The sequence below is a fragment of the Brevibacillus parabrevis genome (assembly GCF_003710905.1).
Classification (GTDB): Bacteria; Bacillota; Bacilli; order Brevibacillales; family Brevibacillaceae; genus Brevibacillus; species Brevibacillus parabrevis.
Genome location: NZ_RHHV01000010.1, coordinates 453,548 through 509,573 on the forward strand (window position 1 = coordinate 453,548; position 56,026 = coordinate 509,573).

The following is a 56,026-nucleotide window of genomic DNA, read 5'->3' on the forward strand; positions in this document are numbered from 1 at the left end:
CGATTTACGAGCTGGGACCGCGCTACAGCCAACCGTTCGTCAAAGTCAACTGCGGGGCAATCCCGGAGACGCTGTTGGAAAGTGAGTTGTTCGGCTACGAAAAGGGCGCATTCACAGGTGCAAACTCGAACGGGAAGCCGGGGTACTTCCGGATGGCGCACAAAGGCGTGCTGTTCCTCGACGAGATCGGCGAAATGCCGCTGAATTTGCAGGTCAAGCTGCTGCGCGTGCTCCAGGAGCGGGAAATTATTCCCGTAGGCGGCTCCGAGATCGTCGAGGTCGACGTGCAAATCATTGCCGCGACCAACAAAAATCTCGAAAAAATGGTCGAGGAAGGCACGTTCCGCGAAGACTTGTACTATCGGCTGAACGTCATCCCTGTCGTCATTCCGCCGCTGCGGGATCGACCGGAAGACATCCCGCTGATCAGTTTGCACTTTTTGCAGACGTTCAATGAAAAATACGCGCGCTCCACGCAATTGTCCCAGGACGCTCTCGACTTGCTCGAATCGTATTCCTGGCCGGGCAACGTGCGCGAACTGCAAAACATCATCGAACGGATTGTGGTCACCGCAGACGAGGATTTGATTGAGGCGCACCATATCACACCGCTTTTGAAAACGAAAAAGAAGCAGTATTTGCGCCAGCGTCTGACCAAAATCATGCCGTTGAAGGAAGCGACGAGAGCGATGGAGGAGCAGCTGATCAAGATGGCGATGGATGAGTTCAAGACGACCTCCATGGCTGCCAAAGTGCTTGGCGTCAGCCAGTCCACGATCAGTCGCAAGTATCAGGAAATCCAAGAAAAGATAAGTCGAGGTGAGCCGATTGGGTTTAAAGTATGACGTGGTATCGCCGTTTGCCGGAACCATTGAGCGAATCTTTTTTCGATTGAGCGATTCGGTGCAGGAGGGGGAATTGCTGTTCACATTGGCAGAGGGGAGCAGGCGAATGGACATTCTCTCTCCGGTCACGGGCAGCGTAGAGGCGATTGAAGTCGAGAGCGGGGAGCCAGTCATTGCGGGGATGATTTTGGCTTCGATCGTGCTGCGTCAAGAAGGATAAATAGAAAAAAGGGATTAGCCGAAGCGGGCCGATCCCTTTTTGTATGTTTACGATTCGCTTGCGATCGCTTCCAGTGCCATGACGATCATGTCGTTGAACGTCGTTTGCCGTTCTTCGGCAGTCGTTTCCTCGCCAGTGAAAATGTGATCGCTGACGGTCAGGATCGACAGGCCGTTGACGCCGTATTTCGAAGCGAGCGTATAAAGCGCGGTCGTTTCCATTTCCACAGCCAGCACGCCGTAATCGCCGAGCTTTTTCACCGGCTCCATGCTTTCCCGATAAAACACGTCGGCTGTCAGCACGTTGCCGACCCGTACAGACAACCCTTTGGCGACTCCGGCATCGTACGCCTTTTTCAGCAAGTCGAAGTTGGCGCATGGCGCGTAGTCAAAACCAGGGAACGTCAGGCGATTCATGTTCGAATCGGTGCACGCTGTCATGGCGATGATCACGTCACGGACGTTGACATCTTTCTGAATGCCGCCGCATGTGCCGACGCGAATCAAATTTTTCACGCCGTAATCGCGGATCAGTTCGTTGACGTAAATCGAAATCGACGGGACGCCCATGCCTGTGCCTTGGACAGATACTCGTTTTCCGCGGTACGTGCCAGTAAAGCCGAGCATGCCGCGAACTTGATTGTAGCAGGTCACATCGCCGAGAAACGTTTCCGCGATGTATTTGGCGCGCAGCGGATCGCCTGGCAACAGGATGCTTTCTGCGATTTCACCTGGTTTGGCTTGAATATGTGTGCTCATGATAAGGCCGTTGTGTGGGCGAGCGAGAGCATGGACTACTTTCGTTCTCGTTCCTCACACAGCGGCGTTCACCTCCTTGAATGGGTTAAACGGGAATAGATTGACCGAGCCTTTTGGCGGAAGCAGGTCTTGTGACGGAAAAAACAGCGCAGACAAAGGCCAGAAGCACGAAGATGCCGCCTACCCAAGCCGTGTCCACGACGGAGTAATGCTCAATCACGAAGCCGCCGACAGCCGAGCCGAGCGCGATGCCGATGTGCAGGGCGGAAGTGTTCAGGCTTTGCTGGATTTCGTACGACTCCGGCGCGGTTTCGATCAGGTAGTTTTGCTGGGCTGGTGTAATCGCCCAGCTCAGCATGCTCCAGGCAATCATCACGACCAGGAACAGGTAGAGCGAAAACGTGACGGCCGGAATGAGAAACATCACGATGGCAAACGAAGCGATGATGACGAGAATGCTTTTCGTCGAGCCAAGCTTGTCTGCTGCCCAGCCGCCAATCCCGCCGCCGAATACGGCTGAGATGCCGAAAATGAAGTAGACGATGCTCACCCAGCCCGAGGAAAGCTGCAAAGCCGTTTTTAAAAACGGAGTGAAGTAAGCGTACAGGGTCAAATGCCCGGTCAGCATCAAGACGGATGTCAGTTGAGCGCTGATGATCTTCGGTCTTTTCAGCGTCGCGAGCTGTTCTTTCAGCGGAATCGTGGGTCTTGCCGGAATTTTGGGCAAAAAGGCGTAAATGCCGACGATGGCAGCGAGCGTCAAAACCGAGATGAGCAGGAACGGAGCGCGCCAGCCAAACGAATTGCCGATGACAAGACCAAGCGGAACTCCGAGGACGAGCGAGCCGCTGACTCCCATGAAAATGACGCCGATCGCTCTGGCCCGGTACGCTTCTTTGACAATGGAAGAAGCGATGGTGATGGACAGGACGATGATCAACGAGCCGCTCGCTGCGGAAAAAATCCGCCCAAGCATCAAAACGAAATAAGTAGGACTGAGGAAAGAGATCACGTTGCCGAGCAAAAACACAACTAGCGCCCAGACGTACAAAGACTTCCGCTCGGCTTTCGCCGTCACGGTCAAAAGAATCGGAGCAGATAGCGCGAAAATAATGGAAAACATCGTAATCAGCCAGCCGGCTGTGCTGATGGAGACTTGCAAATCCTCCGCGATGATGTCCAAAATGCCGCCAATGATCAACTCTACCGTACCGACAACAAAGGCAGCGATGGCCAGAATGTATACTTTCATGTTCACGGTGACGAGCAAACCTCCTTTTGGATAAAAGAATGAAGTTACCACAGATATAGTAACCTATAATTTTCGCGATAACAACCCCTTGTAGTAGTAACCTTTTTGTCCCTGTAACAATATTTGACAATAGACTTGCTAGACTCATATAGTAAAAAAGGAAAAAAATAGAGGATTGAGGGGAAGCTTTTGGGGAAATTGTTCTTGTTCTCATTTTTATGGTGGCTGACAGGTAATCCGTTTATCGCGCTGCTCGTCATTTTGCTCGTCCTGTACTTTCTCGATTTGCGCTTTGTCCGGCTGCTGCCTGACATCACGAAGCCGTATCGGCGCTGGAGGCGACTGTCCGCCCTGAACAGCCAGCTTAGGCTAAATCCGCACGATACGCCTGCCAAGCTTGAGGCTGCCCGGCTGCTCATGGAAAAACGGCAGTACACAGAAGCTTTGACCTATCTGGACGGTATTTCTATCGCGATGCAAGATTCGGCTGAATATTTGTGCGACAAAGGAATTTGCTTGCTCAAGGTCGGACGGATGGAAGAAGGACTGGAGCTGATCGGCAAGGCTTTGCAACTGAATCCGCGCGTCCGGTACGGAGAGCCATACCTCATCGTCGGGGAAGAATATGCGAAGCGCAAACAACAGGAAAAAGCGCTGGAATATTTGGGCGAGCTGGCGAAGATGAACATGTCATCGTGCGAGGTATACTTCAAACTTGGCGTGGTGTACGGCGAATTGCAGCAAAAAGACAAGGCGAAAGCGTCCTTTCAGGAAGCTGTAGAAGTCTACCGGGGGCTGCCCTCCTACAAGCGCCGGACGGAAAGACGCTGGGCGTTCCTGGCCTGGCTGCGAAAAACGATCTGATGGTTGCCATTTCCGGCAGCCATTTTTCTTTGTGGTCAGTCACCGCTTCGAGACCATTCCTCCATAAAAAAAGCAAATCTTTTGCCGATGTTTTTGCAATCCATACCCATAAGCGTTCATAATAGAAGCAATACATTCAGGATGTGATCACGCTTGCAAATCATTGTATATGACCTGGAAACGACACTGACTCATCAAAAAGACAAGATTCCGGAAATCATCGAGATCGGAGCGGCAAAAATTGTTCCCGGACCAAACGGCGTGGAGGTAGACACCTTCCAGAGCTATACGTTTCCGGCCATCGAGCGCAGAATTTCGGAGCGCACCCGCAAGTTCGTCGGTTTGGACAAGGAAAACATGCCGACGTTTATTCCGTTTCGCAAAGGCTTCCATTCCTTTTTGGAGTGGATTGGAACCGATTCGGACTACTACCTGTGCTCGTGGGGCCAGGATGACAAGCGGCTGATGATCGAGCATTGCGCCCGCTTTGGGCTGGATTTCAGCTGGATGCGCAATTACAACGATATTCAGCCCGCGATCAGCATGCTGCTCGCCGACCGCAAGCAGATGAGTCTCAAGGATGCGATCGATTGTGCCGGAATTGTCCAGGAAGGAAGGCTGCATTCCGCGCTGGTTGATGCGATACATACAGCTCACCTGTTGATCAAGTACAACAAGACGGTTCACCTGTCGCAAAACACGCCCGAAGAGAACTATAATTTGTCCAGCCCGCTGTACATGACGTGCCGCTCCTGCAAAAAGCAGAAATACTACACGGCTTTCGGCAGGAAAAGCAGAAGGTGCCAGGCATGCTTGCAGCATAAAAAACAGTTGGAGCAAGCAACCGAAACGACGGGGGCACCGAATCACTAGCAAGCAGACTGTGCGCAATAGAGGGAGAAGAGAACATGATTCGAGACATGCACGATGGCGACATGAAAGCGGTTGTGGCGATGCTGCAACGCGGGGTGCAATGGCGCGCGCTGGAGATTGCCGCGATTTTGAAGTCCGCTACCGTGTTCCTGTACGAACAGCAAGGGGAGATTGTTGCCTGCGGCATGTATGATGTCACTTCCTTTGGTGAAGAAGGAACGGCTGAAATTTATGTCTATACGCGCCCTGAGTGGCGAAACCAAGGGATCGGTTCCAGTCTGTTCGACCAGCTTTTTCGGCAGTTGGAACAGCAGGAGAAAAGGATGACGGCTGTAGCCGCTACTTATCGTGTCGACGAAGGGGAAGCGGAAGCGTTTTTTGCCGGGAGAGGCTTTGTGCCTTTGTGGGGACAGCATCTGATGCAATACAGCGGCGGCATGCTCGCTGAGCCGACGCTTGCGATCAAGCCTTTTGCCGAGGGTGATCTGGAGCGCTACATCCAGTCCCAGAGTGATGCCTACTACGAAGTGCGCAAAGGCATCGACCTGAAGCCGTACCGCTTGACAGATTGCTCCGAGCAAACGATGGAGTCGTGGAAAAAGTGGCTGCTGACGGAGATGAAAGACGATATTCACATGTTTTATGACGAAGCGGGAGCGTTCGTCGGTTCGCTGATCGTCACCCCGCACGGCGAGGCTTACGATGTGTTTGTCGATCCGCTGCATCAAGGAAAAGGCTACGGCAAACAGCTTGCCGCATTTTTTGTAAACCGGACGCTGGAAAGAGGATTGCAGCCGTATTTGCTGACCGGAACGCACAACAAGCCGGCGATTGCCTTGTATGAACGGACAGGCTTTCAGACTTGCCAGACGATGCTGACGGCAAGACGTCCGTTGTCCTGAAACCATTTTTGCCAATAAAAAAGCCGCACGGTCACGATTGATAGCGACCGGAGCGGCATTTTTTATGCGCTTGCGTTAGACTCCAAGCAACAGCAAGATGATCGAGGTGAGCGAGAAACAGACGCTGATCAGGCAAAGGAAAGCCACGACCTGCTTCGGATTGAGTCCCGTACGCAACAGGCGGTAATGAACCTGGCTCGCATCAGCCTGGTAGATCGGCTTGCCTTGCATGAAGCGTTTCATCACGACAAACAAATTGTCGAAGATCGGGACGCCCAGCGCCAAAATCGGGATGAACAAGGACAGGACGGTTGCCTGCTTGAACGCTCCATCCAGCGCAATCACGGCGAGGATGAACCCGAGAAAAGTCGCCCCTGCATCCCCCATGAAAATTTTCGCGGGCGGCTTGTTGTAGCGAAGGTAGGCGAGAGCGACTCCGACCAGGCTGATCGCCATGATTGCGGAAGTGTTCTGGCCTTTGACGAGAGCCACAACAAACAGGGTGCCGGCAGAAATGGCGGAAAGTCCTCCTGCGAGGCCGTCCATTCCGTCCGAAAAGTTGATGACAGTAGTTACTCCGAATATCCAGAGGATCGTGAGAACGAATTGAAGCCATTCCGGCAACAAAATGTACTCGCCGCTAAGCGGATTGTAGAACCCGGAGAAGGTGATCCCCGACATGTACACAATCACAGCGGCCGACAGTTGGACGATCAGTTTGGGCAGGGCTGAGAAATCTTTGCCCTGGGTTTTGTACCAATCGTCGATGGTGCCGATGGTAAGAAGGAGCAGCGAGCCGATCAATACGGCGACAGTCTGTTCCGGCGACTCTTTGGAAAACAACAGAAAAGATGCGGCGAACCCGACAAAGATGGCATAGCTGGCCGTGAGCGGAATCGGCTCGCGGTGAATCTTGCGCTCGACGTCTTTCCGGGGCTTGTCCACAAAATCAAGGCGAAATGCCAGTTTGGCCAGCGGTGGAATCAGCACCATGACGATAGCGAACGACAGTACAAACGAAATCGCGTATGTAATCATGACCATCTCCTACGAAAAGACAGCATTTTTTTAGACAAGTCTATTATAGGAAGGATTCCAAATTTTGTCGACTCTTGCTGACGAAGCGTGGGGAGGTACCAAAAAAAGTTGGTACTTATTTCATAGACAACGAAAAAATATAATCCCTTCTAGGAGGGATCAACATGGAATATATGGGCTTATGGTTCATCTTGGGCATCATTTTTATGCTGACGTGGGCGACGAAAAGAATGAATGGCTGGAGCAAGCTCGCTGTGATCGTCTATTACGCGGTTTTGTCATATGTATTTATTGCGCGAAAAGAAGAGATTTACCAGGAGTATCATGCGCTGCCGGTTCCGAAACAGTTTTGGGACACCAATTCGGAATGGGTCGGGTTCATGACGGGCTTTTTCTTTGTTCCTTTCTTGCTGCTGCTGGTGTACAACTACTTCCTTTGGTTCATGGCCGTTTCGGGAACGAAGAAAAAGCTGCTCGTTGCGCTTTCCCTCATCCCGGCAGCTGTTGTGTATATGTGTCTGCTGTTTATCTTTAGCATGTACGGGTATCGTCCGTAGTGAATAACAGTTTTAATGCGTGTTAGATTTTCTTACATAAAATGTGATTTGTTCACTGACTTTTCTCCGTTCGTCCGCTATGATGGAGTGGAGAGGAACCTGCAAGATACCTCATGAAACGGAGGGTTCAAAGCATGACGCCAGGATTGTCGTATCGAGAAGTGATCCAGCCTTCGGAAGCGGAGCTGCGCGAATTGGCCCGGTTGTTGGTGGACGTCGTGGCGGACGGGGCTTCCATCGGGTTTTTGCCGCCTTTGACGGAGGAAGAAGCGTACAAGTATTGGACTTTGGTCCCGCGCGAACAGGTTGTTGTCTGGGTAGCAGAAAAGGAAACGGGCATCGTCGGAACGATCCAGCTTCAGTTGTCGGATCGGCCGAACGGACTGCACCGGGCCGAGATCGTCAAGCTGATGGTGCATCCTTCGGCACAGCGCCAAGGAATTGGCCGCACGCTGATGCTGCTCGCAGAGGCGCGGGCGATGGCGGAGAACCGCAGCCTGCTCGTATTGGATACGCGGGCGGGCGATCCGTCGAACCAGTTGTATCAGGCGATGGGCTACAAGGAAGCCGGGCGCATTCCCCAGTATGCAAAATCGGCGGACGGAGAACTGCACGACACGGTGATTTACTATAAACAAATCGGCGAATAGCGAAAGGCCAGGCGGACGACAGGAGTCCGCTTTTCTTGATTCAGTTGACAAACCGACCGGCGGTTTGTATAGTAAAAGAAAGGAAATGGACTTCCATCATTCATGTTCACAGGAGGAGACTATGTCATCGATCCATCAAAATCCGAGCTTTCAATTGCTGCTTACAGCCACGGAGGAATTGATTCTGGAAAAAGGATGCCAGCAAACGACGTTGCAGGACATCATGAAGCGTTCGGGATTGTCCAAAGGAGCTATTTACCATTACGTAAAAAGCAAGGATGAGCTTTTGGGCTTGCTGCTACAGAGGCGATTTGCTGCGATCAGCCAGCGGTTTTACCAGACTGTGAGGGAAGGGGGAGGGGAATTGGCGGAAGCGTTGGGGACTATTTCGCAGAGCTTGAGTCATGTCCACGACCCGCGCGATGTGACGAACCTGATCCTGATTTACTTGCTGAGCAAACGGGAAGATCCAGTCATTGGCGACATGCTTTCCCGACTGCATGCGGAGAGCATACAAACCTCAAAGGAATGGATCGAGGTGGGGCAAAAAGCCGGAGTGATCCCGGAAAGCCTCGATGCCGAGAAGATCGCCATTCTTTTTACGATGATCACGTACGGTATCAGGATGAAGACGCAAATCGCACCGGAAGCCAAAGGATTGTCCGTCGATGAAGTGCATCAAATCATGCATCAAACGCTGACAAAAAACTAGCAGGGGGGAGTTGTGCCATGCTCATTTTTTCGATCTTCAAAGTGCTCCATATCATCGCCGGATTTACCGCTTTGCTTGTGTTCTGGATTCCTGTCGTCACAAAAAAAGGCGGAAAGGCACATGTGCGCTCGGGCTGGGTGTATGTCTGGGCGATGGGAGCGGTAGCGATCTCGGCTTTGGTCATGGGCATTTGGCGAATTGGCTTTGATCCGCAAAAAACAGGAGAGTCGGTTGCTTTTGCCTGGTTCCTCATTTTTATCGCCATACTGAGCTCAGCAACGGCCTGGTACGGGATTCGCGTGCTCCGCTACAAAAATCGCAAGGCTGCGCACCGTCACGCGATCGACTTGCTGTTTCCTGCCCTGCTGCTGCTTTCGGGAGGCGCCATGAGCCTGTATGGAGCGTCCATCGGTTTTACGCTCTTGACCTGGTTTCCGTTCATCGGGATTTTCCTCGGTGCTTCGCAGCTTTGGTACTGGCTGCGCGCGCCGGGGCGCAAGCTTCACTGGTGGTTCGAGCACTTGGGCGGGATGCTCGGCTGCTGTATTGCGACGATTACGGCTTTTACCGTATTTGGCGCACCACGTCTGTTGGGGCTTAGCTCGGTTCACCCGCTTGTCTGGTTCATGCCGACAATCGTACTCGTTCCCTGTATCATCGGTTTTTCGCGCTACTATCAAAAGAAATTCAATCAGTCGAAAAGCGTTTGAGCGGAGCGCATGGCGTGCAACAAAATGCTGTGCGCCTGCTCGCAGCATCAGAAAATTTTGCTGGATAGCGTAACTTTCCATATCTTGGGCCGTCTTTACACTTGTACAGATTTTCCCGTGAGAAAGGAAGGTTGTGAATGGCAAAATTGTCTCTTGCTGCCCTCGTTCCGTTGCGTTCAGATATTGCCCACAAAGTTACGGAGTTGGATCAGGAACGTGAAAATAACGCTTTCTGTGTCTATATAAAAGGCGACAAAGCCGAGGAGCCGTCCCGGTCGTTTACGCTGATCACGGAAGAACTGGAGGAAGCCCGCGAAGACTTTCGCCAGATTGACGAGCTGATTCACGGGGCCAACCTCGCGCATCATATTTTGTGGAACAAGCAGGAGATCAGCTTGTTTACCGCGATGCAAACCGCCAAGCATATGCGCAAGGAAGCGGCTTCGCTCAAAAGATACGGCTCGATGAAAAAAGAAGAGCTGAATACAGGCAGGTTTTACAACGGCGGCGAACAGACCATTACCCGCGCCATGTACGATATCGAAAAAGCGCGCGAGAACGGGTTGCAGCTCGAACGTAAGGTCAAACGTCTGTCCCAGCTGATCGAAGACGAGTGCCACAAAATTTTTCTGGAGTTTCCGCAAGCCGAGAAGTACATTGATTTGGAAGACTAGGCGCATGGTTCATGTGCTTAGCTTAGAAAACGTAGAAAGCTTGGGGCTATGTTTTGTAAGCTGAGTACAGCTCAGCCACAGGAAATCGCGGACAAACGCTTATCTTTGTGCGAGACAAGGACCCCTGTGAGCAGTGCATGCTGCTCATAGAAATGTATGACAGAGCATACCTACAAAAACTATGAGAGACTGAACCAATCGCCAGACGGCTATTCGCCTGCTCGATTACTCGTTCTATACGGCTGGACAACCGCGAACACCGTACTCTCCTTTCTCGTCCCGTTTCCTGTGAATTTTCGCCATGATGAGACCTTCTTGTGTTGTGTGCCAAGGAGGTTTTTTTGCTAGATAAGGAGATTTAACAGGTTTGGCCTGTTGATCGCGGCTGTGGTGGGGGGAGGAAACAGGAGAAACCGCTGTAGGGACGTGGGACTCTCGCGGGGAAGCGTGGACTGCCCGTCTCCGGCGAAAAAGGAAAACCGCGTCAAAAGCAGCGAGATCGAAGAAGCGAACGCACGTTGCCGCTTAAAGGCGTGTTTTCCTTTTTCGCCTGCGCCTCGGTAAGAGTCCCAAAGCCCTTTCGCTTGTTTCTCCTGTTTCCTCGGCCGACGGTAAGCTTTAGTCGGAGATTGTTTTTTGGAGGTTGCTCAAGGGCGGAAAATCCAGAGCAGAAATTGAGTAAGTTTTTTCATGAACGGGTTGCAGGAAGCGACCGTCTTGAAGAAGACTCTTACTCATGTTTCTGTGCTTTTTTGAAACCCTCGATCACCACCGCCTAAAGTATCGGTGACGCAGACTACAAAATGTCAGCCCAAGCAAGCTTTTTGCATTGGCATTTTTCCTTGAAACTCGCGCCGACCACAACCAGCTCCTGACGAGGAAAGAGACGAAATCCGCGAAAGCTCTTTGGGATACCGACCGAGGTTCCGAGGAAAAAGCGAAACACGGTGTTAAGCGTCAACGTGCGTTCGCTTCTCTGAGTCCGCTGCTTTTGACGCGGTTTCGCTTTTTCCCCGGAGCCGTGCAGTCTAGACCCACAGGGGGTATCCCAAGAAGCTACAGCGATTCGTCTCTTTCCTCGCCACATCTAAAGTATCGATGACGTAAACTGCAAAGCGCTACCCAAGCCAGCTTTTATGTACTTGCCTTTGACACTTTCCTTGAAACCCGCTTCAAAAGTACCGATGAAGCAATCTGCAAAGCGCCACCCAAGCACTTCATTCACTCTCGCCCCGTCTCCTTCCATAATGATTTGAAATGCCATACATATGACTTTGTAATTTTTTCATTATTTCAAATGGTGCTACTATGAAAACGAATACACCATGGCAAGAGACAAAGAGAGGGCAAGGGGGGCGAGCTGTCTTGAAGCAAAAAGCGTTAAGCAGATTGACGGAAATCAATGTATTCGTGCTGTTGCTAGGAATTTTGGCTGTCTGTGTTCTTTTTACCTACTTGATCCCCGCAGGCGAATATGCCCGAATCGACGTGAATGGACGCAGCGTCGTTCAGGCGGATTCTTTTCAGTACACCGCATCATCGCCGATTGGCTTCATGGGCTTTTTGAACAGCATTCATACCGGAATGGTTGATTCCGCCAGCATCATGTTTTTCGTGCTGATTATCGGCGGTTCGTACGGCATTCTCAGTGCGACAGGGGCGATGGAGGCGTTCATTTATTCCTTGACGAAAAAGCTTGGCAACAAGGAAAAATGGCTGATCCCATCGATGATGCTGTTTTTTGCCGCAGGTGGCTCGTTGATCGGGATGTTTGAAGAGACGCTGCCGTACATCGCCATTTTGGTTCCGCTCTGTGTGGCGCTCGGATTCGATGCGATGACAGGTGCTGCCATTGTGCTGGTGGGGGCTTCGGTAGGTTTTACTTCCGCTATCATGAATCCGTTTACGATCGGGATCGCGCAAGGAATTGCCGAGCTGCCGCCTTTTTCGGGGATCGGCTTTCGCATCGGAGTGTTTGTGGTCATGTATGTGGTGGCAGTTATTTTTGTCTACCGCCACGCGATGAAAGTGAAAAAGAATCCGGAGCTTGGCATTTACGGTTTCTACAACCGTGAGAGTGTCCGCGACATGTTTGGCGGAAATGTGGTTTTTGAGCAGCGCCACAAGCTGATCCTGGCTTGCTTTTTGCTCAATCTCGTCACGATTGCCGTAGGCGTGATCGAGTTTGGCTGGTACATCACGGAAATTGCCGGCTTGTTCATCCTGCTCGGGGTCATCGTCGGATTGATTGGCCGTCTGAGCGCCAATGAAATGGTGGACGCTTTCATGAAAGGTGCATCGTCCTTGCTCGCGGGGGCGATGATTATCGGCGTGGCGAGAGCGATTGTCGTCGTGCTGAACGACGGGCAGATCATGGACACGATCCTGTACTATTCGGCAGCGGTCATCCAGGACCTGCCGCCTTCCTTGACAGCTGTTGGTATGCTGGGTTTCCAAACAGTTTTGAGCTTTATTATCCCATCGGGAAGCGGAATGGCTGCTCTCACCATGCCGATCATGACTCCGTTGTCCGAGTTGGTAGGCATCACTCGTCAGACCGCTGTGCTGGCTTTCCAGTTCGGAGACGGCATTTCCAATATCGTGATTCCTGGCATTGCAGTAGCGGGAGTCGGGATGGCGGGCATTTCTTACTTGAGCTGGATCAGATGGCTGTTCCCGCTTTTGCTCATGCAATACGGCATTGCAGTCGTCGCCGTCATATTGGCGCACGCGATTGGCTATGGACCATTTTAAGGAGGAGTGAAACATATGCGGACAATTGTGGAAACAAATCTTACCGAGTGGGCTGTCGCTCACAGACGCCATTTGCATGCTTATCCTGAGCTGTCTGGGGAAGAGTATCAGACTTGCGCCTATATCCGGGGCGTGTTGGAAGAACTGGGCATCGAGATTCTCGATTTTCAGCCGCCGAATCTGGTCGGCTATTTGAAAGGGACAGATGGGCACAAGACGATTGCTCTGCGTGCCGATATTGACGCATTGCCGATTGACGAGGAAGGAGACAAGCCGTATTTGTCGACAGTGCCTGGAGTGGCGCACGTTTGCGGACATGACGGACACACGGCTATTTTGCTTGCTGTAGCAAAGTGGATGGCGGAAAACCGGGACGCGGTCAAGGCGAATATTCTTTTCTTGTTCCAATCGTCAGAGGAGATGTCTCCGAGCGGGGCAAAGGCCTTGGTTGAGCAAGGCGCGATCGAGTCGGCGGATGCCGTATTTGGCCTGCATTTGATGTCAGCTCTGCCAAAAGGGAAGCTCGGTTATTCGCATGGCGCGATGCTCGCTTCCTCCGATGATTTTCGCATCACGATCAAGGGGCAAGGCGGGCACGGCTCATCCCCGCACGAAACAGTCGATCCGACGTATATCGCAGGGCATTTGTTGATTGGTCTGCAATCGATTGTCAGCCGGAAAATCAATCCGGTAGAACCTGCTGTCATTTCAGTCGGACAAGTGACCGCTGGATCGAACTACAACATCATCCCGAATGAAGCGGTGATCACAGGCACGATTCGCACGTTTTCCGAAGAGACGAGGCAGTACATTTTCCGGGAAATGAAAAAGCTGGTAGAAGGAATGTGCCTGACGTTCGGGGGAGCGGGAGAAGTCGACTACATTTTGGGAACACCGCCGCTCATCAATGATAAAAATCTCGGTTTGTTTGCGGAAAAAGTGATTCGCGAAGTGTATGGAGACGAAGTGGCGACGAAAGTAGAGCCAGTTATGGGGGCGGAAGATTTTGCGTTTTACGCGCTGAGCAAGCCGAGTGCGTATTTGCTGGTCGGAATGGGCGGCGCAAAGAGCGCTTTTCCCCATCATCATCCCGAGTTCGACATTGATGAAGAAGAAATCGGGACGGCCATCGACCTGTTCCTGAACTTGGTGAAGCGATTCGCCTGAGGCGACAAAGCACATATGCGGCAAGGCAAGCTATTCTCGTTTGGATAGCTTGCTTTTTTATACAGATAAGAATGTATAAGATGCTTATTCAGTACAAGTGCAGCCAAGTTTTCTAATGCTTGCCGTGGCTTTTATCCGGCATGCTAATATGGAAGGGAAAGGAAGTGAGCTGACAGTGAAATGGCAAAAAGTCACGCTAACGACAACCATGCTGGAAGAGATGCTGGCCTTTTATACAAGCGTCTTGCAAATGCCGCTTTCCGAGCGTTCGGAGCACTCCTTTTCTGTACGGGTGGGCGACGCTCTGCTCGTTTTTGAACAGGTAGCGGAAAAGCCGTTTTACCACTTTGCCTGCGGGATTGCCGAGACGGCCTTTGACGCTTTAGCCAAAGTGATCCAGCAGCGCGGGCTTGTTTTGCGCGGCAAAGACGGGCAAGAGATCATGCAGTCCTACACATGGAAAGGCAAACAGCTCTACTTTTTGGACCCTGAGGGCAACATCCTGGAAATGCTGGCTTTTCCGAGCGAAGCGAAAACTAGCTGGCTGTCGATCCAGGAAATCGGGATGCCTGTACCTGATGTTCCGACGTACACAGCTTTTTTACAATCAATACCCATTCCGAATGCATTCGAGCCGGAATCAACCACTTTTCGTTTCTACGGCGACCAGGATGGGGTTCTCGTGCTTGTCAAAGAAAGCCGTCCATGGTTCCCGACAGACAGGGGAGCTTCCATTCATCCGATCTCGGTGGAGGCGGCAAGCGATCCAGGTCAGCCAAGACATTTTCAGTCGCACCCGCAGCTTCCTTACCGAATCACCTGCTGAGTGCTGACTGGTCGATTCGTTCCAAAAGACAGGAGAGCGGCGCTGTGGTACGATGAGGGAAATCTTTTTCAAGAAAGTGTGTTGGACAGATGGAATTGCGTCACCTCCGAACGTTCCAGGTGGCAGCCGAGCAGTTGAATCTGACGAAAGCGGCTGAGCAGCTCGGGTACAGTCAACCAGGAATCACGCTGCAAATCAAGGCACTGGAAAAAGAGATCGGCCGACCGTTGTTCACACGGGTGGGCAGGCAAAACTACCTCACGCCCGCGGGAAAGCTGCTGAAGCATCATGCGGATCGTCTGCTCGCCGTCATGGGGGAGCTGGATGACGACTTGCGGAAGCTGGATATCCCGTATGGCCCGCTGGTCGTCTCCAGCCCGGAGTTTTACTGTACGCGTTACATGCCCGGCATTATTGGGCGCTACTTGAAAGACTACCCGCAAGTTCGCTTGCAAATGATCTCCTGCAACAGTGTGGAGACGACGAAGCTGGTTTGTGCCCATCAGGCGGATGTGGGAATTATAGCGGGCGACTGCCTCAACCCCGATCTGGAAGTCGTCCCGATCGGAGAGGAAGATTTTGTGCTGCTGGCAGCGCCTGAACTGCTTGCAGGGCGCGATAAGCAAACGCTGCTCCACACCGTTCCGTTCCTCAAAGACGGGATGGTCGAAAAGATCGGCGGCAATCTGTATGCCGAAATCGACTTCAAGCCGACTACGATTATCGAGTTCGGCAGCGAAGCAGGGATCAAGCAAGCCGCTCTGAGCCAGACCGGGTGCTGTGTATTGGGCGAGGCGATTGTCGAAGAAGAAATTGCGGCTGGCAAGCTGGTCGTTCTCCACCGTTTTGCCAAAAAACTGCGCACGTCTTTGATCTATTTGAAGGAACGCAATCAGGAAGCAGCGATTCAGGCGTTTGTCGCCATGACGCAGGAGATGTGGGATGACCCGAAAACGTAGCAACGCAACCGGAACGCCATGGGAGCTTTCCGGTTTTTTGTTTGCCCAGCATTTTACGCGAAAACAATTGTATGGCAGCGGGGCAGATTTTATAATAAAGAAAATCAATGAAAAAGCACAAAAAAACTACTTTTCAAAATAAAAACAAACAAAAACAACAAAGTCGGAACTTTCACCAAAGCGCCAGCAGCAGCTTGCGTGGCAAGCTTGGAGCAGTTCGAGACGCAAAGTTCCCGGGGAGGAAGCCAAATGAAAGTCGATTATCACGTCCATCTGGAAGAAGGGCCGTATTCTTTGAGGTGGCTCACCCGCACAGCAGAAGCGTTGCTATTTTTTCAGCAGCCGGACTCTCCCAGACATTCGCTTGCCTGGATGGAGGAAATGGCAGCGAGAATGGGCAAAAGAGTCGCGCAAGGCGAGTTTTCCCGCGAGTGGCTGGATTTGTATCGCGTGCGGGCCAAGCAGCTCGGCTTGCAGGAAGTCGGCGTGGTCGATCACCTGTATCGTTTTCGAGAGTTCAAGCCGTACTTCGAACAGCACATGCATCTCGCAGATGACGAGCTGGGCCGATTGCAGCGCGAGTGGCTCGATCAGGTGTGCACTACCTCGATCGACGAGTTTGTCTCGTTTATTCTCTCCCAGCAACCAGTCTGGGCGGAGGACGGGATCGCTCTGCGCCTTGGCATCGAGGCCGACTATTTTTCCGGGGGAGAAGAGGTGCTCGCTCCGCTCGTTGCCAACTATCCGTGGGATCATGTGATTGGCTCGATTCATTTTGCCAGCGGCTGGGGCTTCGACAACCCGCAGACGCAGGAGCGCTTCCTTGCGATGTCTTTGCTTGATTTGTACGAGGAGACGTTTGCGGTGGTCGGGCAGGCGGTAGCCAGCGGACTTTTTGACATCGTGGCGCATTTGGACAACTTGAAAGTGTTCGGTCATCGGCCGCCAGAAGCCGAGCTTGTTCCGCTCTACAGGCGGATCGCCGGGCTTTTGAAACAGCACGATGTCGCAACGGAGATCAACACAGGGCTGTACTATCGCTATCCGGTAAAGGAAATGTGCCCAAGCGAAAGCTTTTTGCGCATTTTGCGAGAGCATGACGTGCCGATTACGACTTCGTCCGATTCGCACTTTCCCGACCACCTGGGCAGCTATCTGGAACAGGCAAGAAATACACTGAAACAGTCAGGATACCAACATATCGCAACCTTTGAGCAACGAAAAAGGACGCTAGTTTCCTTGTAGACAAGCAGAGCAGGCAGGGATGCATATAAAAGAATCGCGCAAAATCGGGCTTTTTGGCTCGATTTTTCTTTTTCAAAAAATATTTGAAATTTTAAGAACATTACATATATAATAAAAACAAAAACAACTAAAAAACGGGAAAACAAACTAATCACACATGGAATTAGTCTTGTCTTTACCGTCAGGCAGCTTGGAAGGGGAGCATGGATCAGAAACAAAGGGGAGGATTCAGGATGAAAAAGTGGATTGGCTCTATGGTAGTGGGGATTCTAGCGGCTGCTTTGCTGGCAGGATGTGGACAATCCGGAGGTTCGACAGGGGCAAAGTCAGGTTCAGCGGAGCTGACTGTCTATACCGCTCTGGAGGATGACCAGCTGAAAGCGTATGTGGAAGCCTTCAATCGCGCACACCCTGAAATCAAGTTGAACATCGTCAGAGACTCTACTGGTGTCATCGTCGCCAAGCTGATTGCGGAAAAAGACAATCCGAAAGCCGACGTCGTCTGGGGAACCGCGGCGACAGAGCTTTTGGGCGCAGAGTTTCAAGGCGTGCTGGAAGGTTATACGCCAAAAGGAATCGAGCGCATTTCGCCGGAGTTCAAAGATTCCAAAGACCCCGCCCATTGGGTAGGCATCGATGCATTTGAAACCGCTTTTGTCGTCAACACAAAAGAGCTGGAGAAGCGCAATCTGCCCATCCCGAAATCATACGCTGATTTGACCAAGCCTGAATACAAAGGGCTGATCGTCATGCCAAACCCTGCGTCGTCAGGAACCGGATTTTTCACGGTTGCCGCCTGGATCGAGCTGTACGGAGACAAAGAAGCGTGGGGCTATATGGATAAGCTGCACGACAACATCGCGCTGTACACGCACTCCGGCTCCAAGCCTGCGAAGATGGCAGCGGCGGGAGAGTATCCGATCGGCATCTCGTTTGGCTACCGGGGGATTACCGAGAAGAAGAAGGGCGCACCGCTGGAAATCGTCTTTCCGCCAGAGGGGGCAGGCTGGGACGTAGAAGCCAATGCACTCGTGAAAAAAGCCGAGATCAAACCGGAAGCGAAGCTGTTTTTGGATTGGGCGATCTCCGATGAGGCGATGAAAGAGTACAACAAAAACTTCGCGATCATCACGGTCAACAACGCAAGCACGACACTGCCGGAGGGCTACACGAAAGATCCGCTATCCCAACTGATCCACAACGACCTGAACGAGACGGCAAAAGCGCGTCCGGCGATTTTGGAAGAATGGAACAAACGATACAGCACCAAGAGCGAGCCGAAAAGCTGATGAAGGCGTACATGCAACAGCCCATTTCCGACAACAGGCGAAAGGAGGAGCGTATGACAAAGCCATATTTGAGCATCCAAGGCATCCGAAAGACGTTTGGCAAGTTTGTAGCTCTCACATCGATCGATATTGACATCCAAAAGAACGAATTTATTTGCTTGCTCGGCCCAAGCGGCTGCGGGAAAACGACTTTGCTGCGCATACTGGCGGGATTGGAACAGCCAACGGGCGGAAAAATTCTCGTCAATGATCGGGACATTACCACGTTGCCGCCGGCAAAGCGCAACTTCGGGATGATGTTCCAATCGTACGCCCTGTTTCCGAATTTGACGGCGGGACAGAACATCGCATATGGCCTCCAGGCGAAAAAAATGTCTAAAAAAGAGGTGGATGCGAAGGTTCGAGAAGTTTTGGCGCTGATCGATCTGGAGCACATCCGCGACAAATACCCGTCCCAGCTCTCTGGCGGACAACAGCAGCGTGTCGCCCTGGCTCGCGCGATTGCCTTGTCCCCCGACTTTTTGCTTCTGGATGAGCCGTTGTCCGCTCTCGATGCGAAGGTGCGGTTGAAGCTGCGCCGCGAGCTGAGAAGCCTGCACGAAAAGATCGGGATCACGACCATCATGGTGACGCACGATCAGGACGAGGCGCTGACGATGGCTGACCGGATTGTAGTGATGAACAACGCGGAGATCGTTCAGGTAGGCACGCCGCAGGAAATCTACGAAAAACCGAACAGCCCGTTTGTGGCGGACTTTGTGGGCGCGATCAATTTTTTGGAGGAATCCGTCGTCAGCGGCAGTGCGCTCGGGCAAGATCGGCTGTTTGCGATTCGGCCGGAAAACATTAACCTGATGGAGCCGCCAGCCGACTACAGCCTGAGAGCGGTCGTCTCCGACATGGAGTTTCGCGGTTCCTTTTACCGTGTGACGATGCAGTTGATCAATCAGCAAAAGGGACTGCATCCGCAGCTGGTGACGATTGATTTGCCCGTATCCCAGACGCATCGCCTTGGACTTAGGCGCGACAAGCAGGTAGCGTTTGAGCTGCCGCTGGAAAATCTGATCTCGTTTGACCAGGCGGCGGTGGCGAAGAAGACGGGGAGTGATTGACATGAGCACGCGAACCGTCAGACAAAAAATGGGCCGGGATGAGTGGCTGCAGCGGCTGTTGATTGCATGTATCGTCCTCGTTCTGTTCATCACCGTGTTGATGCCGCTTGGCGATTTGTTCAGCAAAGCGTTCATCAATGAAACAGGCGAGTACATCGGTCTGGCCAACTTTATCAAATATTTTGAGACTCCGGCCTTGGTGCAGTCTTTTGTCAATACGATGTACGTTTCCGGCGTCACCACGATCCTGTCTGTTACGCTCGCCTTTTTGTACGCCTTTGCCCTGACGCGGACGAATATGAGAGGGAAAGTATTTTTCCGTTATGTGGCATTGCTGCCGCTGTTTGCGCCGACGATGATGCACGGGATTGCCCTGACGTATTTGTTCGGGAATCAGGGAATCATTACGACCGGGTTTTTCGGAGTCTTTCCCGGATTTGAGGTGGAGCTGTACGGGCCGCTCGGGATCATTTTGTCCGAGTTGTTCTACACCTTCCCGCAGGCGTATTTGATCCTCGCGGTGTCGCTTGCTTTTGCCGACTACAACCTGTACGAAGCGGCGGAGACGATGGGGGCAAGCAAGCTGTGCAAGTTTTTGACCGTGACGCTCCCCAACGTGAAATACGGTCTGGTCAGCGCGATTTTCGTCTGCTTTACGCTCAGCTTTACCGATTTCGGGGCGCCAAAAGTGGTCGGCGGACAATTCAACGTTTTGGCGACAGACATCTACAAGCAAGTGATCGGTCAACAAAATACGACCATGGGGGCTACGGTCGGAATTATTTTGATTCTTCCGGCGATTCTCGCCTTCATCGTGGACCGGATCGTGGAGCGGAAGCAAAACTCGTCCGTAAATGCGAAGTCCACGCCGTACAAAATCGTGCCGCAGCGCGGACGCGACAACGCGTTTTTCGTCTATTGCTCGCTGATTACCGCGACGATTTTTCTGATGCTCATCACGGTGATTCTTGCCTCGCTCGTCAAGGTTTGGCCGTACGACCTGACGATGACGGTCACGCACTACGACTTTTCCAAGGTAGCCGGGGAAGGGATGCAGCCGTTCTGGAACAGTGTGCTCGTTGCCTTTTACAGCGCGGTGGCAGGGACGGTCGTCACCTTCATCAATGCGTACCTGATCGAAAAGACGCGCTTCATGAAAGGAATGCGGCAGGTCGGCTACTTCCTGTCCATCTTGCCGCTTGCTTTGCCCGGGCTGGTCATCGGTCTTGCCTACATCTTTTTCTTCAACCATCCCGACAATCCGCTTAACTGGATGTACGGCTCCATCGTCATCCTGATTTTGGCGAACGTGATTCACTTTTACGCGGTGCCGTTTATTTCCGCCACGACGGCGCTGAAAAAACTGGACAAGGAATTTGAGCTTGCCTCCGAGTCGATGGGTGTTCCGTTCTACGTCACCTTCTGGCGGGTGACGGTTCCCATGTCCCTGCCTGCTATCTTGGAAAACGCCGTCTACTACTTCATCAACTCCATGGTTACGATTTCTGCCGTCGTCTTTCTCTACTCAGCCGATTTCAAGCTGGCCTCCGTCTCGATTGTCAACATGGATGACGCGGGCGATGTTGCTCCCGCTGCCGCCATGTCTGTCTTGATCGTACTGACCAACGTGCTGGTGCGGATCATTTACGAGATCGGAACGAAGAAGCTGAGGGAGAAAACGGGGGCTTGGCAAAAAAGATAAAAAGGTGGGAGAAGAGACATGATTCAAGCAGTAATCTTTGACTGGGCCGGAACGACCGTCGACTACGGATGCTTCGCGCCGCTGGACGTTTTCCTGGAAGTATTCAAGAAGCGGGGGATCGAGGTTACGCATGCAGAAGCTCGCGAGCCGATGGGGATGCTCAAATGGGACCATATCGACACGATGCTGAAAATGGACCGGGTCGCGGAGCTGTGGAGAGCCAAGTACGGCAGACTGCCGGAGAAAAAAGATGTCGACATGCTGTACGCCGACTTCGAGCCGATGCTGTTTTCCATCCTGAAAAATTACACGACCCCGATCCCCGGTGTGCTGGAACTGGTGGCGCGGCTGCGGGCGGCAGGAATCAAAATCGGTTCGACGACGGGCTACACAGCCGAAATGATGGCGGTCGTGGCCCCAGAGGCAAAGAAGAAAGGCTACTGGCCCGACTCCATGGTGACGCCGAGCGAGATGCCTGCCGGACGTCCGTTGCCGTGGATGTGCTATCAAAATGCGATCAATCTGGACGTTCACCCGATGAAGCACATCATCAAAGTCGGCGATACGACCAGCGATATAAAAGAGGCAGTGGCAGCGGGAGCATGGGCTGTCGGCGTGATCAAGGGCAGCAGCGAGCTGGGGATGACCGAGCAGCAGGTGAATCAGTGCGACCCGGACGAACTGGCTGACAAAATGGAGGCGGTAGCCAAGCGCTTCAAGTCTGTCGGTGCCGACTACGTCATCGACAGCATTGGCGAACTCGATAAGCTGATTCCGAAAATCAACTTGCGCCTCGCGCAAAAGGAGAGATAAGCGATGAAACTCACACAATTGCCAGATAACCCGTATCTGCTCTTGACTCCCGGACCGCTGTCCACGTCCAAGAGCGTAAAAGCTGCCATGCTGCGCGACTGGTGCACATGGGACAACGAATACAACGATCTGGTGCAGGACATTCGCAAAAAGCTGGTGCGCTTGTCCGGCAACAACCACGACGACTATACAGCGGTGCTGATGCAGGGCAGCGGCAGCTTTTCCGTGGAATCGGTCGTAGGCTCCGCCGTTCCGGCAGACGGCAAACTCGTCGTGCTGACGAACGGTGCCTATGGAAACCGTTTGGCGCAAATGGCCCAGGTGCTCAAGGTCAACACAATCGTCATCGACTTCGGGGAAGTGGACGAAGCCCAGCCGCACAAGCTGCGGGAACTGCTGGAGCAGGATACAGACGTCACGCACGTAGCCGTGGTGCATTGCGAGACGACGACTGGCATGTTGAACCCGATTGCCGAGGTCGGCAAGGTCGCGAAGGAGTACGGAAAGGTCTTCATCGTCGATGCGATGAGCAGCTTTGGCGGAGTCGCGATGGACGTAGCTGATTTGCAAATCGACTTTTTGATCAGCAGCGCGAACAAGTGCATCCAGGGAGTGCCCGGTTTCGGCTTTATTCTGGCGAAAACCGAGGAGCTGAAAAAGTGCAAGGGGCAGGCGCGTTCGCTCTCGCTCGACTTGTACGATCAGTGGGAGACGATGGAAAAGCACAACGGCAAATGGCGCTACACTTCGCCGACGCATGTGGTGCGCGCCTTTTATCAGGCTCTGTTGGAGCTGGAGGAAGAAGGCGGCGTGGAAAAGCGGCAAGTCCGCTATCGGGAAAATCAGCGGACACTTGTAGAAGGCATGGAAGCGCTTGGCTTCCGCACGCTGCTGCGCCGCGAGCTACAGTCACCGATCATCACTTCGTTCTACTTCCCGGACAGCCCGCAGTTTACGTTTGCCGCTTTTTACGAGCGACTGAAACAGGAAGGCTACGTGATTTATCCGGGCAAAATTTCGGTAGCAGATACGTTTCGGATCGGCAATATCGGGGAGGTCTACCCGCACGACATGAAGCATCTGGTACAGGCGATTGAACGAAACATGTTCTGGTAGGAGCAGGTCATGTCTCTCATAGGGGAAGAGCGCAAGGACACGATCCTGAACATGCTGAACTACGCCGGCAAAGTGCGGACCAACGAGCTGGTGGAGAAGTTGCAAGTATCGTCGGAAACGATCAGAAGGTATCTCGAAGAGCTGGAAAATGAAAATCAGCTCAAGCGCGTGTACGGCGGAGCGATCAAAATCAACTACGACCGCGAGGAGCCGTCTCACCTGATGCGCGAAGTATCGCATGCAGACGAGAAAAGGCGCATCGGCCGAGCGGCGGCAAGCCTCGTGCAGGACAACGATATCATTGTCATAGACGACGGAACGACGACGCTGCACATGCTGCATTTTCTGGTCAATCGCAAAAATTTGAAGCTGATCACGATTTCCGTTCCCGCCCTTAACTTGATGATGGAGTACCACAACAAGGAGATGTTCAGCGGGGAAATCTACTTCATCGGCGGCAGGGTACAGCCGAAGCATTTCCGAACGGCAGGCACGCTGGCTGAAAACATGATGCAAGGCTTTTTCGTCGACAAAGCGTTTATCTCGATTGACGGCATACTGGCCCAGCACGGAATCTCCAGCTATGACTGCGAAAAAGCGATGATTGCCAAGCGGATCATCGAGAACGCCAAGGAAAACATCGTGCTCACCGATCATTCCAAAATCGGGGTAAGCACCTTTTACAAGGTCGCGGATTTGAAGCAAATCGATACGGTCATCAGCAATGTTGCGGCTCCACACGAGTGGCTGCACGAGTTGGACGCAAAAGGGGTCAACTGGATCGTGGCAGATTGAAGCAGGGGCATACACGGAGTGCTCTCTATTTTTTGGACATAGTCACAACTAAAATCAATTAAAAAAACGTAAATACAGAATATTAGCTTGATTACATTTGCTTTTGCGTGTATTTTCAAAAAGAACAGCCTTATTCAGACAGTTTTGACTCGATTGCGAGGGAGAGTGCGATCCAGATGCTAGAAAACGGCTACGCTCTGGGAATGATTGAAACCGTGGGTTTTCCCGCCCTTGTTGCGGCGACCGATGCGGCTGCGAAAGCCGCAGACGTCCGCTGCGTGACCTATCAGGGTGCGGATGCGGGGATTGTCACCATCTATATCGTCGGGGATGTCGCTTCTGTTACGGCTGCGGTGGCGGTAGGCGAAGCGGAGGCAAGAAGAGTGGGCCAGCTTCGCCACTCCCGCGTCATTCCCCGGCCAGACCGCAGTGTGATGCAGATGGTCTTGCAACAGCTGGAAAAGCAAAAGGCCAAAGACCTGCCAAAGCCAGCGGGAAAACAGGCGACTGACAAGCAAAAAAACGATGCGGCAAAAACAGCTACACCAACCAGTAAGGAGGAATAGTCATGGGTGATGCATTGGGAATGGTAGAGACAAAAGGACTGATCGGAGCGGTAGAAGCTGCTGATGCGATGGTCAAGGCGGCGAATGTGAAGCTCGTAGGCAAGGTTCATGTCGGGGGCGGTTTGGTTACGGTAATGGTTCGCGGAGACGTCGGGGCAGTCAAGGCGTCTACGGATGCGGGAGCAGCGGCGGCGGAAAAAGTGGGCGAGCTGGTTTCGGTACACGTCATTCCGCGGCCGCACTCGGATATTGAACTGATTTTGCCAAAGCTGGAGTCGTAGTCGCAACGGTTTGTTGCTGTACGAAACAATCAGATGAATCGCAATCGGCTGAAATGAGGTGGCGTTATCGTGATGCTAGATGCAGATTTGCAATCCGTGCAGGAAGTGCGACAGTGTTTGCAAACCGCCAAGGAAGCGCAAAAGCGGCTTGCCGGGATGAGCCAGGCCCAGATCGACCAAATCGTCCAGAGCATGGCGGAAGCAGCGAGACAAGAGGCAGGACGCCTGGCAGCAATGGCGGTAGAAGAAACGGGATACGGCAAGGCGGCGGACAAGACGGCGAAAAATTTGTTTGCCGCCCAGGACGTCCATCAATCGATCCAAAACATGAAGACGGTCGGGATTATTAATCGCGATGAGCAAAACCGCGTGTGGGAGGTTGCCCAGGCGGTAGGCGTGATCGCCGGAATCGTTCCTTCAACCAATCCTACCTCGACGGTCATTTTCAAAGCGTTGATCAGTGTGAAGGCAGGAAATGCGATTGTGTTCAGCCCGCATCCGCAGGCGGCAAAGTGTACGAAAGAAGCGGCGAGAGTCGTCCAGGCGGCAGCAGAGCGCGCAGGTGCGCCCGCCGGATTGATCTCTTGCCTCACGCAGCCGACTTTGGCCGCCTCCCGGGAGCTGATGCACCACTCCTTGACCGACCTGATTTTGGCGACAGGCGGGACAGCGATGGTGAAGGCTGCCTACAGCTCCGGAAAGCCCGCCTATGGAGTCGGGCCGGGGAATGTGCCCGTCTATGTGCATGCCAGCGCGGACATCCCGACGGCGATCAGGCAAGTGGTCCAGAGCAAAACGTTTGACTACGGAACGATTTGCGCATCGGAGCAGTCTCTCGTCGTCGATCAATCCATCAAGCGCAAAGTCGTGGCGGAGTTGAAGCGGCAAGGGGCGTACTTTTTGGATGACCATGAGACGCGGCGGGTCGCGGCGGTCATTTTGGCGGGGAAAAGCCTCAATCCGGCGATTGTAGGCAAGTCGCCGCAGGCGCTGGCTGAGCTGGCAGGCATACTCGTCCCGGAAGACGCGACACTGCTGGTCGCAGAAGAAACAGGCGTCGGGCTGGACTATCCGTTTTCCGTGGAAAAGCTCGCCCCGATTCTTGCGCTGTACACCGTGGCAGACACCCGGGAGGCGAGCACGCTTTGCAGCAAGCTGCTTGCTTTTGGCGGGCTGGGGCATACGCTCGGCATTCATTGTCGCGATCAGCAAGTCATCGAATCGTTCGTCGTCGACAAGCCAGCGTCGCGCATCGTGGTCAACAGTGGGACGACCTTTGGCGGCATCGGAGCCACTACAGGCATCGCGCCTTCCCTGACGCTCGGTTGCGGTTCGCTAGGAAACAACGTAACGTCTGACAACATCGGTCCGCAGCATTTGTTCAACATCAAGCGGGTAGCGTTCGGCTTGCGGGACATGCAGCTTGCGCAAACAGAAGCGGCGATGCCAGTGGCGGTGGCTGCTGCGGCTGCGCCTGCCATCAGCAGGGATGAGATCGCGGAAATTATTAAAAGCGTCCTGTTGGAACTGCAATCTTCCGGCAGGTAAGGAGGCGTACTAGATGGCAGGAGAAATGGCAGCACTCGGCATGGTTGAGACAAAAGGCTTGATTGGCGCGGTGGAAGCTGCGGACGCCATGGTCAAGGCGGCGAACGTGAAGCTGATCGGGAAAGTGCATGTTGGCGGGGGACTGGTCACGGTCATGGTGCGCGGCGATGTAGGAGCGGTAAAAGCGTCGACGGATGCAGGCGCAGAAGCAGCGCAAAAGGTGGGGGAGCTGAAATCGGTGCACGTCATTCCTCGACCGCACTCCGATATCGAGTCGATTCTTCCCAAGCTGGAAGGATAGTCGCTAACGGATGGCCTTGATCACGGAAACGACGCTGAGGGCCATGCTGAGAACGGGAATCCCCAATCCGTTTTCCGTTCACGTCAACGATAAATTCACCCCGGCTGCATCCGACTTTTTGAAGGGGAGAGGAATCCGCGTGGAGGTCTTGAAGGCGCAGGAGATTCATTCGCAACGGGCGAGCGGGGGCGAGCAGAAGTCAATCCCCGTCGGTGTATCGAACCGCCACATTCATCTGTCGATGGAAGATGTAGAAAAATTGTTCGGCAAAGGCTATCAGCTGGCGCCGCTGCGCCCTCTTTCCCAGCCGGGACAGTTTGCCGCTGTGGAAACGCTCACGCTGCTCGGGCCGAAGGGATTGGTGAAAGGCGTGCGCATCCTCGGTCCTGCGCGGGGAGTGAGCCAGGTGGAAATCTCCCGCACGGACGGCTTCCAGCTCGGGCTGCATCCGCCTGTGCGGTTGTCGGGGATGCTGGAGGAGACGCCGGGCATTACGTTGATCGGCCCTGCTGGCTGCGTCGTTCTGGAAAAGGGGGTCATCGTAGCGAAGAGCCATGTGCACATGTCGCCAGAGGATGGCAGGCGTTTTCAGGTGAGCGACCAAGATACGCTGATGCTGCAAACAACGGGCGAACGCCCTGTCATTTTTCCGGAAGTGACAGTCAGGATCAACCCGAGGTACGCCCTCGATTTTCATCTCGATCTGGATGAAGCCAACGCGGCCAGCTTGAAGACGAATGATCAGGTGCTCGTCATCGGAAAAAACGGAAAGCTTGATGGAACGGCAGGGAGGTGAGGACATGGACGTGCGGCAAATGATCGAGTCCATTACTCGCGAGCTTTTGCAATCGATGATTCAGTCCCCCAGGCAGGAGAACAAGCCCAAATGGTTGTATATCTTCTGTGACAGTCGCGCACATGAGTCGTTTGACGACCAGTTCATCGCACTGCAAAATAACGGAGTTTGTCACGACATTCTGTTTTTGGACGGGGAAACGTCGTCCTGGCTCGGCATGCATCGCATCGAATGCGGCGGAGCGGGCAAAATCATCACGGCAGACGAGTACGCACCGCTTCCGCTGGAGGTGCCGAAGGAGTACGACGGCGTCATCATTCCGGAAATCGACCTCGACAACGCGGCGAGAGTGGCGGCAGGGTTGAAGGGAACGATCAAGGCAGAGATCGTCTTTTCCGCACTGGTCCTCGGCAAGCCTGTCTTGATAGGGGAAGATGTGCCGGGACTCAAGCGCTCGGATCGGCGATGCCTGAAGACGCTGACGTTGCCACCAGCGTACCAGAAGCTGTTTTTGCGGCACATCGGCGCCATGAAGGAGCTTGGTGTCGAGTTTTACCCGCAAAAGTCGCTTGCAGAAGCGGCGATTCGCAAAAGCAGGGCAAAAGCTCAGACGCAAGCGCAAACAGGTGAACAGTCAGGTGCAGGTGCTGATGCACAGACGATTGTTTCTGCCAAGCTGTTGACCGCGGAATGGGTTCGGGCACAAGCCGATTTTCCCGACCAGCAGCTTGTGGTGCGCGAAGGAACGATCGTTTCTCCTCTGGCGACGGATTTGCTCAAAGAAAAAGGAATTGTCGTGCACTACGTTCGATAAAGGGGGAGCCTCATGTTTTTGGGAAAAGTGATCGGCAGCGTCTGGTCCACACAAAAAGAAGCGGGCATGGAAAATTTGAAATTGCTGATCGTCCAGCCCATTGACTGGAAAGACAGGGAAGGTGGACAAACGGTGATTGCCGCAGATCGCATCGGTGCGGGAATCGGCGAAAAGGTCATCGTTTCCGGCGGTACGCCTGCACGGATCGTTTTTCAGAACAGACAGGTTCCGATTGATGCTGTCATCGTAGGAATTGTCGATTCTTATGAAGTAACGCGAGAACAATAAGCAACAAAACGGGTGTAGTCTGCGGATAGACTGCACCTTTTGCCATTTAGAAAAGAGAGCTGGGAAAAACATGTCGACCACGATCTTGCTGATTTTGCTGTTTGCGGCTGTCTGTCATGCGGTCTGGAATGCCCTCTCCAAAAAAATCGAGGAGCGGGACGCCTTTTTTACGCTGATTTTGGGAGCTTCCGTCATCCTGTACTTTCCTTTGGCCCTTTACTTGTGGCAGACGTCGTCTTTTCCGCCGGGGGCGATCAAGTGGCTGTTGCTCAGCACGTGCTCGGAAGTGCTGTACTTCGTCGCTCTGGGCAAGGCATACGAGAAAAATCATTTGAGCTATGCTTACCCGATCTTGCGGGGAACGGCTCCCATCGTGACAACGCTCATCAGTATCGTAGTGATCGGAACGACGATCGCCTGGACGGGGTATTTGGGCATTCTCGTCATTGTCGCAGGCGTTGTGTTCATGAATCAGCGGACGTTTTCGCTGCGCGAGCTGGGGAGCATCGTCAAAGACTGGGGCAATATGAAGTGGGTGTTTCTGGCCGGAAGCTTTTCGGCTTGCAGCAGTGTAGTAGACGGCATGGGCGCAGCGATGATGTCCGGGCTTTTGTTCAAATACGTCGTGTTTTTCGGGATGTTTGCAGGGAAGTGGCTGATTGATCGCAGGGCGGCGAGGAAAGTGTCTTATCTCGCCTTGTTGAAAAAGTATCCGTGGCATACGCTGGCCGGGGGAATTTTTGTGTTTATTTCCAACTCGCTCGCTGTTTACGCCATGCAAACAACGCCTGTCACCTATGTGGCATCCGTACGTGAAATCAGCATCGTCTTCGCCACCTTGATCGGCATTGTCTGGCTCAAGGAGCAGGTCAGCCTGGTCAAATGGATCTCGATTGGACTGATCCTCGCGGGTGTGGTCATTATTAAACTAAGCTGAAAAAGAGGGGCCTCCGCATAAAAACGGAAGGCCCCTCTTCTCGTTGCAAGCATGGATGCAAAAGCCTAGCGGGAAGCTTGTACAGACTCGCTCGTTTGCGCATCCAGCTGAGTGATTTCCTCGTGAATATAGATGCCGCGCTTTTCCAGTTCGGCGAACACTTCAGCCGGGTCAAACGCGTCCTCCGGGATGAGCACGCCTGTCTTTTTCACCATGCCTTTGGCGATCATCTCGGTTGCGATGGCCATCGGGATGCCTACGTTTCGCGTGTAGGCACGCAGTTTTTCCCAGCCTTCTACGGAGCCGTCGGAAGCGGGATGCGTGTGGTAAAGAACGTGTTGCACGCGCTGCCCGTCTTTTTCCCCGATGACTTCCACATGCAGCGAATAGCCGTACAGCTCGGTTTCCTGCCCTTCTGTCGAATGAAACAAATACTCGCTGATGCAATCGAGAATCCCGATTTCTTTGCCGTTGACGTTGATCTTGTCGTTGCGCATGAAGCCCCAGTCGTAGAGGGCGCGAACGAGCTGCATATTTTTCGCGGGCCACGTGCCGCGCACTTCGATGAGCTGTACGTGCTTGTCGGCGAGCGCAGTTGCCAATGTTTTTGTCTCCGCGTGCGGGATGATGTACTGAACGGTTTGGCCATATGGCTCAGGCAGCTGGATTTCACGAGGGCGGGCAAACGGAGGCACCTGGATGAACTCGCCGTTTTCAAAGACGACACGGCCAGGCAGGAGCGGATCGTATTCGTACGTAGTCGTCTCGGTGATCGAACGGGAAAAAGCGATCGGGCGAAAAGCGCCGTGGCTGACGCGCACGGACTCCACGCGATCCAGCTGATTCGCGGCATGCATCGCCATCATTTGCGTGACGCCGGGGGTCATTCCGAAGCCAGGCACGCATGTTTTGCCGTTTTGCTTGAAAATGTGGTCGGAGGCTTCTTCAGCGCCAAAGCCGTTCAGATTGACGCCGTGGCAGCCGGCTTCCGCGATGCAGGCAGTGGAAAGCCCGTTCAAAGTAATCGTGGTGCCGTCCATGACGATGTCGTATCCACGCATCTTGTTGACCGTATCCTCGTGATCGTGCACGTTGATCTGGATGAAGTCGACGCGAGGGTCTTGCAAAGATTCCACGATTTTGCGGCCTTCTGCTTCATTGAAGTCGGCTACCGTAATTTTCTCGAAGCTGGAATACTGCACCAAATCGAGAATCGACTCCCGGCAAATCCGGCCCGCGCCGCCAAGACAAAGAACTTTCATGATGAAGCCTCCTTTTGAATTGTCTAAAAATTCAGCACTTCTATTACTGAATATATCACAAGCTTTGTGTTTTGTCTTGTGTTTTGTTGTAAATTAATTGTGTTTTTAGTTTGAATTACTTATTAAACGAACATTAATACAACTAAAAGAACATTGGTGTTGGATGGGGAAATAAAAAACAAATTAAAACAACAAAAAATCAACGTAAAGTGTTATAATAAAATAAAAATTAAGAATATTTTATCTAATAAAAGCGCGGCCAAACGCAAGCAGTTCCATCGGCCATATGGGGGGATTGGGGAAAGCAAAAAGAAAGGGTCTAAATCGCGTGTCGGCACATATCATGTCTCTATCGCTAAAAGAAGGTGGATGGGATGGAAACTCTGAATGTGTTTTACGAGCAGCATGTGATCATGAACCTGGAAATGTACTTGCGGGTAATCGTGAGCGCTGTGCTGGGGATGTTCATCGGTTGGGATCGCTCACACAAAAACAAGCCTGCTGGGCTGAAGACGTACATGTACGTCTCTGTCGCCTGCACGCTGATCACGCTGGTTTCGATTTACAGCACAAAGCTCTACAGCTCGCCGAACAGCGGAACGATGATGGACCCGATGCGGCTGGCAGCCCAGATCGTGACGGGACTTGGCTTTCTGGGAGCGGGCGTCATTTTGAAAGACGGCTTGCAGGTCAAAGGCTTGACCTCTGCCGCGATGATTTTTTTCGCGGGCGGAATCGGCATCGGAATCGGAGCGGGCTTTTACGGGATTGTCATTTTCTCCGTTATGGTGGCCTTCGCGCTGGCCCGAGTCAGCCAGCGATTCGAAGAGGTCACACACAAACGCTCGGAAAACAGTGAAAAAACAAGCGCGATGAAGCAGCAAGGCGTGGGATAGAACGGGAAGCGGTGCGGGCGATGCCTGCATCGCTTTTTTCTTTTTGCGAATGCGTCTTCCCGCTGATATTCCTCTGACAAACATCCGTTACGCTGTAAAAAACAAAACGATTTGAAGGAGTGTTACACGATGAGAGATGAGCGAATCGGCAAAATCGCAGACAACCTGATTTCGTACAGTCTGGATGTTCAGGCAGGCGAGCATATCATGATCCGGGTAGTAGACGAGGGCGAGCCGCTGGCGGCGGAACTGGTCAAGCGTCTGTATGCAAAAGGGGCTTATCCGCACCTGCGCTTCGTCAGACCCAAGCTGGAGCGGGAGTGGCTGCTGGGTCTGACCAAAGAGCACGTAGCACAGGTGATGGCGTGGGAAAACGATCTGTGGAAGGGAATGCACGGGTACATCGGCATTCATGGCGAGACGAATGACAGTGAGCTGAAAGGCGTGCCTGAAGAAAAGCAGCGTTTGTTTGCCGAAGCGTTTCAGGATATTGCCCACTACATCGACAATCAAACAAAAGGCATTCGCATCAATTTCCCGACGGCTGCTCTCGCCCAGAAGGCGAACATGAGCACGGACGCTTTCGAAGACTTTTACTTCGACGTCTGCTCTTTTGATTACCGGAAAATGGCGCAGGCGAGCCAGCCATTGTATGAGCTGATGGACAAGACCGATCGCGTGCGGATTTTGGGGCCGGGAACCGACATTTCTTTTTCGATCAAAGGAATTGGCACGCAGCTGGCGGTCGGCAAGCGGAACATGCCGGATGGGGAAGTGTACACATCGCCTGTGCGGAGTTCGGCGCACGGGACGATCAGCTACAATACCCCGAGCCATTACAAAGGAACGACTTTTGACAACGTCACCTTTACCGTGCGCGAAGGCAAAATTGTCGAGGCAACGGCCAACCATGCGCAAAAGCTGAATGAAATTTTGGATACGGACGCGGGGGCGCGTTACTTCGGCGAATTTGCGATTGCGTTTCATCCGCACATTTTGCATCCGATGGGAGATACGCTGTTCGACGAAAAAATTGCCGGCAGCTTTCACCTGACCCCGGGGCGGGCGTACGATTCAGCCGACAACGGCAATCGCAGCACGATTCACTGGGATTTGATCTCCATCCAAAGACCGGATTACGGCGGGGGCGAAATTTGGTTTGACGATGCATTGATTCGCAAAGACGGGAAGTTCGTGCATGAAGCTTTGCTTGGATTGAATCCGGAGCAGTTGATGCGGTAAGGAGGAGCCGCTCCTTGATTTGACAGCAGGAATATTCCGCCTCTTTCAAGAAGTATAGGCGGTGATAGCATAGAGAGAACGAGGAGCTGGTAGCGTGACTTTACGTGCAGAAGAAACCGTCGTCGGTTTTGTGGGAACGGGCGTCATGGGCAAAAGCATGGCGAAGCACTTTTTGCAGGCAGGGTATAGTGTGCTGATTTACACGCGCACGAAGGCAAAAGCACAGGAGCTGCTGGATGCGGGAGCCGTCTGGAAGGAACAGGTAAGCGAGCTTGCCGCACAGGCTAATGTCATCATTACGATGGTCGGATACCCGTCTGATGTGGAAGAGGTGTACCTCGGCGTCGATGGGATCATTGCTCATGCGAAGCCGGGTACTTATTTGGTAGATATGACGACATCGAAGCCGTCCCTCGCGCAAAAAATTTACGAGGAAGCGAAACAGCATTCGCTCCATTCGCTGGATGCCCCTGTATCCGGCGGCGACGTAGGAGCGCGGGAGGCGCGTCTGACGATCATGGTCGGCGGCGATCAGGAAGCGTTTGAAGCGGTCGAGCCGCTGCTTGCGATCATGGGCAAAAACGTGGTTCTCCAAGGGGGACCAGGTGCGGGGCAGCATACGAAAATGTGCAATCAAATTTGCATTGCAACGAATATGATCGGCGTGTGCGAAGCGATTGCCTATGCGAAAAAAGCGGGACTGGACCCTGCGCGCGTGCTGACCAGCATCGAAGCGGGAGCGGCCGGAAGCTGGTCGCTGTCCAATCTGGCTCCGCGGATGATAGCCGAAAATTTCGCGCCAGGCTTTTACATCAAGCACTTTATCAAAGACATGGGGATTGCTTTGGAAGCGGCCGAGGAAATGGGGCTGTTGACTCCCGGGCTTGCCTTGTCGAAATCGCTCTACGAAGAGCTGGCGGAAAAAGGCGAAGCGGACAGCGGGACACAGGCTTTGATCAAATGGTTTGATCGCCAATAAGGAAGTGAGCCGCTTGGCCGAGCGCCAGACGCAAGAAAAGGAGCCCGCTTGAGACGGGCTCCTTTGTTATTTTGCATTGACCCGAACGTCCAAAGCTTCGCTGGGTACAGGTTTGTTTTTAGGTTGTGGCGTTCCCATCTTTTTCACTTCCAAAATGTCGAGCAAGAACACGAACGACGGAATGCCGACGATCAATCCCCACACCCCGAAGAAATGCTCGGAGAAGATCAGGACGACGAACGTGTAGAAGATCGGCAGATGGGTCTTCGACGCCATCAGGCGCGGATTCAGGACGTACGCTTCCATCGCGTGAATCAGCATGATAAACAAAAGCAAGTATATGACGGTAGGTAGCCCACCGATGCTAAAAGCGATCACGCTGAGCGGAATCAAGGAGATGATCACGCCGGCAACCGGGATCAGCCCAAGCACGAACACCATCAGCGACAGTCCGAACAAGTTGGGGAAGCCGAGAATCCACAAGCCGATCAACGTAAACACGGTGTTGAACAAGGCGATCAGCAGCTGGGTTTCGATTACTTTCCCGAAGGTCAGAATAAACTTTTGGCTGAAGTATTCAATTTCGCTATACAGCCAGGACAGCTTGCTGGTGCGGAATTGGGACGTGAACTGGACGACATTGTCTTTTCCCAGCAAGAAAAACAGACTGAGCAAAAGGGCCAAAAACAGATTGAAGCCCATATTTTTCACGACGGTCAAAAAGTCAAGACTGCTCTTGACCAGACCTTTCATGTCAAGCTTGTCTAAGGTAGACATGACATACGGGGCAAATTCGGAGTGCTGGTTCGCCCGCACGACTTGTTCGATCAGATGAATCAGTTGCCCGGTTTCGTGAATCAAGGCCGGAAAGGCGCGAATCCCGCCCCATACGAGCAAAACAGCGAGCAGCAAGTACAGGAAAATGAGAGTCAGCTTGGGACTTACAGGCACAAGCTTGTGAATGGATTTGGTGAGAAACTGATGCAATCGATCCATCAGGAATGTGACGAGAAAAGTTAGCAAAACAACGTTGATCATGCTTCCGAGCGAATAAAGCAGGAGGCAAAACAACGCCAATATACCGAAACGTCTGAAATCCTTATTTTGCAAGAAGGTGGGCAAATTCATGGGAACATCCTTTCCAATTTCGAGACGCGCTATTTTTCTTCCATAAGCTTACCGCAACGATGTGTATTTCCTGTGTCTTTTTTTGGCGAATGCTGTAAATAACACGTACCAAGGAGGGCACTCAGCATGAAGCGTCAAGTGCTGCTTGTCGAAGATGAGAGTCGCATCCGCGAAATCGTCGCGGACTACTTCGAGCAAGAGCAATGGATTGTGCATGAAGCAGAAAACGGCAAGCAAGCCATACAGATGATGGAAAAGCTCCGGGTCGATCTGGTCATCCTCGACATCATGATGCCGGAAATGGACGGGTGGACCGTCTGCAAGGAAATCCGGGCAAACTCCGACGTGCCGATCATCATTCTCACCGCCAAATCGGAAGAGGATGACAAGATGCAAGGCTTTGAGCTTGGCGCGGACGACTACGTCACCAAGCCGTTCAGTCCGCGAGTCCTGGTAGCCAAGGCGACTTCGCTGATGAAGCGGGTCGAAGGCACCGTTCGGGGAACCGACCATTTGCTTCGCTTTGGCGAAGTCGTCATCAATCGGCATGCCCGGCGCATGAAGATCAAGGGAGAAGAGATCGACCTCGCGCCAAAAGAGTACGAGCTTTTGGTCTATCTGATCAAAAACGCCGGGATCGTGCTGTCGCGAGAAACGATTATGGATCACGTATGGGGCTTCGATTACTTCGGCGACTTGCGCGTAGTCGATACCCACATCAAGAAGCTGCGCAGCAAGCTCGGCAGCGAAGCCAGACACATACGGACTGTCATCAAGGCAGGCTACACGTTCGAGGAAGAGCGATGAAAAAATGGGGCGTGACACTCAAGCTGTTTGCCATTACCGCATCGTTTTTCCTGTTGTTTTATACGATTATTATGATCGGTCAGTTACTTTTTTTCGAGCAATTTTATCAATCCAAAAAGCTGAACGATCTGGAAAAGAAGCTCGAAGCCTTTTCCCAACAGTATGTATCGCGGGAGTGGGACGCCGAAAGCATGGCCCGGGAGCTGTCGGCGTTCATCAGCCGCAACAAGACGCAGCTGGCGATTGTCAGCACGAACGGGCAAGTCAAGTACGACAATCCGTTTCGCATCGTCATCCGCGATCAGGCTGGAAAAAGTGTAAAAATCTCTTTGTCGCTGTTCCCGGAGGAGGAGCGGAGTGCCCTGTTGAGCGCGAATTTGCAAAAAGGCGACCGGATTGAGGCGATTGGCGTCTTCGAGGAAGGACTGCTCCAGGAGATGTTTTATCCCCGCGTGATCAGAAAAGCGGGTGCAGCCGACATCGGCAGCCTGAAAGCAAGCGACACCGCCCCGTCTTTGGTCAGCGTCAGCGGTGAAATTACCGATTTGTTTTTGCCTGCGCCCAACCAGTGGAATTTGCGGCAAGGCATTTTGTTTCATGTGTTAAAAGACTTGTTCCCGCTGTCGGAGGAACGGAAACGGGCGCTGGAACACGGCAAGGTGCTGGAGGAAGAGTGGGTGGAACCGTGGAGCGGCGTGCGCAGCCTGGTCGCGATTCATCCCGTGATCCGAAACGGGCAGTTGAGCGAGCTGATCGTCGCCCTGACTTCCTTGCAGCAAATCAGCGAGGCAAACGATGCTTTGCGGCTGTTTTACATTTACATCGGAATCGGCGGCTTTGCGCTCATTCTCGTGCTTTCTTTGCTCTTTTCCAAAATCGTCACCAAGCCGCTGCTGTCTTTGAACAAAAGCGCCCTGCGCATGGCGAGGCTGGATTTTTCCGTCAAGTCGCCGCTTGCCCGCAACGATGAGTTCGGCAGCCTCGCGCGCAGCCTGAATACGATGTCGGAAAAGCTGGATGTGACCTTGCGGGAGTTGCAGCAAGCCAATGAGCAACTGCGTCAGGAGATGGATCACAAGCAGCGGATGGAGCTGATCCAGAAAGATTTTGTCTCGAATGCCTCGCATGAGCTGAAGACGCCGCTGAGCATCGTCAAAAGCTTTGCGGAAGGGCTGCGGGACGGCGTAGGGGAGAACAAGCGGGAGCGGTACATCGAAGTCATCCTCGACGAGACGGAAAAAATGGAGGAGCTTGTCCGCGACTTGCTGGAGCTGGCGAAGCTGGAGGCGAAGACGACCAAGCTGAAAAAAAGCTGGTTTTTCCTGAGCGAGCTGACGGAAGAGATCGGAGAGCGGCTCATGCACCATCTGCGCGACAAAGAGCTTCGAATCGTCACGATTTTGGCGAATGAGGAAGCGCAGTTTGCCGACCAGGAAAAAATCGAGCAAGTGCTGTTCAACATCCTGGTCAATGCCATCCGCTACGCCAATCCCGGCAGTGAAATTACCGTGCGGATCGAAGGCGAGCAGCACGCCCAGCGCGTCACGATTGAAAATGAAGGCGAGCCAATCCCCGAGGAGCAGCTTGGCTTCGTCTGGGATCGCTTTTACCGGATCGAACGCTCGCGCAACCGCAAGACAGGCGGGACGGGACTCGGTCTTGCCATCGTGCGGCACATCCTGGAACTGCACGAGGCAGCATACGGAGTGCGCAATACGAAGACAGGCGTCGCTTTTTATTTTTCATTGCCCAGTTATGGAAAAATGAAACCATTTGCCTGATAAAGCGTCTGACTTTTAGCAGAAGAAAACGACGCAGGGAGGCAAGAAACAAATGAAGCGCGTAAGGATTAGCCTGCTGACGGCTGCGATGCTTTTGACCAGCACATGGGTTGCGCCCGTGCAAGCAGCAACGTTTACTACGGTTCAGCCTTACTTGACTGATTACAAGGTTGGGTTTACTGACGGGCATGCTCTGTTGACCAAAGCCCAGTACGATGAGTTTGAGTACGCCGGGCAAGCGGTGATTGTGACGAAAGCCGGGAAAAAAGGATTGCTCGACGCCCGCACGGGAAAAGAAATCACGCCTGCCAGTTGGGATCAGATAGAAATTCCCGGGCGCAACAATGTGGCGATCGTCCAAAAGGGCGGCTGGTTTCAATACATCGATCTGACGACGAAAAAGCTGTCTGCTGCCAAATTCGCAGGGGCGCACACGTACTCCTTGTCCGCGGATTACGCTGACGCGATCGTGTTTGTCGGGCAGACGTCCATGCTTTTGGACAGTACAGGCAAAGTGCTCATACCGCCGTTTGTCGGCAAGCTCTCTGTCGTTTCGCTGATTTCCCCGGAAGCGACGGGAGATCGGGAGGCAAAAGAAACGCGTTACTTGGTGGCTTCGACTGCCAAAGGGATCACACTGTATGATGCCGCTTCGTTCAAGCCGAGATTTTCGTTGGCGAATACGCAGCTGATTCCGAATGAGGGCGGGCCGAAGACTGCTTACCTCAAGGTGAGGTCAGGCGGCATGGAAGGCTTGGTGGACGTAAACGGGAAATACGTTTTGCCAGCGAAGTACAAGGCGATCTACACGTGGAACGAGGGATATTTTCAGGTGCTCGCGCAAAAAGGCACGGGCTTGTGGAAGGACGGACGATTTTTGGCGGAACCGCTCTATCAAGAGGTCGGCTTTGAGTACAATAATCCCGATTTGTACTGGACGCTGGACAAGGGGATCGTCACCTATCATTCCATCGCCAAGGGAACAGAGCATGCGTTGAAACAGGGCGCGACCTATTTGCATGACAGCTACGTGCTGGGGCAAGACCCGAAGACAGGCATGTACGGCGTGCTCCAGGTCGGCGGGGAAGCAGTGATCCCGTTTGTCTATCCGAAAGTGGAAGGGCCGCCGGCTGCTCGACAGCTTGTGCGCAGCGATGGGAAAAAGGCGATGTTGCCCGCTTGGGGAAAGCCGATCAAAGAGCTTGACTTTTGGTTTGACTCCGCCGCGCCAATCGGCGGCAGCTACAGTATGCAACTGATCAAGGACGGAAGTAAAATCGGCCTGTATTCGGAAAATGAAGGTCTGATTTTGTCGCCTGTCGAGAACCGCCGTTTTCGTTATGAGGAAGCTACGGGGCATATCGTAGTGACCGAGCCGGACGGGAAAGTGCTGCGATTCGGCGGGATTAGCGGCAAGCCGGAGAGCGGGCAACATGTCCAGACTTTGTCTGAACAGTTGAATGGGGTATACGAAGCGGGAAAAGGAACCGTGATTGTCAACCGTACGACCAATCAGCCGATCAGCAAGCTGTATCAACAAGTTTACCTGGATGACGTGTCCAAACTGATCGTGGCAGCAGACGGACAGATGGCTGACCTGTACACTCCCGATGGCAAGCTGCTCACCACGCAGCTGAAGATTGCCTTTATGCGTGAAAGAAGCGATGCTCCGCCCGTCACCTTCATCCAGGTGGGCGATTCCTTTTACACGTGGGGAGGCAAGGAAGGCACGAGCAAGCTGGCATTGCTAACCATTGCGGATGGGGAGCTACAGGCCGCAAGCGATTTGGTGTATCGGGAAGCAGTGTACAAAGTCGTGGGAGAGAAAAAAGTCGCCGTGATGATGCGAACGGACGGCACGCTGGACTTTTGGGGCGAAGAAGGCAACCAGTTGGTGAAAAAGGTGGCGGGCGCAAGCGAATATCAGGCGGATTCTTACTTTGGCGGTCTGCTGATTGCGGAAAGCGATGGCTGGCATGTGTACTCGTCGTCGCTGCAACGATTGACGACAGGGGGCTATCAGGCATTGAAGCTGCTCGGGCTAAGCGACAAAGGAGCGAAAGCCATCGTCTATCGGGATAAAGCGACGGGCTTGTACGGATTGTTGACCCAGGACGGGAAGCAGTTGACCGCTCCTCAGTACGAGTCGATCCGGCTGTCCAGTGAAGCATTTCCCGGTTTGTGGTCTGCGTCTGAAGGACAGCCGCCTTTTGCGTTCAGCAAAAAAGACCAGTTCGGCTACCTCGATCGGGAGGGCAAAGAGTTGTTTGCCAGCAAACTTCTGACGAAAAAGCCCGCGATCAGCTATCTTCCGCTCCAACTGCCGAGCTTTGCGGCGTATAGCGAACTGATGAAGCAAAACCCGCTGGAGCTGATCGACTTCGGCAAGCCGTACAGCTGGCCAGAGGGCGGCAACAGCGAGGGCAAGTTCTACGCGAATCTGGCGTTGTATCTGGAACTTCCGCAAGGCGCGGGCAAGAGCGAAGTGCTCGCGGCGCTGACAGGCAAAGCGATCATCAAGCCGGATGAGGGCCGTTCAGACGTGAGTGACGAAGACATGTACAGCCTCGTCTACTATATGGCGACGGGAAAAAGCAGCTTGTCCATGACAGCGGAGCAGCTGACACGGTGGGCCGAACAGCGGGGAATTGTTCTGCAGCGCGGGGGAAACCAATACTATCAGACGATGGATTTGTACCGGGAGTACCACCAGATGTTTTTTTCTGAACTGCTGCGTTCCTTGGCAGGAAAAAAGGTGGCGAAGCCCAAGGTGCTGAAACAAGGGGAGCTGTCCTTTGCCCAAAAGAAAATGATCGAATCGATGCTTTTGGTCAACGGACGTCCTGCGGAGCAATTGCCGATGCCATTGCCGCAAGCAGAGTGGGAACAGGGCGTCCAACCGTTTTTGACAGCTTACCAGAAGCAGGCGGCCCAACTGCTCGCTGCCTATGAAAAGCAAGTCGGGAAGTAAACGAATATAGTCGATGGAAAGCGGCACGGGGAGTCTCTGCAATCACCCGTGCCATTTTGCTGGTCCGGTTCCATTCAGCTAAAAAATCGGCCAATACTTCAGGACGAGCAAGTAAAAGGCGGCATGCACCAAGGCTGTCACCACGAGAGAAACAACGAAAGCAACAAACGAAATCTGATCGAGCTTGTAGGCGACCAGGAAGAAAATCGAAAAGGCGAGATAGGCAACAAAAGTTCCCTCTTCCAAATAAGCCATAAGTGTGATTCCCCCTATCTTCCTCTATTGTAGCCGATTTCGCTGCCAGATGAGGAGAAGGGACGTTTTTTCAAAGGAGTGTTAGAGATGAAGGTCTTGATCGAAGCGTTAAAGCAGGAGGATGCCCGCGCGCTTTTGGCGTTCGAGAGCAAGAACAGGGAGTTTTTTGAACGGACAGTGCCCACCCGTGGCGAAGCGTACTATCAGGACGAGCATTTTCAGGAAAGCTTGCAGGCTTTGCTCGCAGAACAAGCGGAAGGGACAGCGTTCTTTTCGCTGATCAAAAGTGAGCAAGGCATTATTTTAGGCAGAATGAATTTGGTAGACATCGATCAAAAGCGAGCGAGCGCGGAGCTGGGCTATCGCGTCGGCGAAGAGGCCGCAGGCAAAGGCGTTGCTTCTTCGGCACTCGGGCTTTTGCTGGGCGAGTACGTGCAGCAGCTTGGCATCCGGGAAGTGCACGCCAAGACAACTGCGGACAATATCGCTTCGCAAAAAGTGCTGCTAAAAAACGGCTTTGTCTTTCAGCAGGCTGATGCACAAGGCTTTTTGCACTATCATTGGACGCTGTAGGTTTAAACTCAGCGGTTTGTTTCTGATTGGATGTTTTGGTATTATATGTAATGTTTGAATAATCAGGAATAAAAGGAGAAGGACAATGAAGCTACGAAGCAAAAGGGCTTTGACGGTGTTAGTAGCTACGGGAGTGGTTGCCGCAAGCGCAGCGCATGCTGGAGCGAGTGAGGCGAAGACACAGGCCGTCAGTCCAGCCGATTCCGCGAAAGTTTTGCGGCTGAATCTGTCGGATGAGCCGATGTCGATTGATCCGGCAGTGGCAGATGATCAGCATTCGCTCACTTTGGCGCGAGCCTTGTTTGACGGACTGGTTCGGATTGGTCCCGATGGGAAGTTGCAGCTTTCGCTGGCTGATAAAATGGACGTGTCTGCTGATTTGAAGACGTACACCTTCCATTTGCGCGAGGCAAAATGGAGCAACGGCGATCCTGTCACCGCCCACGATTTTGAATACGCCTGGAAGCGCGTGCTCGATCCGAACACGGAAAGCAGCTACGCCTACCAGCTCTTTCCGATCTTGAATGCGGAAAAGGCCAACAGCGGCAAGGAGAAGCTGGATGCGGTAGGGGTAAAAGCGGTAGACGCGAAAACATTGCGCGTCATTTTGGAGCAGCCTACTCCTTACTTCGCGGAGCTGACTGCTTTTCCCGTCTTTTATCCGGTCAATCAAAAAGTAGTGGCTGCCAACCCGGCCTGGGCAGAGGAAGCTTCGACACATGTCGGAAACGGCCCGTACAAGCTCGCTTCCTGGAATCGTGACGACAAGCTGACCTTGAGCAAAAACGCGGGCTATTGGGATCAGGCGGCAGTCAAGCTGGACAAGCTCGACTTTTCCATCAGCAGAGGTGAGGATCAAGCGCTGGCCAAGTTTGATGCAGGCGAGGTGGACATGGCGGGTGCCCCGTTTGGCGAGCTGCCACTGCATGCTTTGCCGATCTTGCAAGAAAAAGGACTCCTGCATACGAAGCCGCTCGCAGCCGTTTACTGGTACAAGTTCAATACAGAGCAAGCGCCTTTTACCAATGCGAAAATTCGCAAAGCGTTCGCCTACGCATTGAATCGTCAGGCGATCGTCGATACGGTGCTCAAAGGAAACCAGGAGCCAGCTTTGACGGCAGTACCTGTCAGCGACAAAAGCAAACAGCCAGCGTATTTCAAGGACAACGACCAGAAGTTGGCGAAAACGTTGCTTGCAGAAGGCATGAAAGAGCTGGGCCTGGCCAAGCTGCCGCCGATTGCGATATCGCTGAACCAATCTCCCGTTCACCAAAAGGTCGCTGTCGAGATTCAGCGTCAGTGGAAACAGACGCTAGGTGTGGAAGTCCAGCTGCAAGAGTTGGAGTGGAAAGTTTTTCTGGAAAACTTGCATAACGGCGACTACCAGATCGGGCGTTCCGGTTGGTTTGCGGACTATGCCGATCCGGCGAATTTTTTGGAGCTGTACAAGGAGAAAGACGGCGGTCTGAATGATACGAAATGGGAAAACAAAACGTATCAGTCGCTGCTTCAGCAGGCGGCGAGCCAAGCCGATCCAGCCAAACGCCAGCAACTGCTCGCGCAGGCCGAGAAGCTCCTGATGGATGAAATGCCCGTCATCCCGATTTATTTTTACACAAACAACTGGGTGCAGGATAAAAAGGTGAAGGGCATCGTTATGGATGACCTTGGCTACCTCGATTTCAAATGGGCCTCGAAGGAATAAAAGCACGAAGGAAAACAGCAAGTCCCCTTTCCGCCGACAGGAAAAGGGGACTTTTTGCTGTGGTTCGCCATGCATTTTTTACGGCTCCCACGGACGTCTTGTGCCGAGCAAATCAGCGAGGTGCTTGCTGCGCTTGCGGCGTTGTTGGCGTGCTTCGGCTCTTTCGGCGGCTCCGTCGTGCAGAAAAATCTCCTCCTGGGTTTCCGCTACGACTTTGGGCACAGGGGTCGGGCGTCCGTCAGGGCCGATGGCGACGAAGGTGAGAAACGAGGTGGCACAGACGGTGCGTTTTCCGCTCAAAAGGTCTTCGGCAACGACTTTGACGAATACTTCCATGGACGTCTGGTGTGTCCAGGTGACGAACGCTTCGAGCGAAACTTCGTTGTCCACGCGGATCGGATGCAAAAAATCGACGGAATCGGTAGAAGCGGTCACGACTGGCCCGCGGGCGTGCTTCATCGCGGAAATGGCCGCGACGTCATCAATATGCGCCATCAGCCGTCCGCCAAACAGCGTATTGTGGTTGTTCGTATCGGGAGGCAGAACGTGGCTGGCTTTAAAAGTTCGGGACTCCCGGACAAAGCGCTCGATCGTCATGAGAAAACTTCCTTTCTTTTTGTCCCTGCAATTATGAATCATTGTAATATTCTCATATCTATTGTTCCACAAGTAGGATGGTTTTATCCATAGCAAAATGAGCATGACGAGCGCCTTTCCTGCAAACGATAGCAACTGGGCAGGAAAAACGTGGGTGATCGATACAAGGGAGCGGTTGCTATGGATAAGTACCTACATGATGTCAATGCTTTCCTCGCTGCGATCTACGAGCTTCCCGACAAGCTGGCAGGGGTGCTTGCCGTGATGCAGGCTCCGATTCGCGGCTTGACGAACACGCTAATCGTGACCAATGTCCTCTTGGGGTGTCTGGTCGTTACTTCGCTTGCGAATGTCTACATGCTGTGGAGGCAGGCAAAAAAGAACAAGTAGCGGACAACAAGCTTGCCAAAGGTGGCAGCGATAGCGTATACTTCTGGCAAAATCAGGATCAGTCGGATGCGCAAGTGTCGTATATTTTCCAGAAACCAGCGGAAGGGAGAGAGTCCAGATGAAAAAAAGATCGTTGCAGTCTTTGGCCAAAGGCATCGGCTACTCCACCGCTGTTTTCTTTGCTGCGGTTAACTGCGGGAGAAGTCTGTCCAAAAACGGATATACGAACGGGGAGCCTGTGAGTTAATCGCGCTTTTGCAGCTGGCAGCGGAGCAAATGCCACACCACAGGGGATGAACCTGTGGTGTTTTTTTATGCAAAAAAATAGCTGGGGCAAACCAGCCCTACAAGGGAGAGAAGAGCACGATGCACATGCATGGAGGCAACATTTACGTCCGCCTGGTCAAAGAGTCGGACGCGCAAGCGCTTTTGGAGCTTGAGGTGCGAAACCGCGAATTTTTTCAACTTTTTACCGGAAAGCGGGACGAACACTTTTATACGTTGCAAGGACAGCTCGAACGCATTCGCCAGTACATGACCTTATGCGCGGAGGATCGCGGGTACGTTTTCCTCGTGTGTTTGCCGCAGACGGATCAGGTGATCGGGGAAGTGATGCTTTCCGAGGTGGTGCGCTACAATCTGCAAAGCGGCTGGATCGGCTATTTCCTCGATCAGGAGCACAACGGAAAAGGCTTTATGACGGAGGCGGTCAAGCTCGTTGTCCGTTATGCGTTTGAGACATTGGACTTGCATCGGCTGGAAGCAGGGGTGATGCCGCACAATCTGGGTTCGATCAAGGTGTTGCTCAAATCGGGCTTTCACAAGGAAGGGCTCGCCCGCAAAAACGTGAAAATCAACGGGCGCTGGGAGGATCACCAGACGCTTGCGATCGTCAGGGAGGAGCCGGAAGAGTCGATCGAGCCATAAGTGCTGGTCCATTCGTCTGGGGAGCGGACGAATCGCTGCGTCATTTTGTCAGCAATCGCGGAAAGCGTGCCGAAAAGATGTCGGAAGATGAAGGAAAATGCAGGCGAATCACGAATTTTACTATCAGGCTAGATTTACCAATCTCGCTAACGATCTCTACACAAAAGGAGAACAAGAATCTTGCTTGCACGCGTAAAAAACAGTGTTATTGCTGCCTGCTGCCTGATTTTCCTGCTGCCGGCTTCCCTCGCGGAAGCAGCCACACATGTCGAGGTAACGGTTGATCAGTTGAATATTCGCGATACCCCGGGAACGACGACCCAGATCGTCGGCACGATATCCAAAGCAACACGTCTGCCCATCGTGCAGGGAACAAAAGACTGGACGCAAGTGAAGCTCACCAACGGCAAGACTGGCTGGGTCAACAACAAGTATGTGAAAATGCTTGAAATTCCCCAAATCAAATACGTAAAAAGCAATGTGGACATGCTGAATGTGCGTACAGAGCCAAACGCCACCTCGCAAATTGTGCAAATCATTGACAAGAACGGAGTTTTCCTGCAAATGAAAAAGCAGGGCGAGTGGGCGCAACTCAAGCTGTCCGACCAAGCGAGCGGTTGGGTGAACGCACGCTTTTTGGTAGAAACGACGGCGCCAGCACCGAAACCAGCGCCAACTCCTGTTCCGACACCGACGCCAGTGCCAACCCCGACGCCTGTCCCGGTTCCCGTTCCGCAGCCGACCCCCGTGCCGACCGTACCAGAAACACCGGGCGGATTGGGAGCAGGGCCGCTCGTTCTGAACGAGAGCTACGAGGTGTACGCAGCTCCTGATATTTTGGGAACGGTGATTGGACAAGTCAATGGCGGCACCACGATTACGCAATACGGTTATGCGGACGGGTGGTACACGATCGACTACTACGGCACCTACGCCTATATTTTCAAACCAGTCGTGCAAGGTGGAACGGGTCAGACGACACAGCCGCCAGTAGTTGCTCCGGTTCCGGCAGAAGCGACGGTTCGCGTGAAAAACGCCGACACCAACCTGCGCAGCGGCCCCGGTACAGAATACGATGTCGTGGGCAACGTTCAGCCTGGTCAAACTTTTCCAATCGTGCGAACCGTAGGGCAATGGTACGCCATTCGCCTGCCAGACAACTCGGTTGCTTACATCGCCGGCTGGATTGTCGATCTGATTCCAGCTGCGGGGACGGGAACACCGACGCCAGGCTCCACAGGACCGACAACGGGAGTAGGGTACAATCAAGGCATGATCGGCAATGAAACGGTCTACATTTACCACACGCACAACCGCGAGTCATGGAGAAATGTAGCGCGCAATACACAGGGCAGCTCTGTGGACGATCCTGAGATCAACATTACGCTGGTAGGCAAGCGACTGGGCGAAATCCTGCAAGGAAAAGGCATCCCGTCGATGGTCAACCAGGACGACTTCGCGCAAAAACTGGCGGAGCAGAAAAAGAGCTACTCGATGTCCTACACCGAATCGTACAAAGCGGTTGCGGCAGCGGCGACGACCAGCCCGAATCTCAAGTACATTTTCGACATTCACCGGGATAGCGACGAGCCGCGCAGCAAAGTCGCCATCACGATCAACGGCAAAACGTATTCGCGCATGCTGTTTGTCATCGGGTCAGCCAACCCGAGCTATCTGGAGAACAAAAAGCTGGCCGATGCCCTTCATGCACGCCTGGAAGCATACTATCCCGGCCTGTCGCGCGGCGTCATTTTAAAAAGCAAAAACGAAGGAAACGGCGTGTACAACCAGTCCGTCTCGACGGGAAGTCTGCTTCTGGAGTTTGGCGGAACGAACAATACGCTGGAAGAATGCTACAATACGGCAGAGGCTTTTGCCGATGTGCTGGTCAACTACATGCTGGAGTCGCAAGTCGCCTTCAAGTAACTTGCAAGAAACCAAATGGTCGCGCCGTTTTTCGCTTACTGCGGCAGACAGGTTGGCGGGAAGCAGGCACATCCGTTTTCGCAAAAACGCCGATACTTGTTTCCCATTTTCACAAAAAGCAAGCACGATCCTTTTGCCAGCGGCGCAAGGCGGATCGTGCTTTTTTGTGCGACAGAACAGAGACAATCAGGCAGGAAGCGACAATGGATTGACGAGATACGGTCGGCGTACTACGATGGTAATTATTTGTTAGCCCGCTTGACCTTATCGCCTCTTTTGACAGTTGAGTGCTGATACGACGAAGCGGCTATTTTTCAGGAGGATAAGTATGGATGATCAGCAGGGCAATCATGCGCCGAGCCTGGCGGGGTTGCGCGATGATTTGCGAGCGGACTGTGAAAAATGTTTCGGACTGTGCTGTGTGGCGCTGCCTTTTGCCGCTTCTTCGGATTTTGCAATCAACAAAGACGCAGGTACCCCCTGTCGCAACTTGCAGGCCGATTTTCGCTGCGGGGTTCATCAAAGCTTGCGGCAGATCGGCTTTCGCGGCTGTACAGTCTACGATTGCTTCGGCGCAGGGCAAAAGCTTTCCCAAGAGACATACGGAGGGCGTGACTGGAGACGAGCGCCTGAACTGGCAAGCCAGATGTACGGAGTTTTTCCGATCATGTGGCAGCTGCATGAGCTGCTTTGGTATTTGACGGAAGCGCTGACTTTTCATGCTGCCCGTTCCCTTCACGCGAAGCTGGACGATGTGTTGCAGGAGACGAAGCGGTTCACGGAGCTTGCTCCGGCAGAGCTTTTGCGGGTAGATGTACCTGCACATCGGGCAAAAGTAGGCGAGTTGTTGCGGGAGGCGAGCGAACTGGTGCGGACGGAAGCCTGTCGCAAGCAGAAAGGCGCACGCATCAAAGCGAGAAACGTGGGGCGGGGAGCCGATCTGATTGGCGCGAAGCTCAAAGGAGCCGATTTGCTGGGAGCGAACCTGCGCGGAGCCTACTTGATCGCGGCTGATTTGCGCGGCGCAAACTTGAGATGGGCCGACCTGATTGGCGCTGATCTGCGCGATACCGATTTGCGCGGCGCCGATCTGACGGACAGTCTGTTTCTCACCCAGGCCCAGCTCAACGCAGCGAAGGGCGATGCTGCCACGAAAATACCGCCCTCGTTTACGCGGCCCGAGCATTGGGCGTAAGCTTCTGGCACAACTTCATTATTGCAGGAGAAGGAGAAAAGCCCCGCATACAGCGAGGCTTTTTCCAAACAGGCAAACTGGCAATAAACCGATTGTTGCTTGCATTAAAATGGGATTCGCTTGGTGTGAATCACATACTGATGCTTGGCTGCCCATGCGTGGAGTCCGTTCCAAAACCGCTCGCAGGCCGCGACGATTTTGCCCGAATCCGCCAAATCTCCAGCCATCACCATTGTCGCTATCTGGTCGTAGCCATCGGGACGATCTGGCAGTTCCAACGATTCAGGCAGTACCTTGGCTCCTGTCGAATAGAACGTCTGCTGGTGCAGCCCGATCAGCATAGCGCCGTATTGGGCAAATTGCATGGCCAGGTAAGGGAGGTAAGTGCGGGGGCCTTCCAGGCTGATATTCCTCAGCTTCCCGATGAACTCGTACATTTCACCTACAAGCACGCCGTTGATTGCCTGCGTGAACGCTTCTTTGGCAGGAGAGTGCGCCGCTTCTTTCAACGTTTGAAAAAAGCCTTTCGGATCATACAGACTCAGCGGGGCGAAAAAAGGGCCATGGGTCAGCGGCCAGTCATCTTCGACAGTAGCAGCCATGTCCAAAAGCACATGTGCACTGATGACATTCACTTCGGCTTTCCATGGTCCGGCAGACCATTCGTGGCTGAAATCTGTTTCTTCGCCTGACTCTTCTAGGACGCACAACATCTCTATATCAGAGAACGGGCCGTCCGTTCCGCGCGATACCGAGCCATAGACGCCGATCGCCAAGACTTTTTCGCCGTAAACCTCGTGCAATCGGGCGGCAATTTCCTTGCAGGTTTGCAGTCTTTCGGTGCGAGATATTTTTACTGGTCCATTCATGCTCATTTGTATACATCTCCCTTGAGTTTAATTGGGGGGAATGGGACAAATGCTCACGAATGGAGGGCCGCGGGCTTAACGAGGGATGTTTTTGGGATGCATGAGCAATCTCCTCCAACAACAGAAAAGATAGGTTCCTATTTATACGCTACTTTAACATGGTTACCATGTTTTTACAATATATTTTGCTCAGGCGTATCCAGTAAAGACCGAATGCCCTGATCATGCAAAAAGAAGACGCTGTTACACGTCTTCTTCTTTTGTTTCTTCGGAAGCGCTGAACCCGATCCGCTTGGGCGGGTTTGCCGGGTCTGCTTTGTTGACTGCCATCAAGAGAAAACTGATTTGCGAGATGTGCTGGATGAGTTCGACTGGGGCGCCTGCTTCTGTTGTTCCGAAAAAACGAATCAGACTGGGATTGAAATAGCCGATCCCTTCTACGCGCAAGGTGATATTTTGGCCGAACGATACCAGCCGCATCCCGACTTCATGCTGTTCATCCAGGGATATCTCAAATTCGGCAATCATTTGAATTAAGCGCTTGTGAAATTCGCTCGCAAGATTTTGATCGGGCTGTACCTCAAATACAGGAAGCTCTTTCGTTTTCACAGCATTTGGGGATGTAGGTAAGCTATACTCGTTGGCTGCCATAGCAATACCCCCTTTTTACAAACATTATAATCTATGAAAATAATTTGAAAAAGATTAAATTTTGCTCGGATAAAAAAAGGGAAACTCCTTGTCAGGAAAGGAGTTTCCCTCGATTCTAGCGATTGTCGACTTTTTCCGGTTACAAACTATATGCCTTAAACCAGTGATGTATAAGGGTTTCGTACTTGTCGAAACGTGAGTTGTTGACGGATTGTTGACGGATTGTTGACGAAACTTGGTTGCCGCTTTTTTTATGGACTATGCGTCCGGGGAGGGCAATTGATTCATTTGTCATATAGTTTAAGTAAAATAAATATTAAAGCCCAAAATATACCTCCAAGTAATATATTGCTATCTCCTCCAAAGAATAACCCAGTAAAAAATCCCAAAACTATAATTATCAAAACTTCTAATAATTTGAACATTTTTGTTTTTATTCCTTTTTTTGGATTTTATGTATATAATAACATAGAAAAATTAAAAGGTAAAAGGTGGTATTAATATGAAAAAGTTATCATCTTTTTTGTGTGTCTGTTTGGCTACGACATTAGTGTTAACTCCTGGATTTAGTGACAACCTATTAGCAAAAGAACGACAAAAAAAGATGGATATAGTTGAAATCTCATTAGATGAGTCTCGTTCCTCAAAATCGTTAAAAACATTAAGTAATAATGATAGCGAAGAAACTTATTACTTCATCCATAATGAAGGTGAAGAAATAGATCCCAAAGATATAAAGGATTATATTAAGACTGAACTCAAAATAAATCGTTCGTCTGAAGATGAAGGAGTGCCACCAAAACTGATGGGGGTAGGTGTCTATAAACAAGATGGTACTAGACACGTTGATTATATCTTTGATCAACTAGATGAAGTCCCTTTAGAAGAAATTCGTGAAGAAATTCAAGAAAAAGTTGAACTTGCTGAAAATAAAGGCGCAAGGAATATGAATTCATTAAAAGCCTCAGCAAGTTCTGATGATGATACTTATTCCGATTCTTACACATACAGAGTGAGAGATAATAACCGAAACACATTAGCGGGTGTTTATACTAGCAACGTAGATTATACAAGAAGAGGTATATCAACATTAAGTGGCAAGAAAGTATCTGTTTGGGATGTTAAGTTTTTCAATCAAACAGAGCCTATGAATGATTATCAAACTCGTGAATTAGCAATGAGATACAGACATCTTGGTGATGAAATTGACGAACAAACAATCCGCTCATATGGACCATATACCACTGACACAGACACTTCGGTTATTGTTGGATTGTCAGGGTTAGTTCCCTCGGTGAGTTGGACTTTCAACAGGAAATCAGCAAATATTATTGATGAATCAAGCCTTTCATCTCACTATACTAAGTGGGTTGTTGATTTTGCTTTAGGTACTCAGACTGCAAAGAAAAACTATGTTTATGAACCAGGTGTTCGTGTGACCAATAACGATGCAGGAATAGTTTTTAGACATAACCATTATATTAATTATTATAGAAATCTTGATTCTCAAGCGAAACTAAACAGTGGGACCATTGAATTGATTTTGACAGATTTATAAGAAAATTTGCTAGAAGGATATTAGTGCTACATTTATTTGATGACGATTTGACTTAGTTATAACGGAATCCCTACTATTTAGTAGGGATTTTTTGTAGTTGTCTTACCTAGTCAAAACTAAAAATAGTCCTCACTGCTTGGGGCATTTTCTATCTAAATATATACCTCGGCAGCGACGGTCAAAGAAAAACCCTTGCATATCAAGGGTTTTCTCACTCTAACCAACATCAACCTCTACCGATTATCCACTCTCTCCGGATACATATCATGATTCATCAAGCGATAGCTGGCCATCTCCTCATACTTCGTGCCCGGCTTGCCGTAGTTGCAGTACGGGTCGATCGAGATGCCGCCGCGCGGAGTGAATTTGCCCCACACCTCGATGTATTTCGGGTCCATCAGCTTGATCAGATCGTTCATGATCACGTTCACGCAATCCTCGTGAAAATCGCCGTGGTTGCGGAAGCTGAACAGGTATAGCTTGAGCGATTTGCTTTCGACCATTTTGATATCCGGGATGTAGCTGATGTAGATCGTAGCAAAATCCGGCTGCCCAGTGATCGGACACAGACTGGTGAACTCCGGGCAGTTGAACTTGACGAAATAGTCGCGGTACGGGTGCTTGTTGTCAAAAGACTCCAGTACACTCGGGTCGTATGAATAGTTGTAGGTCGTTCCCTGGTTGCCCAGCAGGGTGAGGGAAGACAGATCGCGTTGTTGTTCGTTCATTGGTTTCTCATCCTCGCTTTTTTTCATCTATAATCCAATCCTGGCTTTTCATTTACACGCCTACACGCCGCGCTTGTTTCCCCAGACCAGGGCGTGGAGCTGCGGCAGCACTTTCGCGTCGTTCAAATCGGGGGCGGCCATCGCCTGGTCGATCAGCCATTCAAAGCTTTCCAATAGCTTTTCTCTCAGTTCGTGCGTGTCCGCGCTGACGAGATCGCTATTTCCCGGCTGGAGGAAAAAAGGAACCGCCGGATACCGCCGATGGATGTCGCGCGAATATGCGAAGTCGGCGTCGTCAAACACGACGACCTTCAGGCTCAGCCCCGGATGCTTTTGCTCCGTCAGAGCGCCCACGATGCGATCGAGCACGGCGTAATCCGTGTTCATGCCAGAGCTGGGCGGCTTCGGAGAAATCGTGATGTCGTCGATCAGCGGAAGCCATTCCTGCCAGCGGCTTCCTTGTGTCTCCAGCGCCGTGCGAATGCCGCGTTCCTTTAAAAACGAGACAAGCTCGCCCATGCCTGCGAGAAGCGCCGGGTTGCCGCCAGAGATGGTGACATGGGAAAAACGGTCTTGGCCAAGACGCGTTAGCTCTGCCCAGACTTCCTCGACGGACAACTGCTTGATTTCATCGCGCGCCGAGCCGTCCCACGTAAAGGCGGAGTCACACCAGCTACAACGGTAGTCGCAGCCAGCGGTGCGGACGAACATCGTCTTTTGCCCGATGACCATGCCTTCCCCTTGAATCGTCGGGCCGAAAATTTCCAGAACGGGAATGCTCACTCCATCATCCACTCCCGTCTCGCCTCGGCGTAGCTCGTCGGCGTTTCAAACAGGCGGACAAATTCGACGCGAGCGCCGCGGTAGCGGTCGCGATAGACGTCAGATTGAAGCTGCTGCTCCATTTGTTCAAACAGCCAGACGACCATGTTTTCTGCCGTGGTGTTCATCGGCGGCAGCATTTCATTCAGGTAGCGGTGATCCAAGTAAATCTCGATATGTTCCTTCCAGATTTGCTTGATGTCGCCGAAGTCGATGACCAGCCCGATTTCATCCGGGTAGCCGCTGATGCCAAACACGACGTGGTACGTGTGTCCGTGCAAGTTTTTGCATTTGCCTTCGTAGGCGTGCAGATGGTGGGCGGCGTCAAACGTAAACTCCTTGCTCACCAGCACGCGCTTGTTGTGGTAGCGCAGCTGCGATTGTTGAATATGGGTGCCAAGTGTCTGCATGCGGTCGACGATGCGAAAGTCAAAGTTTGCGCTCATCAGACGTTGGCCCCGGATTGAGTTTTTTCGGAAAGATACTTGTCCAGTCCGGCTTTTCGCAGGTGGCAGGCAGGGCATTCGCCGCAGCCGTCGCCTTTGATGCCGTTGTAGCAGGTGAGGGTTTTTTCGCGGATATAGGTGAAGGCACCCAGTTCATCCGCCAGCTTCCACGTTTGCGCCTTGTCGAGCCACATGAGCGGCGTATGGATCACAAACGGATAATCCATGGACAGGTTAAGCGTCACATTGAGCGATTTGACAAACGCATCGCGGCAATCGGGATAGCCGCTAAAATCCGTTTCGCAAACGCCAGTAACCAAATGCCGCGCTCCTTTTTGCTTGGCGAAAACGCCTGCAAAAGACAGGAACAACAGATTGCGCCCGTCGACAAATGTGGATGGAAGCTGGCCTTCCTCCTGGGTGATGTTGATGTCTGTGCGGGTTAGTGCATTGGGAGCGAGTTGATTCAACAGGCTCATGTCCAATACGGTGTTGGCTACGCCCAACTCCCGGGCGATCTCTTTGGCACACTCGATTTCCAGCTTGTGCCGCTGCCCGTAGTCAAACGTAATCGTTTCTACTTCGCCGAATTGCTGCTTGGCCCAGAACAGGCAAGTGGTGCTGTCCTGACCTCCACTGAACACAACGACGGCTTTTTCCTTTTTCATGCTCTCCATCTCCTTCAGTATCGTAATGGAAGAAAGAGAGTTCTTGAACTTGCTCCTGCAAAAAAACAAAACAATACCAAGGGATCGGTACTGTTGTCCACCTTAGTTTTTTATAGAGGGAGTTCGCGAACCTCTCCCGCGCCAGTCGCGCGGATTTCGTATGCGATTGATGGCGGCTGCCATCCTGAGCCATTATACTATAGATTGGCCTGCCGTGGGCAATCGGCAACGAAAAAACGATTGACGGAATATGGTGTCACTGCTAGTATTTTTTAATAACACCAATGGAGAAAATCGGCATATAAAAAGACGGATAATTCTGGTTTTAATACTTTAAATGAATGAATTTTTACCTTTATTACAATCAATTATCCTTCGAATGGAATAATTAGAAAAATAGAACAGAACGGGTGAGAATAATGCGGGATGTCCCATTAGTAGAAGAGTATCGCGGAGGTATATTGGAAAATGTTCATTCAGGCATCGTTTGCGGCGTGGATGAGCACGGCCAGGTCATTTATTCGGCAGGAGATGTGATGCATGTTGCCTTGCTGCGTTCCGCTGCCAAACCGTTTCAGGCGCTTCCGGTAGCGAGGCAAAAAATTGACGAAAGATTCGGTCTGACAAGTCGGGAAGCGGCGCTGTTCGCGGCTTCTCATCGCGGTGAAGCCTATCATCTGGAAGGGCTGGAATCGCTTTTGGCCAAAACGGGCATTCGCGAAGACGAACTTTTAACCTGCCCGACGTATCCATTAAATGAAGCGCCCAAGTTCGCCTGCTTGTCCCAAGGTGTAGCCAAGCGCAGACTTTTTCACAACTGCGCAGGAAAGCATCTGGGCTTTTTGGCGTTGTCCAAGGAACGCGGCTATACGACCAGCGATTACTACAAGCAGGAGCATCCGACCCAGCAGGAGGCTCTGGCAGCTTTTGCCAGTCTCGCCGAGTACCCGCAGGAGCACATTGGCCTTGCTGTCGACGGTTGCGGCTTTCCTGTTTATGCCCTGCCACTCAAGCATTTGGCGATCGCTTATTTGAAGCTGGCCTGTCCCGACCTGATTGCGGAACAAGAAAATCGCCAGGCGGTTGAAAAAGTGACGGGCTGGATGACGGCCCACCCGGAAATCATCGCCAGCCACCAATTCATCTGCACAGCTCTGCTGACCGATCCGAACATTATTGCCAAAGGCGGCGCGATGGGCGTATACGGTTTTGCGCTGAAAAAGGAGCGAATCAGCTTTTCGCTGAAGGTACTGGACGGTTCAGAGCTGGTTTGGCCGCTCGTCATCGCCAACATTTTGGAGCAGATCGATTACAGCAACAAGGAGACCATTGCCAGGTTGCATGCGTTGGCCCCGAAAGAAATCGTCAACGATAACCAGTTGGTCGTCGGGGAAAAGCGGCCCGTGTTCGTTCTGGAAAAATGCTAGGCGCGCACTTGCGCAACGGTGGCGACGCTCAGTACAATGTCCATAAAAGCTACGGACGAGAGGAGAAATCACATGCTGGTGGAAGTGATTGCGACTTCGGTTGAGGATGCAAAACGCGCAGAGCGAGGCGGCGCAGATCGGCTAGAGCTGATTTCCGGCATTTTGGAGGGAGGGCTTACGCCAAGCTGGGGCTTGATCGAAGCGGCGGTCAAGGCTGTCTCCATTCCTGTCAATGTCATGGTGCGGCCGCACAGCCAATCTTTTTGCTATACCAAAGACGAGCTGCGTGTCATGAAAGAAGATGTGCGCGTCGTCCGCGAGCTAGGGGCGGCAGGTGTTGTTTTTGGCATGTTGACGCCAGACAAGCAATTGGATCGTGACGGACTGGAGCTGTTGCTGGAAGAAGCAAACGGCCTGAACGTGACTTTTCACCGGGCTTTTGACGAAGCGGTGAGCCAGCTGGAAGCTTTGGACATTCTGTTGCAATATCCGCAAGTAAAGACGATCCTGACTTCCGGGGGAAAACGTACAGCCATGGAAGGCGCAGATTGCATCGCGGAGCTGGTGCGCAAAACGGAAAACTCGACTCTGTCCATTTTGGCAGGGAGCGGGCTGTCCGCGACGAATGCGCCCGAGCTGATCGGGCTGACTGGCGTCCGAGAGGTTCATTTCGGTACCGCAGCCAGGGAAGAGGGGCAAGCTTTGCGCTATGTGGACAGCGAGCGAGTCGCTGCGATCAAGCGAGCATGCCTGCCAAAAGAATAGAAGAAAGACATGAAAACAAGCCGACCCCTCACTTTTGCAGAGGAGTCGGCTTGTTTTGCAGTCGCTGCCTGATGTGGTACCAGACGACGAGTAG

Annotated in this window: 59 protein-coding genes, 1 pseudogene and 1 riboswitch (2 of these 61 cut by a window edge); of the genes and pseudogenes, 45 read left to right on the top strand and 15 right to left on the bottom strand. The window is 52.5% G+C overall.

Going from position 1 to position 56,026, the window contains the following annotated elements:
- Both EDM60_RS14935 and EDM60_RS14940 read left to right on the top strand, forming a co-directional pair.
- Positions 1–845 carry the end of a sigma 54-interacting transcriptional regulator gene (locus EDM60_RS14935; protein WP_122964679.1) on the top strand. It extends 1,294 nt beyond the left edge of the window, so only the last 845 of its 2,139 coding nucleotides appear in the window; its start codon lies beyond the left edge, outside the window; it ends in the stop codon at positions 843–845.
- Positions 829–1,065, top strand: a complete 237-nt coding sequence (locus EDM60_RS14940) for a hypothetical protein (RefSeq protein ID WP_122964680.1) — start codon at positions 829–831, stop codon at positions 1,063–1,065. Before EDM60_RS14935 ends, EDM60_RS14940 begins: the two co-directional genes overlap by 17 nt.
- Before the next feature lie 47 nt (positions 1,066–1,112).
- Here EDM60_RS14940 and deoD read toward each other — a convergent pair whose 3' ends face one another.
- Together deoD and EDM60_RS14950 are read right to left on the bottom strand one after the other, a co-directional pair.
- Positions 1,113–1,823 carry a purine-nucleoside phosphorylase gene (deoD, locus tag EDM60_RS14945; RefSeq protein WP_122964681.1) on the bottom strand — a complete coding sequence of 237 codons (711 nt, stop codon included), beginning with the start codon at positions 1,821–1,823 and terminating at the stop codon, positions 1,113–1,115.
- A gap of 85 nt (positions 1,824–1,908) precedes the next feature.
- The gene (locus EDM60_RS14950; protein ID WP_122964682.1) at positions 1,909–3,081 is read right to left on the bottom strand and encodes an MFS transporter; all 1,173 of its coding nucleotides are present in this window, start codon (positions 3,079–3,081) and stop codon (positions 1,909–1,911) included.
- A gap of 183 nt (positions 3,082–3,264) precedes the next feature.
- On the opposite strand from EDM60_RS14950, the gene EDM60_RS14955 reads away from it, so the two are divergent.
- The 3 genes from EDM60_RS14955 (at position 3,265) to EDM60_RS14965 (ending at position 5,714) form a co-directional block, all read left to right on the top strand.
- Positions 3,265–3,939 carry a tetratricopeptide repeat protein gene (locus EDM60_RS14955; RefSeq protein WP_122964683.1) on the top strand — a complete coding sequence of 225 codons (675 nt, stop codon included), beginning with the start codon at positions 3,265–3,267 and terminating at the stop codon, positions 3,937–3,939.
- A gap of 153 nt (positions 3,940–4,092) precedes the next feature.
- On the top strand, positions 4,093–4,812 hold the full coding sequence (locus EDM60_RS14960) for a 3'-5' exonuclease (protein WP_122964684.1): 720 nt from the start codon (positions 4,093–4,095) through the stop codon (positions 4,810–4,812).
- A 35-nt stretch (positions 4,813–4,847) separates the two neighbouring features.
- The gene (locus EDM60_RS14965) at positions 4,848–5,714 is read left to right on the top strand and encodes a GNAT family N-acetyltransferase (protein ID WP_122964685.1); all 867 of its coding nucleotides are present in this window, start codon (positions 4,848–4,850) and stop codon (positions 5,712–5,714) included.
- Between the two features lie 75 nt (positions 5,715–5,789).
- Here the strand turns inward: EDM60_RS14965 and EDM60_RS14970 are convergent, their stop codons facing one another.
- Positions 5,790–6,758: an MraY family glycosyltransferase gene (locus EDM60_RS14970; protein ID WP_122964686.1), complete on the bottom strand. Its 969-nt coding sequence runs from the start codon at positions 6,756–6,758 to the stop codon at positions 5,790–5,792.
- A gap of 158 nt (positions 6,759–6,916) precedes the next feature.
- Here EDM60_RS14970 and EDM60_RS14975 point away from each other — a divergent pair, with 158 nt between their 5' ends.
- From EDM60_RS14975 to EDM60_RS14995, 5 genes are all read left to right on the top strand, one after another.
- The gene (locus EDM60_RS14975) at positions 6,917–7,309 is read left to right on the top strand and encodes a hypothetical protein (protein WP_122964687.1); all 393 of its coding nucleotides are present in this window, start codon (positions 6,917–6,919) and stop codon (positions 7,307–7,309) included.
- Positions 7,310–7,443: 134 nt separating this feature from the next.
- Positions 7,444–7,959, top strand: coding sequence for a GNAT family N-acetyltransferase (locus EDM60_RS14980; protein ID WP_122964688.1), 516 nt, complete (start codon positions 7,444–7,446; stop codon positions 7,957–7,959).
- Between the two features lie 121 nt (positions 7,960–8,080).
- Positions 8,081–8,671 (top strand): TetR/AcrR family transcriptional regulator, encoded by a 591-nt coding sequence (locus EDM60_RS14985; RefSeq protein ID WP_122964689.1) that lies wholly within the window; start codon positions 8,081–8,083, stop codon positions 8,669–8,671.
- 17 nt (positions 8,672–8,688) lie between these two features.
- Positions 8,689–9,381, top strand: a complete 693-nt coding sequence (locus EDM60_RS14990; RefSeq protein WP_063230009.1) for a DUF2306 domain-containing protein — start codon at positions 8,689–8,691, stop codon at positions 9,379–9,381.
- 137 nt (positions 9,382–9,518) lie between these two features.
- Positions 9,519–10,055: a hypothetical protein gene (locus tag EDM60_RS14995; RefSeq protein WP_063230010.1), complete on the top strand. Its 537-nt coding sequence runs from the start codon at positions 9,519–9,521 to the stop codon at positions 10,053–10,055.
- Between the two features lie 1,087 nt (positions 10,056–11,142).
- Here EDM60_RS14995 and EDM60_RS28655 read toward each other — a convergent pair.
- Complete coding sequence (locus tag EDM60_RS28655; protein WP_167470307.1) at positions 11,143–11,280, bottom strand: hypothetical protein; 138 nt, start codon at positions 11,278–11,280, stop codon at positions 11,143–11,145.
- 83 nt (positions 11,281–11,363) lie between these two features.
- On the opposite strand from EDM60_RS28655, the gene EDM60_RS15000 reads away from it, so the two are divergent.
- From EDM60_RS15000 to EDM60_RS15090, 19 genes are all read left to right on the top strand, one after another.
- Positions 11,364–12,809, top strand: a complete 1,446-nt coding sequence (locus EDM60_RS15000) for a YfcC family protein (RefSeq protein WP_122964690.1) — start codon at positions 11,364–11,366, stop codon at positions 12,807–12,809.
- 15 nt (positions 12,810–12,824) lie between these two features.
- Positions 12,825–13,976, top strand: coding sequence for a M20 metallopeptidase family protein (locus tag EDM60_RS15005; RefSeq protein WP_122964691.1), 1,152 nt, complete (start codon positions 12,825–12,827; stop codon positions 13,974–13,976).
- 175 nt (positions 13,977–14,151) lie between these two features.
- Complete coding sequence (locus EDM60_RS15010) at positions 14,152–14,802, top strand: VOC family protein (protein WP_122964756.1); 651 nt, start codon at positions 14,152–14,154, stop codon at positions 14,800–14,802.
- Positions 14,803–14,891: 89 nt separating this feature from the next.
- Complete coding sequence (locus EDM60_RS15015; RefSeq protein WP_122964692.1) at positions 14,892–15,761, top strand: LysR family transcriptional regulator; 870 nt, start codon at positions 14,892–14,894, stop codon at positions 15,759–15,761.
- 249 nt (positions 15,762–16,010) lie between these two features.
- Complete coding sequence (locus EDM60_RS15020) at positions 16,011–17,006, top strand: histidinol phosphate phosphatase domain-containing protein (protein ID WP_122964693.1); 996 nt, start codon at positions 16,011–16,013, stop codon at positions 17,004–17,006.
- Between the two features lie 233 nt (positions 17,007–17,239).
- Positions 17,240–18,295, top strand: coding sequence for a putative 2-aminoethylphosphonate ABC transporter substrate-binding protein (locus tag EDM60_RS15025; RefSeq protein WP_122964694.1), 1,056 nt, complete (start codon positions 17,240–17,242; stop codon positions 18,293–18,295).
- 53 nt (positions 18,296–18,348) lie between these two features.
- The gene (locus EDM60_RS15030; protein WP_122964695.1) at positions 18,349–19,407 is read left to right on the top strand and encodes a putative 2-aminoethylphosphonate ABC transporter ATP-binding protein; all 1,059 of its coding nucleotides are present in this window, start codon (positions 18,349–18,351) and stop codon (positions 19,405–19,407) included.
- A gap of 1 nt (position 19,408) precedes the next feature.
- The gene (locus EDM60_RS15035; RefSeq protein WP_122964696.1) at positions 19,409–21,109 is read left to right on the top strand and encodes a putative 2-aminoethylphosphonate ABC transporter permease subunit; all 1,701 of its coding nucleotides are present in this window, start codon (positions 19,409–19,411) and stop codon (positions 21,107–21,109) included.
- 18 nt (positions 21,110–21,127) lie between these two features.
- A complete protein-coding gene (gene phnX, locus EDM60_RS15040) occupies positions 21,128–21,922 on the top strand; it encodes a phosphonoacetaldehyde hydrolase (protein ID WP_122964697.1) in 795 nt (264 codons plus the stop codon).
- A 3-nt stretch (positions 21,923–21,925) separates the two neighbouring features.
- On the top strand, positions 21,926–23,038 hold the full coding sequence (gene phnW / locus EDM60_RS15045; RefSeq protein ID WP_122964698.1) for a 2-aminoethylphosphonate--pyruvate transaminase: 1,113 nt from the start codon (positions 21,926–21,928) through the stop codon (positions 23,036–23,038).
- A gap of 9 nt (positions 23,039–23,047) precedes the next feature.
- The gene (locus tag EDM60_RS15050; RefSeq protein ID WP_122964699.1) at positions 23,048–23,833 is read left to right on the top strand and encodes a DeoR/GlpR family DNA-binding transcription regulator; all 786 of its coding nucleotides are present in this window, start codon (positions 23,048–23,050) and stop codon (positions 23,831–23,833) included.
- A gap of 176 nt (positions 23,834–24,009) precedes the next feature.
- Complete coding sequence (locus tag EDM60_RS15055) at positions 24,010–24,399, top strand: BMC domain-containing protein (RefSeq protein WP_122964700.1); 390 nt, start codon at positions 24,010–24,012, stop codon at positions 24,397–24,399.
- Between the two features lie 2 nt (positions 24,400–24,401).
- The gene (locus EDM60_RS15060) at positions 24,402–24,680 is read left to right on the top strand and encodes a BMC domain-containing protein (RefSeq protein WP_122964701.1); all 279 of its coding nucleotides are present in this window, start codon (positions 24,402–24,404) and stop codon (positions 24,678–24,680) included.
- Between the two features lie 69 nt (positions 24,681–24,749).
- Complete coding sequence (locus EDM60_RS15065; protein WP_122964702.1) at positions 24,750–26,228, top strand: acetaldehyde dehydrogenase (acetylating); 1,479 nt, start codon at positions 24,750–24,752, stop codon at positions 26,226–26,228.
- Between the two features lie 13 nt (positions 26,229–26,241).
- Entirely contained in the window at positions 26,242–26,529 is a 288-nt protein-coding gene (locus EDM60_RS15070) for a BMC domain-containing protein (protein WP_122964703.1), read from the top strand.
- A gap of 10 nt (positions 26,530–26,539) precedes the next feature.
- Positions 26,540–27,325 carry a phosphate propanoyltransferase gene (pduL, locus tag EDM60_RS15075; protein WP_122964704.1) on the top strand — a complete coding sequence of 262 codons (786 nt, stop codon included), beginning with the start codon at positions 26,540–26,542 and terminating at the stop codon, positions 27,323–27,325.
- Between the two features lie 4 nt (positions 27,326–27,329).
- The gene (locus EDM60_RS15080) at positions 27,330–28,139 is read left to right on the top strand and encodes a hypothetical protein (RefSeq protein WP_122964705.1); all 810 of its coding nucleotides are present in this window, start codon (positions 27,330–27,332) and stop codon (positions 28,137–28,139) included.
- Positions 28,140–28,151: 12 nt separating this feature from the next.
- Entirely contained in the window at positions 28,152–28,427 is a 276-nt protein-coding gene (locus tag EDM60_RS15085) for a EutN/CcmL family microcompartment protein (protein ID WP_122964706.1), read from the top strand.
- Between the two features lie 70 nt (positions 28,428–28,497).
- The gene (locus tag EDM60_RS15090; protein ID WP_122964707.1) at positions 28,498–29,364 is read left to right on the top strand and encodes a DMT family transporter; all 867 of its coding nucleotides are present in this window, start codon (positions 28,498–28,500) and stop codon (positions 29,362–29,364) included.
- A gap of 65 nt (positions 29,365–29,429) precedes the next feature.
- On the opposite strand, the gene EDM60_RS15095 is transcribed toward EDM60_RS15090, so the two are convergent.
- Complete coding sequence (locus EDM60_RS15095; protein ID WP_122964708.1) at positions 29,430–30,626, bottom strand: saccharopine dehydrogenase family protein; 1,197 nt, start codon at positions 30,624–30,626, stop codon at positions 29,430–29,432.
- 374 nt (positions 30,627–31,000) lie between these two features.
- Here EDM60_RS15095 and EDM60_RS15100 point away from each other — a divergent pair, with 374 nt between their 5' ends.
- The 3 genes from EDM60_RS15100 (at position 31,001) to EDM60_RS15110 (ending at position 33,743) form a co-directional block, all read left to right on the top strand.
- Positions 31,001–31,522 (top strand): MgtC/SapB family protein, encoded by a 522-nt coding sequence (locus EDM60_RS15100; RefSeq protein ID WP_063230021.1) that lies wholly within the window; start codon positions 31,001–31,003, stop codon positions 31,520–31,522.
- A 129-nt stretch (positions 31,523–31,651) separates the two neighbouring features.
- Positions 31,652–32,764, top strand: coding sequence for an aminopeptidase (locus EDM60_RS15105; RefSeq protein ID WP_122964709.1), 1,113 nt, complete (start codon positions 31,652–31,654; stop codon positions 32,762–32,764).
- Between the two features lie 94 nt (positions 32,765–32,858).
- A complete protein-coding gene (locus EDM60_RS15110; RefSeq protein WP_122964710.1) occupies positions 32,859–33,743 on the top strand; it encodes an NAD(P)-dependent oxidoreductase in 885 nt (294 codons plus the stop codon).
- A gap of 66 nt (positions 33,744–33,809) precedes the next feature.
- Here EDM60_RS15110 and EDM60_RS15115 read toward each other — a convergent pair whose 3' ends face one another.
- A complete protein-coding gene (locus tag EDM60_RS15115) occupies positions 33,810–34,871 on the bottom strand; it encodes an AI-2E family transporter (protein WP_063230024.1) in 1,062 nt (353 codons plus the stop codon).
- Between the two features lie 126 nt (positions 34,872–34,997).
- Between EDM60_RS15115 and EDM60_RS15120 the strand changes: the two genes are divergently transcribed.
- Genes EDM60_RS15120 through EDM60_RS15130 form a run of 3 tightly spaced genes read left to right on the top strand, consistent with a single transcriptional unit; the run spans position 34,998 to position 40,430 of the window.
- Positions 34,998–35,678: a response regulator transcription factor gene (locus EDM60_RS15120; RefSeq protein ID WP_122964711.1), complete on the top strand. Its 681-nt coding sequence runs from the start codon at positions 34,998–35,000 to the stop codon at positions 35,676–35,678.
- Complete coding sequence (locus EDM60_RS15125; RefSeq protein WP_122964712.1) at positions 35,675–37,459, top strand: sensor histidine kinase; 1,785 nt, start codon at positions 35,675–35,677, stop codon at positions 37,457–37,459. The genes EDM60_RS15120 and EDM60_RS15125 overlap by 4 nt, the downstream gene beginning before the upstream one ends.
- Before the next feature lie 52 nt (positions 37,460–37,511).
- On the top strand, positions 37,512–40,430 hold the full coding sequence (locus tag EDM60_RS15130; RefSeq protein ID WP_122964713.1) for a WG repeat-containing protein: 2,919 nt from the start codon (positions 37,512–37,514) through the stop codon (positions 40,428–40,430).
- A gap of 78 nt (positions 40,431–40,508) precedes the next feature.
- Here the strand turns inward: EDM60_RS15130 and EDM60_RS28660 are convergent, their stop codons facing one another.
- The gene (locus EDM60_RS28660; RefSeq protein ID WP_167470308.1) at positions 40,509–40,685 is read right to left on the bottom strand and encodes a hypothetical protein; all 177 of its coding nucleotides are present in this window, start codon (positions 40,683–40,685) and stop codon (positions 40,509–40,511) included.
- A gap of 87 nt (positions 40,686–40,772) precedes the next feature.
- Here EDM60_RS28660 and EDM60_RS15135 point away from each other — a divergent pair, with 87 nt between their 5' ends.
- The gene (locus EDM60_RS15135) at positions 40,773–41,258 is read left to right on the top strand and encodes a GNAT family N-acetyltransferase (protein ID WP_122964714.1); all 486 of its coding nucleotides are present in this window, start codon (positions 40,773–40,775) and stop codon (positions 41,256–41,258) included.
- A gap of 85 nt (positions 41,259–41,343) precedes the next feature.
- Complete coding sequence (locus EDM60_RS15140; RefSeq protein ID WP_122964715.1) at positions 41,344–42,963, top strand: peptide ABC transporter substrate-binding protein; 1,620 nt, start codon at positions 41,344–41,346, stop codon at positions 42,961–42,963.
- Between the two features lie 78 nt (positions 42,964–43,041).
- On the opposite strand, the gene EDM60_RS15145 is transcribed toward EDM60_RS15140, so the two are convergent.
- A complete protein-coding gene (locus EDM60_RS15145) occupies positions 43,042–43,560 on the bottom strand; it encodes an acyl-CoA thioesterase (protein ID WP_122964716.1) in 519 nt (172 codons plus the stop codon).
- A 180-nt stretch (positions 43,561–43,740) separates the two neighbouring features.
- Between EDM60_RS15145 and EDM60_RS15150 the strand changes: the two genes are divergently transcribed.
- The 5 genes and pseudogenes from EDM60_RS15150 (at position 43,741) to EDM60_RS15165 (ending at position 47,998) form a co-directional block, all read left to right on the top strand.
- A complete protein-coding gene (locus EDM60_RS15150) occupies positions 43,741–43,950 on the top strand; it encodes a hypothetical protein (RefSeq protein ID WP_122964717.1) in 210 nt (69 codons plus the stop codon).
- 118 nt (positions 43,951–44,068) lie between these two features.
- Entirely contained in the window at positions 44,069–44,197 is a 129-nt protein-coding gene (locus tag EDM60_RS29440; protein ID WP_255679161.1) for a hypothetical protein, read from the top strand.
- A 119-nt stretch (positions 44,198–44,316) separates the two neighbouring features.
- Positions 44,317–44,868 (top strand): annotated as a pseudogene (locus tag EDM60_RS15155) (GNAT family N-acetyltransferase); the annotation flags it as partial.
- Positions 44,869–45,057: 189 nt separating this feature from the next.
- Positions 45,058–46,803, top strand: a complete 1,746-nt coding sequence (gene spoIIP / locus EDM60_RS15160) for a stage II sporulation protein P (protein ID WP_122964719.1) — start codon at positions 45,058–45,060, stop codon at positions 46,801–46,803.
- Positions 46,804–47,131: 328 nt separating this feature from the next.
- On the top strand, positions 47,132–47,998 hold the full coding sequence (locus tag EDM60_RS15165) for a pentapeptide repeat-containing protein (RefSeq protein ID WP_122964720.1): 867 nt from the start codon (positions 47,132–47,134) through the stop codon (positions 47,996–47,998).
- A 104-nt stretch (positions 47,999–48,102) separates the two neighbouring features.
- On the opposite strand, the gene EDM60_RS15170 is transcribed toward EDM60_RS15165, so the two are convergent.
- Together EDM60_RS15170 and EDM60_RS15175 are read right to left on the bottom strand one after the other, a co-directional pair.
- Positions 48,103–48,873 (bottom strand): ANT(4')-I family aminoglycoside nucleotidyltransferase, encoded by a 771-nt coding sequence (locus tag EDM60_RS15170; RefSeq protein ID WP_122964721.1) that lies wholly within the window; start codon positions 48,871–48,873, stop codon positions 48,103–48,105.
- A gap of 237 nt (positions 48,874–49,110) precedes the next feature.
- A complete protein-coding gene (locus tag EDM60_RS15175) occupies positions 49,111–49,518 on the bottom strand; it encodes a DUF6173 family protein (RefSeq protein ID WP_122964722.1) in 408 nt (135 codons plus the stop codon).
- A 502-nt stretch (positions 49,519–50,020) separates the two neighbouring features.
- Here EDM60_RS15175 and EDM60_RS15180 point away from each other — a divergent pair.
- Positions 50,021–51,076 (top strand): hypothetical protein, encoded by a 1,056-nt coding sequence (locus EDM60_RS15180; RefSeq protein WP_122964723.1) that lies wholly within the window; start codon positions 50,021–50,023, stop codon positions 51,074–51,076.
- 233 nt (positions 51,077–51,309) lie between these two features.
- Here the strand turns inward: EDM60_RS15180 and queF are convergent, their stop codons facing one another.
- From queF to queC, 4 genes are read right to left on the bottom strand one after another with little or no spacing between them, the layout of a single operon-like run.
- Positions 51,310–51,804: a preQ(1) synthase gene (gene queF, locus EDM60_RS15185; RefSeq protein WP_122964758.1), complete on the bottom strand. Its 495-nt coding sequence runs from the start codon at positions 51,802–51,804 to the stop codon at positions 51,310–51,312.
- Between the two features lie 60 nt (positions 51,805–51,864).
- Positions 51,865–52,587, bottom strand: coding sequence for a 7-carboxy-7-deazaguanine synthase QueE (queE, locus tag EDM60_RS15190; RefSeq protein ID WP_122964724.1), 723 nt, complete (start codon positions 52,585–52,587; stop codon positions 51,865–51,867).
- On the bottom strand, positions 52,584–53,072 hold the full coding sequence (gene queD / locus EDM60_RS15195) for a 6-carboxytetrahydropterin synthase QueD (protein ID WP_122964725.1): 489 nt from the start codon (positions 53,070–53,072) through the stop codon (positions 52,584–52,586). Before queD ends, queE begins: the two co-directional genes overlap by 4 nt.
- Positions 53,072–53,740, bottom strand: a complete 669-nt coding sequence (gene queC, locus EDM60_RS15200; RefSeq protein ID WP_122964726.1) for a 7-cyano-7-deazaguanine synthase QueC — start codon at positions 53,738–53,740, stop codon at positions 53,072–53,074. Before queC ends, queD begins: the two co-directional genes overlap by 1 nt.
- A gap of 96 nt (positions 53,741–53,836) precedes the next feature.
- A riboswitch (PreQ1 riboswitch) is annotated at positions 53,837–53,880 on the bottom strand.
- Positions 53,881–54,159: 279 nt separating this feature from the next.
- Between queC and EDM60_RS15205 the strand changes: the two genes are divergently transcribed.
- A complete protein-coding gene (locus EDM60_RS15205) occupies positions 54,160–55,167 on the top strand; it encodes an asparaginase (RefSeq protein ID WP_122964727.1) in 1,008 nt (335 codons plus the stop codon).
- Between the two features lie 72 nt (positions 55,168–55,239).
- The gene (locus EDM60_RS15210; RefSeq protein WP_122964728.1) at positions 55,240–55,932 is read left to right on the top strand and encodes a copper homeostasis protein CutC; all 693 of its coding nucleotides are present in this window, start codon (positions 55,240–55,242) and stop codon (positions 55,930–55,932) included.
- 28 nt (positions 55,933–55,960) lie between these two features.
- On the opposite strand, the gene EDM60_RS15215 is transcribed toward EDM60_RS15210, so the two are convergent.
- Positions 55,961–56,026: the 3' end of a GerAB/ArcD/ProY family transporter gene (locus EDM60_RS15215; RefSeq protein WP_122964729.1), read on the bottom strand. The gene runs 1,047 nt beyond the window's last position; 66 of the gene's 1,113 nt are visible here — the last part of the coding sequence; its start codon lies off the right edge, out of view — the gene reads right to left on this strand; the stop codon is at positions 55,961–55,963.

What these genes read in the sequence shown, in the direction of transcription:
- queD (WP_122964725.1), bottom strand. Translation starts at nt 53,072, where the DNA reads ATGAGCGCAAACTTTGACTTTCGCATCGTCGACCGCATGCAGACACTT.
- EDM60_RS15015 (WP_122964692.1), top strand. Translation starts at nt 14,892, where the DNA reads ATGGAATTGCGTCACCTCCGAACGTTCCAGGTGGCAGCCGAGCAGTTG.
- EDM60_RS15090 (WP_122964707.1), top strand. Translation starts at nt 28,498, where the DNA reads ATGTCGACCACGATCTTGCTGATTTTGCTGTTTGCGGCTGTCTGTCAT.
- EDM60_RS15105 (WP_122964709.1), top strand. Translation starts at nt 31,652, where the DNA reads ATGAGAGATGAGCGAATCGGCAAAATCGCAGACAACCTGATTTCGTAC.
- EDM60_RS14965 (WP_122964685.1), top strand. Translation starts at nt 4,848, where the DNA reads ATGATTCGAGACATGCACGATGGCGACATGAAAGCGGTTGTGGCGATG.
- EDM60_RS15130 (WP_122964713.1), top strand. Translation starts at nt 37,512, where the DNA reads ATGAAGCGCGTAAGGATTAGCCTGCTGACGGCTGCGATGCTTTTGACC.
- EDM60_RS14985 (WP_122964689.1), top strand. Translation starts at nt 8,081, where the DNA reads ATGTCATCGATCCATCAAAATCCGAGCTTTCAATTGCTGCTTACAGCC.
- EDM60_RS15115 (WP_063230024.1), bottom strand. Translation starts at nt 34,871, where the DNA reads ATGAATTTGCCCACCTTCTTGCAAAATAAGGATTTCAGACGTTTCGGT.
- EDM60_RS15205 (WP_122964727.1), top strand. Translation starts at nt 54,160, where the DNA reads ATGCGGGATGTCCCATTAGTAGAAGAGTATCGCGGAGGTATATTGGAA.
- EDM60_RS15025 (WP_122964694.1), top strand. Translation starts at nt 17,240, where the DNA reads ATGAAAAAGTGGATTGGCTCTATGGTAGTGGGGATTCTAGCGGCTGCT.
- EDM60_RS15100 (WP_063230021.1), top strand. Translation starts at nt 31,001, where the DNA reads ATGGAAACTCTGAATGTGTTTTACGAGCAGCATGTGATCATGAACCTG.
- EDM60_RS15085 (WP_122964706.1), top strand. Translation starts at nt 28,152, where the DNA reads ATGTTTTTGGGAAAAGTGATCGGCAGCGTCTGGTCCACACAAAAAGAA.
- deoD (WP_122964681.1), bottom strand. Translation starts at nt 1,823, where the DNA reads ATGAGCACACATATTCAAGCCAAACCAGGTGAAATCGCAGAAAGCATC.
- EDM60_RS15060 (WP_122964701.1), top strand. Translation starts at nt 24,402, where the DNA reads ATGGGTGATGCATTGGGAATGGTAGAGACAAAAGGACTGATCGGAGCG.
- EDM60_RS15030 (WP_122964695.1), top strand. Translation starts at nt 18,349, where the DNA reads ATGACAAAGCCATATTTGAGCATCCAAGGCATCCGAAAGACGTTTGGC.
- EDM60_RS14980 (WP_122964688.1), top strand. Translation starts at nt 7,444, where the DNA reads ATGACGCCAGGATTGTCGTATCGAGAAGTGATCCAGCCTTCGGAAGCG.
- EDM60_RS15165 (WP_122964720.1), top strand. Translation starts at nt 47,132, where the DNA reads ATGGATGATCAGCAGGGCAATCATGCGCCGAGCCTGGCGGGGTTGCGC.
- EDM60_RS15125 (WP_122964712.1), top strand. Translation starts at nt 35,675, where the DNA reads ATGAAAAAATGGGGCGTGACACTCAAGCTGTTTGCCATTACCGCATCG.
- EDM60_RS28660 (WP_167470308.1), bottom strand. Translation starts at nt 40,685, where the DNA reads ATGGCTTATTTGGAAGAGGGAACTTTTGTTGCCTATCTCGCCTTTTCG.
- EDM60_RS15055 (WP_122964700.1), top strand. Translation starts at nt 24,010, where the DNA reads ATGCTAGAAAACGGCTACGCTCTGGGAATGATTGAAACCGTGGGTTTT.
- EDM60_RS15080 (WP_122964705.1), top strand. Translation starts at nt 27,330, where the DNA reads ATGGACGTGCGGCAAATGATCGAGTCCATTACTCGCGAGCTTTTGCAA.
- EDM60_RS15210 (WP_122964728.1), top strand. Translation starts at nt 55,240, where the DNA reads ATGCTGGTGGAAGTGATTGCGACTTCGGTTGAGGATGCAAAACGCGCA.
- phnX (WP_122964697.1), top strand. Translation starts at nt 21,128, where the DNA reads ATGATTCAAGCAGTAATCTTTGACTGGGCCGGAACGACCGTCGACTAC.
- queC (WP_122964726.1), bottom strand. Translation starts at nt 53,740, where the DNA reads ATGAAAAAGGAAAAAGCCGTCGTTGTGTTCAGTGGAGGTCAGGACAGC.
- EDM60_RS15020 (WP_122964693.1), top strand. Translation starts at nt 16,011, where the DNA reads ATGAAAGTCGATTATCACGTCCATCTGGAAGAAGGGCCGTATTCTTTG.
- EDM60_RS15050 (WP_122964699.1), top strand. Translation starts at nt 23,048, where the DNA reads ATGTCTCTCATAGGGGAAGAGCGCAAGGACACGATCCTGAACATGCTG.
- EDM60_RS14990 (WP_063230009.1), top strand. Translation starts at nt 8,689, where the DNA reads ATGCTCATTTTTTCGATCTTCAAAGTGCTCCATATCATCGCCGGATTT.
- EDM60_RS15145 (WP_122964716.1), bottom strand. Translation starts at nt 43,560, where the DNA reads ATGACGATCGAGCGCTTTGTCCGGGAGTCCCGAACTTTTAAAGCCAGC.
- EDM60_RS14995 (WP_063230010.1), top strand. Translation starts at nt 9,519, where the DNA reads ATGGCAAAATTGTCTCTTGCTGCCCTCGTTCCGTTGCGTTCAGATATT.
- EDM60_RS15180 (WP_122964723.1), top strand. Translation starts at nt 50,021, where the DNA reads ATGAAAAAGTTATCATCTTTTTTGTGTGTCTGTTTGGCTACGACATTA.
- EDM60_RS15095 (WP_122964708.1), bottom strand. Translation starts at nt 30,626, where the DNA reads ATGAAAGTTCTTTGTCTTGGCGGCGCGGGCCGGATTTGCCGGGAGTCG.
- EDM60_RS15135 (WP_122964714.1), top strand. Translation starts at nt 40,773, where the DNA reads ATGAAGGTCTTGATCGAAGCGTTAAAGCAGGAGGATGCCCGCGCGCTT.
- EDM60_RS15175 (WP_122964722.1), bottom strand. Translation starts at nt 49,518, where the DNA reads ATGGCAGCCAACGAGTATAGCTTACCTACATCCCCAAATGCTGTGAAA.
- EDM60_RS14975 (WP_122964687.1), top strand. Translation starts at nt 6,917, where the DNA reads ATGGAATATATGGGCTTATGGTTCATCTTGGGCATCATTTTTATGCTG.
- EDM60_RS15170 (WP_122964721.1), bottom strand. Translation starts at nt 48,873, where the DNA reads ATGAGCATGAATGGACCAGTAAAAATATCTCGCACCGAAAGACTGCAA.
- EDM60_RS15150 (WP_122964717.1), top strand. Translation starts at nt 43,741, where the DNA reads ATGGATAAGTACCTACATGATGTCAATGCTTTCCTCGCTGCGATCTAC.
- EDM60_RS14970 (WP_122964686.1), bottom strand. Translation starts at nt 6,758, where the DNA reads ATGGTCATGATTACATACGCGATTTCGTTTGTACTGTCGTTCGCTATC.
- EDM60_RS15005 (WP_122964691.1), top strand. Translation starts at nt 12,825, where the DNA reads ATGCGGACAATTGTGGAAACAAATCTTACCGAGTGGGCTGTCGCTCAC.
- queF (WP_122964758.1), bottom strand. Translation starts at nt 51,804, where the DNA reads ATGAACGAACAACAACGCGATCTGTCTTCCCTCACCCTGCTGGGCAAC.
- EDM60_RS15035 (WP_122964696.1), top strand. Translation starts at nt 19,409, where the DNA reads ATGAGCACGCGAACCGTCAGACAAAAAATGGGCCGGGATGAGTGGCTG.
- EDM60_RS15140 (WP_122964715.1), top strand. Translation starts at nt 41,344, where the DNA reads ATGAAGCTACGAAGCAAAAGGGCTTTGACGGTGTTAGTAGCTACGGGA.
- EDM60_RS15120 (WP_122964711.1), top strand. Translation starts at nt 34,998, where the DNA reads ATGAAGCGTCAAGTGCTGCTTGTCGAAGATGAGAGTCGCATCCGCGAA.
- EDM60_RS29440 (WP_255679161.1), top strand. Translation starts at nt 44,069, where the DNA reads ATGAAAAAAAGATCGTTGCAGTCTTTGGCCAAAGGCATCGGCTACTCC.
- EDM60_RS15000 (WP_122964690.1), top strand. Translation starts at nt 11,364, where the DNA reads ATGAAAACGAATACACCATGGCAAGAGACAAAGAGAGGGCAAGGGGGG.
- phnW (WP_122964698.1), top strand. Translation starts at nt 21,926, where the DNA reads ATGAAACTCACACAATTGCCAGATAACCCGTATCTGCTCTTGACTCCC.
- EDM60_RS15070 (WP_122964703.1), top strand. Translation starts at nt 26,242, where the DNA reads ATGGCAGGAGAAATGGCAGCACTCGGCATGGTTGAGACAAAAGGCTTG.
- pduL (WP_122964704.1), top strand. Translation starts at nt 26,540, where the DNA reads ATGGCCTTGATCACGGAAACGACGCTGAGGGCCATGCTGAGAACGGGA.